Here is a 56661-nt window from a genome sequence, read left to right as displayed (position 1 = left end):
TTTCGCAGGCGGCGCTTACCGCCGGACAGGTGGCGGCCGGCACCATCGAGCCCGGCCGCGGGGCGCGGCTGATCTTCAACGCCCGCCTGGACGCCGCCGCCGCCCTGGTGTTCATGGTGGTGACAGTGCTCGTAGTGCTCGCTTCCGCCCGCGAGTGGATCCTGGTGCTCACCAACCGGCGCCCACAGGTCGCCAAGGAATCTCCCTTCGTGGAGACGGCCTATGCGGGCTGAGATGAGAGAGCTGCTGCGAGCCTTCCGACGGGTGATGGGCATGCCGGATTATCAGGCGCACCTGGAGCACCTCCGCCGCTGCCATCCCGACCGTCCGCCGCCCAGCGAGCGGGAGTACTTCGACCAGTTCGTGCGGACCCGCTACGGCGACGGCCCCACCCGCTGCTGCTGATGTCGTGAATCCCATCATCCGCATTCCCGAAGCGCTGCTCGAGCCGCAGAGTCTCATCGGGGCCGTGGTGTACGCGGTGCTCCTGGTGCTGCTGGCGAGCGTGCTCGCACGGACGCTCCGGGGCACGGTCGACCGGCTGCTCGCCCGGGACGAGCACGGCCACATCGACCGGACCGTCGCGAGCTTCCTGACCCAGCTGGGGCAGATCGCCATCTTCATCGTGGCGTTGACGGTATACGCCCACATCATCCCCGAGCTGCAGCGGGTGGGCACGGCGCTGTTGGCGGGCGTGAGCATCGCGTCCGTGGTCATCGGACTGGCGGCCCAGAACACCCTGGGGAATCTGATCGCGGGACTGTCGCTGCTGCTCTATCGCCCGATCCGGTTGGACGATCTGGTGCAGGTGACGACGCCGGCGGGCCCGGAGACCGGCATCGTCGAGCAGCTCACCCTCGGCTATACGCTGCTCCGCACCGCGGACGACCGCCGGATCGTGGTGCCCAACAGTACCATGGCCTCTCAGGTCACGGTGAACCTGAACACCTGGAACCTCCAGGCCATGGCGATCGTGCCGGTCGGCATCGCCGCGGACGAGGATGTCGATGCAGTCCGCCACGTGCTGCTCGCCATCGGCGCCGGCCATCCGCGGGTCGATCGGGTGATCGACTGCCCGGTGCGGCCGCACGGTGAATCCGGCGTGGTGCTGAGCCTGCGGGTCTGGTGTGCGGACAGCCAGGCCGCCGTCCAGGTGCGGCGCGAGCTCGCCGAGCGCATCCGCGAGCAGCTCGACACCCGGGGAGTTCCGGCCACCATCTTCACCCCACCCCGGGAGCCGGCCCGACCGGCCGCCTGACCGCCTCCGGCACCTGCCTCGTCGCCCTGCCGCTCAGCGGGCAGAATCTGGTCGAGCCCTAATGGTTGCCCCGCTGACCGGAGCGGCCGCAGAATCGGGGAGCGTCGCCAGCCACGCGGTCAGCCACTTGCCGGTGCGCGAGATCACCGATGAGCTGTCGTTTGCCAGGAAATCGTAGCCCCCGCGGTCGAGGGTCGAGTCGGCGTACACGCCGTTGGCCCGCGCCCGCTCGCGCGCGTCCAGCAGCGCCGTGAGGCTGCCGCGCGTGCCGATCCAGAGCAGGCCGTCCGAGGCCCGGATGGCATACCGCTTCGGCACGCCGAAGCTGTCCGGCGCCACGTACACCTGGCTCAGGAGCGGGATCAGCCTGGGATCGGTGAAATAGGAAAGCAACGTCAGATAGCGGACCCGGAACTCTTCCGTGTCTGCCGCGCGGAAGCGGGCCGCGACCGAGTCGAGCGCTCCGGCGCCGAGCCGGCCCAGCACCCAGGCGTCCCCGTGATCGTAGTTCCGTGTGGGAATCCGGGAGAGAATGTCGGTCAGCACGGCCGGGTCACCCTGGGTGGCGCGGCGGCGCTCCAGGATGATCGCCTGCAGGGAGGGCTCCAGATCCTCCGCGGTAATCCCCGGGTTCTCCGGAAACGGCGGCCCCTCGGCCTGCTCCAGTGTGCGCCTGAGCCGTCGCGCGCTGTCGGCGTATGCACGACTCCGAAGCTCGGCCAACCGGGTGAGCGCGACCAGTCCGATGTTCCAGTCTTCGGTGCCCCGAGCCGATGCCCGCATATGCCGCCAGAGCGGGCCGGGCGCCTTTACCCGCATGATGGCCAGCACCGAGTCGGCCCGGGGCGTCCCCTCCCTCAACGCCTCGTGCAGCTCGGAATAGGTTGCCCGGCCAGGCTGGCCCACCCGGACCTGGACCTGCGCCAGGCCGCTCACCGGGCGCAGCGCGAGAGCCGTCAACGCCAGTGCCGCAGGAAGGACGATTCTCATCACGTGCCACGTTCTCCCCGAGAGGGCGAGACCAGGAGCCAGGCGACCACCGCCGCGAGCATGCCCGCGGCGGAGACCCAGAGCGCTCCCGGGCCGCCGACCGACTGATAGAGCGCGCCGAACGCCAGACCGGCCGGAAGTGCGACCACACCCGTGAGGGCATGGTACGCGCCGAAACCCCGGCCGGTCCTGATCGGGGCCAGCCGCGCCACCAGCGCCCGCTCCGCCGATTCGGTGAGCCCGGCCACCAGGCCCAGGGCGAGGAACGCCACAACTGCCGCCACCGGCGCGAGCGGCCCGCCCAGCACCCCGGCCACCGCCGCGAACAGCACTCCGCCCGCAGCCACCGCACCGCGCGGCCCCAGCCGGTCGGATATCCAGCCGCCGGGATACGAGCTGGCGCTCCGCACCACGTGAAGCCCCGCCCAGACCAGGGGAACCAGCGCCACGGCCACACCGCGCTGCTGTAGCCGGAGCAGGAGCAGAGTCTCGGGAAGCCGGAAGAAGGTGATGGCGGCGAGCGCCGTGACCGGTGTCCAGAACACCCGGCCGGAGGCGTCGACGTCAGGTATCGGCGAATCCGACGCCCGCGCGCGCGATCCCCGGCTCCGGGGCAGCACCACCGCAAGGATGAGGAAAGCCGCCAGGCCCGGCGCGGCGCTCCAGGCGATCACCCGTGGCACCTCGACCCCCCGGGTGAGCAGGTACCAGGCCGCGAGCGAGCCCAGCACGGCGCCAGCGTGGTCCGCCCCGCGGTGAAAGCCGTACGCCCGGCCCCGCTGCGGCTCCGGCGTGACCGCTGCGATGAGCGCGTCCCGGGGAGGGGTGCGGAGGCCCTTGCCCACGCGATCGATCACCCGGAAGCCGACCACCTGCCACGCCGCCCCCGCCACCGCGATCAGCGGGCGCACCAGGACGGCGGTGGCGTATCCGATCAGGATGAGCGGCCCGCGCCAGCCTGGCCGGTCGGCCAGCCGGCCGCTCACTATCTTGAGTGCCGCCGAGGTCAGATCCGCCGCGCCATCCAGCAGCCCGAGGACGAGCGGCCCGCCTCCCAGCGTGCCCACCACGAACGCCGGCAACAGCGGGTAAACCATCTCGCTCGCCACATCGTTGAACAGCGAGACGGCCGACAGACCCTTGACCGTCGGCGGAATCAGAGACGAACCGGACCCGCTGGAGCTCGACGGCACGCGCGAGGGCATCGTTGGAAACTAGCATGTATGTTACTCCCCATGGCCGCCGAGCCCGTACGCTTTCATGAGTCGAATCTCTGGTCGACGCCTATCCGGGATCTTGGCCTGACCATCCAGGACACCCCGCTGGAGCCTATCCTGGAGGAGTTTGCCGGCGAGCTTCAGCGGATCGGCCTCATCCGCGTCCGCCCCCGGTTCTACCTGTCCACCGAGTGGGGCGTCCCCTTCGAGACGGTGGCGATCGCCATCCCCTTCTATCTCGCCCGGCCCGATCTCACCGCACTGCACGCGGAGCGGGTGGGTCACGTCGAAGGATTCGACCGGGCCGACATCCTGCGCTACCTGCGCCACGAGATGGGGCACGTGGTGAACTACGCCTATTGCCTCTACGAGGAGGAGGAGTGGGTCAAGCAGTTCGGCTCCATCACCCAGCCGTACGCCGAGGAGTACCGGCCCGAGCCGTTCAGCCGGCGGTACGTACGGCACCTGCCCGGCTGGTACGCCCAGAAGCATCCTGACGAGGATTGGGCCGAGACTTTCGCGGTCTGGATGACGCCGGAGCTCGATTGGCGGGCGGAGTACGGCCCCTGGCCGGTAGCCTGCGCCAAGCTGGCCTACTGCGAGCGGACGGTGGCGGCGCTCCGCAACCAGGACCCGATGGTCACCGACGCGGAGCTGGATGAGGATGTGGGGGAGATCGAATATTCGCTGGATCAGTACTACCGGAACGTGCCGACCGCCCTGGGCGAGCCCCCACCCGGGCTGGACGGTGCCCTGCGGGCGATCTTTCAGGATCTCGGTACCGACGAGGGGATGTCACTGGAGGAGCCGCTGGCTCCGGCGGCGGCGCTCATCCGCCGGCTTGAGCCCGGGCTGATGGCCAACATCTTCCGCTGGACCGGCCATTTCCCGGAGCGGACCCGGGCCCTGCTCCGCTATCTGGCCGACCGCGCGGACCAGCTGCAACAGGGGTACGCGTCGGGCCGCGAAGCCTCGGCCATCGTGGCGTTCACCACGTTCGTGACCAGCCTGGCCATGAATTACGTGCAGCGGGGGAGCTATCTGCCCGAGCCGGGCTAGCGCCGCCCGCCATATCGCTCCAGCGCCAGGTTCACCACCCGCTCGATGAGCCGGGGATAATCCACGCCCATCGCGCCCGCGGCCATGGCGAACTCGCTGGAGCGCTCCAGGTAGCAGCTCGCGTTCACCTCCAGCACGTAGATGTCCCCGGTGTCGGTGAGCCGGAGATCCACCCGCCCGTAGTCCCGCACCCGGAGCGCCCGATACGCGTCCACCGCCACCTTCTGCAGCCGGGCGCGCTGCTCGTCCGGGAGGTTGGCGAGCACCGATTTGGTCCCCTTGTACTCCTTGCTCCGCTCGTCCCACTTGGCCTTGCTGTCCATCACCTTGGGGACGCCCTCGGGAAAGCCGGTGAAATCGACCTCGACCGGCGGCAGCGGCTTGGCCTGGGCATTCCCCAGCACCCCGACGTAGAATTCGCGGCCCTCGATATACTCCTCGGCCAGCGCCGAATCGTTGAGCTCCTTCCGGATGAACGCCACCCGCTCCATCAGCGCTACCGCGTCGTGCACCAGCGACTTGCCTCCGATGCCCAGGGAGGCGTCGGAGCGGAGCGGCTTGACGAACAGCGGCATGCGGAGATTGCCGCCGCCGGTCTCGAACGCCGCCTCCCGGGAGAACACGGCGAACCGGGGATACAGGATGTCCTCGAACGCCAGCAGCTTCTTGCTGAGCCCCTTGTCCTGGCTCAGGTAGAGCTCGCCCGGTCCGCTACCGGTGTACTTGAGGCCCAGCAGGTCGAGCAGCCCGGTAACCGGGATATCGCCGAACACGTTGTCCCCGAACATCTCCATCAGGTTGAAGACCAGGTCCGGCCGCCGGCGGGAGAGCCCGCCGATGAGTCGCTTGACGTCGCCGTGGACTCCGAGGATGGACACCCGGTGTCCCAGGCGCCGCAGGGTGCGCGCGACCTGGGGCACCACCGGATCGTACTCCTTGGAGTTCTCGTCTTCGCTGTCGAGATACGTCAGGACGGTGATCTTCATCCGCGCTCCTCCTCCGTTCCCGCGCTACTCGGCGAGAGCCATGCCCCAGCGGGCGAGAGAGACGGGCAGCCCGCCGTAGGCGAGCACCGTATCGTGGAAGCGCTTCGGGTTGAAGTCGGCGCCCGCGAGCTGGCGGACCGCGTCGCGCAGACGCAGCAGCTCACGCCGCCCGACGGCGTAGCACAACTGGTACGTGGGCATCGCGCAGTATCGGCGCACCTCGGCCTCCGCGCTCCGGCGCTCGATGGGGAGGTGGGTCACCATGTAGTCGACGGCCTCGAGCGGCGTCATCCCGCGGGTGTGCAGACCGACGTCGAGCACCACCCGCACCGCGCGCCAGAGCAGGTTCACCTGCTGGAAGAGTCGCTCCTCCGCGGTGCGGTAGTAGCCGGCCTCGTCCATCAGCTGCTCGCAGTAGAGCGCCCAGCCCTCGACCATGACCGGCGTCCAGAGGTGGCGCCGGACCTCGGAGCCGAGCTCCTGGGCGGTGACCAGCTGCAGGTGATGGCCGGGATAGGCCTCGTGCGCCACCATGGCGGCGATGGCGTGCCGGCAGTGGCCCCGCCGCTGCTGGGCGAACGCCTCCGGCGGCAGCGTCGGATCGGGTCGCGTGACGTAGAAACGGCCGTGCTGCGCGCCGAGGTAGATCGGCGGCGGCTCGTACGCCGCGAACGGCACCAGCGACGCCAGAAACGCCGGCGTGGGCACCACCTCGACCGGGCCGGACGGCGTCGTGACCAGATCGTGCTCGAGGACGAAGCGGTGCGCCCGGTCGAGCTCCTCGCGGTAGGCGTCCAGAATATCGTCCGGAGCCGGCGCATCGCCCCGGAGCTCGTCCACCAGCTCCCGCCAGGGTCGCGTGCCCATCGCCGCGGCCAGCTCGGCCAGCCGGGCCTCGGTCTCCTCCTGCAGGTGGAGGCCGTAACGCCAGAGCTCCGGCGCACCCGAAGTGAGCGCGTGCTCGAAGTGCAGCCGGCGACTGAACTGCTCCTCCCCGATGGCGAACGCCTGGGGATCGGGGTGGGGCTCGACCTCGTCCCGGAGCGCCGCGCCGAAGGCCTTGAGGCTCTCGAGCGCGGCGGCCGCCGCCGTCTGCAGCCGCTCGCGCAGATCGGGCGCCTCGCCGGCCATCGCCATCGCGAGCTGCACCACCAGCTCGCCCCCGCCCCCGAGCATCGCCAGCGCGGAGTCGACGAAGACCATGGGCGGTCCGTCCAGCGTGGTGCGGGCCGCGTCGAGGAAGCCGGGAATGGCCTGCAGACGCTCCAGCGCGGCGGGTGCGCGGGGACCGACCGCGTCCTGGCGGGCGAGCACCGAATAGAGCGCCTGAAACAGGTGGGCCAGCCAGAACCCCGGGTTCCGCACCTGGGGGCGCTCCACCTCCAGCCGGGAGATGGTGCTGCGGATCTCCCCCAGGAGCGCGGTCCGGTCGATCTCGTCCTGCACCTCCTCCACATCCAGCTCCTCCAGCGCGCCGGAGACCGAGCGGAGTGCGGAGAGGTACTCCCGGACGGTCTGGGGATCGAAGCTCCCCAGACGCGCGTCATGGATCACCAGCCCGGCCGCGCTCGCGGCCGAGGGATCGAAGTGATACTTGAGGTCCAGGTAGGACCGGCAGAGCGCGTCAACGGACGGCAGCGGTCACCTCCGAATGATCGGCCAGCGATGCGCTTCCCCGGAGGCCGTCCACCACCACGCTGTTTCCGAGCATGGCGCCGTCCAGCTCCGCCCGGCGCAGCGTGGCGTCCCGACCCACGATGGTATTGGTCAGCCGGCAGTCGGTCACCGTGGTACCCCGCTCCAGCGAGACGTTGGGGCCGATGGTGCTCCGCTCGATGGTGACGCCGTCCTCGATGTAGACCGGGTCGCGGATCTCGACCCCGGGGAAGTCGACCCGCCGGGCCGCGCCCTTCCGGAGCAGGATCTCGTTGGTCTCCAGCAGTGTGTCCAGCTTGCCGCAGTCGTACCAGCCGCCCACCTCGGCGGTCAGGATCCGTTTGCCGTGCTCGATCATCCACTGGAAGGCGTCGGTGAGGAAATATTCGCCCTTGTTCTTGGGTTGCGCCAGCACGTGATCGATGCCCTGCCAGAGGCTGTCCACCGCCCGGATGTAATACAGGCCGATGTTGGCGAGCTTGGAGATCGGGGTCGACGGCTTCTCCACGATCCGGGTCATGTAGCCCTGGGCGTCGGTCACCACCACCCCGAAGCGCTGGTAGTCCTCCACCTCCTTGGCCCAGATGATCCCGTCCGCGTCAGCCCGATTGATCAGCGTGAGATCCGCCTCGAACACGGTATCGACGAAGATGATCAGCACCGGCTCCCGGATGTACGGCCGGGCCAGGTTGATCGCCCCGGCGGTGCCGTCCTGCACCTTCTGCTCGATGAACCGGGAGGGGATCGCGTATCGCGCGCGGGCGTAGGCCTCCACCTGCTCCTTGAGGTGGCCGGTGATGAAGATCAGCTCGCTCACCTCCAGCCCCTCGAGCCGGTCCATCACCCAATCCATCACCGGCCGGCCCGCCACCTTCAGCAGGGGCTTGGGGGTCAGATGAGTATGCGGCCGGAGCCGGGTGCCCTTGCCAGCGAGCGGGATGATCAGTTGCATGTCAGCCTCGTCCGTATCGGTCCTGGAGTCGCACGAGATCGTCGAGCTCCGGGGTCGACGCCTCGAGCACGTCGCTGTCCACCACCGCCTCGATCTGGTGGATCAGCTTGGGAAGGATGCGCACCGACTCGCCGGCGCGAAACCGGCGCTCCACCAGCTCTTCGTCCGGCTGGGTGCGCAGCAGCAGCTCGCCCGCGAGGACGTGCATCGTCTCGTCCTTGAAGTTGTGGTATTGCAGGCTGAGCACGTGCCCCGCCTCGACGTGCAGGATCTTCCCTACATAGCGATCGGTCCTGGCCCAGACCAGCTCGTAGCCCCAGGGCTTGTCCACTCGATATGGTACGTCGGGCACTTGGCCTCCACGGACGCGGCAGGGAATGGCAATGCGGCAGCGCAGAAATATAGGCGGGCCGGGGCTTCGCGGCGGCTCAGAACTCCGGTTGGAAGCTGAACATCCAGCGAAACGCCAGCTGATCGTCGCCGGGCGCGCGGTCCTGGGCGAGCGCGGGCCGGCTCACGAACAGCGGCAGGTCGAGCCGGGTGGTGAAGCGGGTGTCGCCGATGCGATGCTCGGCCCGGAGGCCGACGCCGGCGTCGGCCAGAAAACGGATGCGGTCGCCCAGGAGCGGCTGAGCGGAGCCACCGATCGCCTGCGACAGATCGGTGAACCCCGCGAGCGCGATCCGGCTGAAGAGCCGCGCGGCGGGCCGGGCCACGACGGTGCGCTCGAGCTCCAGGTTCAGCGCGATGATGGCCGCGGTGGAGATCCGCGGGTCAACCCCCCGCACGCCGGCGCCGCCGGGCGCCTGGTAGTGCATGTCGTCACCCACCAGCAGCGCGCCGCGCGAGCGGAGGAACGGGTTCTCCAGCACGGCAAGCGGATCGGCCCCCTGGAAGTAGACCTGCCGCTGCTTGGGCGCCTCGTCCCCGCCGCCCGCCACACCGGCGAAGGCCCGCGCGCCCAGGCTCATTCTCCGGCCGAACGCCCGCCGCGCGGTTCCCTCCAGCGCACCCCGGAAGTAGAACGGGTCCAGGTCGGTCCGGCCGCTCGCCGCGAGACCGGCACGGTTGTAGGCCAGCCCACCGCCGACCGAGGTGTGCCCGGCAAGCTGCCAGTTGCCCGCCTCGGTGGTCACTCCTCCACCGACCTGCAGCTCCACCGTACCGACATCCTCGTAGAGGCCACGATCGAGGTAGCGGAAATCATCCGGATGCACCCACTGCAGGCTCAGGTCCTGGGACCAGGTGGGCCCGAACGCGAGGTGGGCACGGCGGCGGCGCTCCGTCTTGGCGAGGAGGCCGTAGCGGCCCTCGATTCTGAACAGATCGAGAGTCTGAGAAACCCCCGGGCCGCGGAGGAACACCGGGTTGCGGGCCCGCAGCAGGACGTCCAGGTGCTCCACTCCATCATCGACTCCCCATCCGGTGCCCCGGGTGAGCAGCAAGACCCCCTGCTCGAAGCGGCCCAGGTAATCGTCCCTGCCCCGGACACCGAGCGTGACCCCGCCGGCGTCGTTGTACCAGACCGTGGGCTGGAGACCGAGAGTCATCCGGTCACGGCGGCTCCGGGTGCTGAAGTAGCGATGGAAGTACACGTCGGTGGCCGGCGGATACGCCGTGACGGTGGAAAACCCGAAGCCGAGCCAGTGGCGATTGTTCAGCATGTTCCAGTCATGGGTCAGCACGCGCGGGTCCACCAGCACCTCCCGCGGCCGGCTCCGGGTCGGAATCTCGACCCACTCCCGCTCGGCCAGTCCTTCCGTCCGGACCAGTGCGGTGTCGTGCTGGGCGATCACCGCCACCTCGACCGGAATCCGGCCTGGCGCCTTGCGCACGACTTCCACCCGGGTCACCCAGCCATCGACCCTCTGCTCTTTCTGCACCCGGCCGACGGCGTAGTCGTAGAGCTCCGTCGTGTGCAGCCACTGGGCGAAGAAGGTCGAAAGGTCCTGTCCCGACACCTCCTCGGCCACCTCCCGGAAGGCGGCCTCGTCCACGTGCCGGTATTTCCACCGATCGTAGAACGCCTGGAGGATCCGGTGCATGGTGGCGTCGCCCACGATGTAGCGGAGCTGCTGGAAGAAGAGCTCCCCCCGGCTGTAGATCGCCAGGTTGTAGGAGCTGAAGTCCCGATAGTCCTCCGCTACCAGGCTGGGGGGCTCGGAATAATCGTCCAGATCGAGGTCCAGGATCTCTGCTTCGCTCGAGGGATAGCTGCTGGGACGGCCCATCGTCTCCCAGAACCAGTTGGTCTGAAAGCTGGTGAAGCCCTCGTCCAGCCATCCCTCGCGCCACTCGTTGTTGGCCAGGAGACCCATCGTGTAGTTGTGTCCCAGCTCGTGCACGATGAGCCCCTGCTCGGCCGATCCGTTATGGATCATCATGGGGAATTCGGTGCCGCCCCCCTCGATCCGGTGCACGTTGGTGATCTGGGGCCAGCCGAACGGCCCGTACAACTGATCGAGCCAGGCGAGCGCGGTCTGGGTGCGTTTGACGGCGATCCCGTTGCCCCAGCTTGCTTCGTCCCCCGGCTGGTAGAGCACGTGCACGGCGACGTTGCCGAAGTGCCCGCCCTCGTAGCGGTAGCTCGGATTGAGCGACATCGCGAAATGGTGCACGCGCTCCGCGTACCACCGGATCTTCTTCCGGCCGGCCGCGGCGCCGTCGCAGGCGTCGGCAGCCGGTGTGGTGGCGCCGTAGTAGTCGCGCTGGTAGTCGACCGGAGCTGCCGGGGCCCGATTCGCCCGCTCCCATCCGGGGTCGCCGCAGACCGGGACGCCCGTGGCACCCACTACCTGATCCTGGGGAACGTCGAGGTCCACCAGGAAGCTGCCGAACTCGCCGTAGAACTCGCCGGCCGGATACAGCGGATGCTCCTCCCAACCGTGGCGGTCGTAGACCACCACCTTGGGGTACCACTGGGCGAAGTCGAAGCGCCGCCCCTCCCGGCCCTGACGCCGCGGAACCGTCGACGGGCGCGCATCCCAGCCGAGCTCGACCGTCATCGAATCGCCGGGCGCGAGCGGCCGCGGCAGCGCGAACCGCACGATCGTGCTGTCCGGCGCGAACGGGTAGACCGGCTCGGCCCGGGCACCCATGATCCGCACGTTCCGCACGTGGTTGAAGGCGAAGTCCGGCTCCCGAAGGTCGTTGAAGCGACGTCTTCCCTCGACCGAGTCCGCATCCGCCCAGCGGGAGCCGGGGCGGAAGGCATTGAGATAGAGGTGAAGGGAGAAGCTGGTGAGGGTATCGGGCGAGCGGTTCAGGTAGCGCACCACCTCGTGTCCCGCGAGCACGCCGCTCGGCTCATCCAGACGCGCCGTGATCTGGTAGGCCACCTCTTGCTGCCAGTAGGAGGCCTTGGGTTCCGGGTCGCTGGTCTGCAGGGCAAGCAGGGCGAGAACGATCACGGACGACTCGGGAGGCGGGGGCGGACGTGGAGGATGGGCATCGGCGGGAAACATAGATGTCCCCTGGATGATTCGGCACCGGCCAGGACCGGCTGAAGCTCTGACGCTCGCAGATGAGACGGGCCGACCGCAGCCATGTCGCCGCGGCCGGCCCGATCTCGATGCAGATGCTGCTATGATATGGTGAGAGTGCCGCTATGGCGTCGCTGCGACCGCCGCGGCCGCGTCAAGCAGCCCGGCGCCCGTGGCGTCCGCCTCCCAGCAGATCTCCCTAGCCGTCCCGGTGTTCGGATCGATGACATCCCGGCATCCCGGCCCCAGGGGGACGGCCGAGTTCTCGATCGCCGTCTCCGCCTGCGCCTCGGTAAGCGCGGGGTTCTTCTGCAACATCAGCGCGACGGTACCAGTCACTTCCGGAGCGGCGAAGGAGGTTCCACCCAGGAAGAAATAATCCGCATGCCCCCGCTGGAGCTGGAACGGAGCCAGCACCCAGCTGCCCGGCGCCGCGACGTCGAGGTCCTGCCCTGATTTCTGGCGGCTGGAGAAATCGACAATGTAGAAGTCCTCTGGATCGGTCGGATCGGCGACATCGGTGGCAAACCACCAGGTATCACTGGTCCATTCCTCGATCCATCCGCTCGCCGCGGCCGAGATCACCTGCGGCAAGGCGCCCGGATAGCTCATGCCGGAATCCCCCGCGTTGCCGGCCGAGAACACCAGCAATACGCCGTGAGCGAGCGCGAAGTCGACCGCCGCCTGGGTCAGCGGATCAGGCGAGCTGCTTCCCCAGCTGTTGTTCACCACCAGGGGCTGACCCGCCAGCGGTCCCATCTTGAGCTGCGCGAAGTAGAGGAGCCCGGCGGCGGCCACCGCGTCGGAGAAGGGGCAAGGCCGGTTCGCTGAATTGATGCTGCCCTCGGAGTGGAGCTGCACAGGGATGATGGTCGCCTTGGGTGCGGTTCCCTGGAAGAAGACGCCGGAGATTTGATATCCCAGGATCTCACTGGTGGTCGCCGTGCCGTGGGCGCACTTGTCGTGCTGCCAGGAGTCGCCGCCCGGAGAAGTGATTGCGCCGAGGTCCGCAGCACCACCTCCCAGGAACGTCCGGGCGTACTGCGTCGCGATGCGTTCCTGCGGGAAGTACTGCGGCCAGGTGTTCAGCAGCCCGGTGTCGAGGATCCCGACGTACACCCCCTCGCCGGTCTGGGAGACGGCACGGGCATTGGAGATGGGCGCGACCGTCGCGTTGATCGCATCCTGGTTCCAGGTGCTGAAGCCACTGGTCAGGTCGCTCACCGGTACCAGATCCGTATGGGGGCCGAAATCGAGATCCTGATCGATGGCCGCGCCCTTCACGAACGACAGCGCCCGGACCGCGGCCAGCTGGCTCCCCCTCGCTGCCATGGTCAGGCCGTTGATCTCAGTGAACTGGTGCTTGACCTGGCCCAGCGCGTTGAGCTGGGCGAGCTGCGCGCTGGTGGGCTTGGCCTTGAGCACCACGTTGATGGCCACCATGCCTGAGCTGGTGGATACGGCGGGCGACGGAGAGGACGGATTGGCGGGCTCGGTCGGCTCCTCGGTACAGGCACCGAGGGCGAGCAGGCCCGTAAGAGCCAGAAGGGTGAATCGGGGACTCATGGGGGGAAGTCTCCACGGCAGGGGACGCAGGCCAGCGCGTCGCGATGCGAGACGCTGGGGCCCTGGCAGAGCTACCCGTGGCGGAGATGCCGTGCCCGGGTATGCCGGGGCAGGATTTGGACGACCTGGTCGGCGGAGCAGACTCCAGCGACGTACCAGGTCGGCACGCAATGGTATTCCCCGGCTCCGCCAAAATCAATGTGGACACCAAGGCGACCGGTCGCCAGAGGTTGCAAAATCTGGCACTCCCGCTCGGCGCGTGGCGTCATCACCGATGCTCCAGTCCGCTGGAGACTTTTCCCACCAGCCGTATCGCAGCGTCCGGGCCCGCCTTGTTCTCCTCATCGTGCTTGAGGAAGACGAACGCCTCCTGCCAGGGCTGGGCCTCGATCCGCTCGAGCCACTCCGTGAGCTCGTCCTCCGAGTACACGGTCCGACGGAGCCGCAGATAGCCCCATCCCGACGTCGGCACCAGCGGCGTGGACGGCTCGTCGTCCTCCTCCGCCGTGACCAGCGCCATATCGTGTCCCCGAAGCGCATCGTACACCTCGTCGTCGAACCACGAGGCGTGACGAAACTCGAAGGCGGCGCGCCACGTCCGCGGCACCAGAGCGATAAACTCGCGCAGCCGGGCCACATCCTTCTTGAGCGATGGCGGGCACTGAAACAACGTCGGCCCCAGCTTCTCGCCCAGCACGTTGGCGGTTCGGAGGAAATACCCCAACGAGCCGTCCTCGTCGGTGAGCCGGTTGATGTGGGTGATCCGCCGCGACGCCTTGAGCACGAAGCGGAACTCCGGGGGCACCTGCTCCGCCCACTCCAGCAGCACCTTCTCCTTGGGAATCCGGTAGAACGAGTTGTTGATCTCGACCGTGGGAAAGCGCGTGGCGTAGTGGCGGAGCATGCCGTCCGCGGGGAGGTCGGCGGGATAGAGCGAGCCCTTCCACTCCTTGTACGACCACCCGCTGGTGCCGATCAGGATGCGCATGGTCACTCGCTCAGCAGCTTGTAGGCCTTGAGGTGCCGCAGCGCTGCGGCGCGCTTGCCGGTCTGGTCGTAGAGCCGCGCGAGGTTGAAGTGGGCGTCGGCGAAGTCGCGGTCGGCGTCGAGCGCCTGGCGGTAGGCCTCGATGGCTTCGCGGCGCCGGCCCAGGTCCTCCAGTGCGGTGCCCAGGTTGAACGCGGCCGTCGGATGTCTCGGTTGAATGGCCAGCGCGGCCCGGTACTGCTGGACCGCCTCGACCGCCAGGCCCAGGTCCTGGAGTAAGCGGCCCAGATTCACCCTGGCGGAGGCGTGCCGCGGGTCGAGCACCACGGCCCTGGCGTAGGCATCGCGGGCGTCCTCCGGAGCCACGGTCTCCAGGTCGGCGCCGAGGTCGTACCACTCAGTGGCGGTGAGCGGCTCGTCCGAGCGGCGCGCGCGCCGCGCCAGCCGGCGGGCCACCGGGCCGACCTCCGCCGCCAGATCGGCGACGTGGAAATCGAGCAGGAGCTGGCCCGACTCCGGGTTCCAGGTGTCCCTGCCGTCTCGCACCACGATCTTGTCGCCCTCCGAGGAGATGCGCACGCCGCTCAGCGAACGGCCCTCCGGGAGCTCGTGGAGCAGGGCCCGGAGCGCGCGGCGAATGCGCCGCGGTGGGATGCGCGCCTCGTTCAGCGACTTGGCAGTGCGGAGCAGGACCAGATCCTGGAAGGAAAAGCGGTAGGCGTTGTGAGGACCACGGTCCGGCGCGAGATAGCCCACCCGGGCCTGCGAGCGGACCTGCGCCTCGGACAGGCCGAGCAGCTTGGCCACGTCGCGAGTGGTATAGGACTTCATGAGAGGACCTAGCGGGCGCCGCTCGCCTTCTTCTTCGGCTTCGTCTGAATCTCCTTCTCCTCTGATTTCGCGCCGTTGGTTGCCACCCGTCTGGCAGGCATCTTCTCCACCGTGCTGGCGCCGCGCTTGGCCAGACTCGCCTTGAGGGCGTCCATCAGGTCGATGACCCGGGTCTGGGGCGCTTCGGCCGGGGCGGCGGAGATCTGCTCGCCGTCCACCTTCCGCTGAATCTCCTCCAGTACCCGCTCCCGCACCGTGTCGCGGAAATTCTCCGGCCGGAACTCGTCCACCGCGCCCTGCTCGATGAGCTGACGTGCGAGCGCGAGCTCCGCGTCCTTGAGCGGCACGTCCGCCCGTGGCACGTCGGCCGCGCTCCGGATCTCGGCCTGGTAGTGGAGCTGCTCCATCGCCAGGATGTCGCCCATCGGGCGGACCAGGACGAGGTGCTGCTTTCCTCGCGCCGAGTACTGGCCCAGGGCGGCACGGCCGGTCACCTCGAGCGCGGCGACCAGCAGGCGGTAGGCCCGCTCGCCCCCCTTGCCCGCGCCGAGATAGTACACCTTCTCCAGGTAGATCCGCTCCACCGCGGCGAGGGGAACGAACTCGGCGATGTCGATCGCGTTGGTGGCCTTCTCGTCCAGGGCCTTGATCTCGTCGGCGGAGAAGAGGACGTACTGGTCCTTGGCGAACTCGTAGCCCTTGGTGATCTCGTCCTTCTCCACCACCGTGCCGTCCTTGGCGCAGATGTACTGCTGCTTCAGGCGCGAGCCGCACTTGGCGTGGATCATGTTGAAGCTGATCGCGCCGGTGGATTCACTGGAGGAAAACAGATTGACCGGGACTGAGACCAGCCCGAAGGAGATCGTCGCGGAACCGATGGATCTGGCGGCCATGAGGAGACTGGATATACAGGCAGAATCCGGACCCCGCTAGAGGGGACATCGAAGTGGCCTGGTGCAGATTCTTGCAGCCGGGGCTAGCGCCAAGCATCATCAGCAGTTAGCTCCGTCCTTTCCGGTCGCCGGAGCGCGAGCTTCAGCTCGAGCCCCCAGCATCGTTCAGTGCCCGGGTCTGTCATCCCGAGCGAAGCCAGGGATCTTGCCCGAGGGCCCCGGGCATTCGCGGGCAAGATCCCTCACCGCAGCTCCCCGGGAACACAGCTGACAGATGACAGATCGCGCGGAGTGGGACATGATAAAGACCCGTGAGGTCCAGACCGTGACGCCCAGGACCGTGATGCCCGAGCCCACTCCCTGATGCCCCGAAAGCCCGCCACCAGCCCGCTCGACGCCTATCGCGCCAAACGCTCGCTCGAGCGCACGCCCGAGCCCGCCGGCGCGTTGGCCCAGGAGAGCGGCCGGCTCTTCGTGGTCCATCAGCACGCCGCGCGGCGCCTGCACTTCGACCTCCGGCTCGAGATGGAGGGCGTACTCCGCTCCTGGGCTGTGCCCAAAGGACCCTCGTACGACACCGCCGAGAAGCGGCTCGCGGTTCACGTGGAGGATCACCCGCTCGAGTACGGCGACTTCGAGGGCCTCATCCCCAAGGGGAACTACGGCGCCGGCGCCGTGATCGTGTGGGATCGCGGCCGCTGGATCCCGATCGGCGACCCGCTCGAGGGACTGGCCAAGGGGAAGCTCCTCTTCGAGCTCCACGGCTACAAGCTGCATGGGCTCTGGACTCTGGTGAAGCTGAAGAAATCGGAGAAGGATTGGCTCCTGATCAAGGAGCGGGACGCCTGGACGTCGAGCGATCCCGCAGAGCTCGCGCCGGAGTCGGTGCTCTCCGGGCTCACCGTAGAGGAGCTCGGCGCCGGAGGCGATCGAGGCGAGGCGATCCGCCGCGAGCTCACCCGGCTCGGCGCGGTGCGGAAGCCGATCGAGGCGAAAGCGATAAAGCTCATGCTCGCCGAATCGGCGGAGCGGCCGTTCTCGCGAAAGGGCTGGATCTTCGAGCCCAAGCTCGACGGATACCGTGTGCTGGCCGCCCGGGCGCCGGGCGGTCCGCAGCTCCTCACCCGAAGCGGGAACGACTGCGGCCCCACCTTTCCCGAGGTGCTTCGCGCCGTGGCGGCGCTCCCCTTCGACCGGCTGGTGTTGGATGGCGAAGTCGTGGCCCTCGACGATGCGGGCCGGCCCAGCTTTCAGCGGCTGCAGGGACGGGCGCGCTTCCTCCGCGCGATCGATATCCGCCATGCGGCCGTGGAGTGTCCGGTCACCTACTACGCGTTCGACCTGCTCGGCTTCGAGGACTTCGATCTGCGGGCGCTGCCGCTCAGCCAGCGCAAGGCGGTGCTCCGCCGGGTGCTCCCTCCCCTCGGCGCCTTGCGCTATCTGGAGCACGTGGAGGAGGTGGGCGAGGCGTTGTATCAGGAAGCCGAGCGGCTCGGGCTCGAGGGTATCGTCGCCAAGAAGGCCGATTCGCCCTACCAACATGGCCGATCGTCCGCCTGGCTCAAGTTCCGCTCGCGCAAGACCGGCGATTTCGTGGTGGTGGGCTTCACCGCGCCGAAAGGCTCACGGGGAGGATTCGGCGCGCTCCAGCTGGCGGATTTCGTGGACGGTGCCCTGGTCTATGCCGGCCGTGCGGGCAGCGGCTTCAGCGACAAGCAGCTTGCGGAGGTCAGCCGGAGTCTCCTGGAGCACCGGCGAATGGACCCGCCCTGCGTCGGGCCGATTCCGAAGGAGAAGGGCACCACCTGGGTCGAGCCGGTGCTGGTGAGCGAGGTGGAGTACACCGAGTGGACCGACGAAGGCCTGCTGCGCCAGCCGGTCTTCCTGCGCTTCCGGGACGACAAGCGGCCGGAGGAGTGCATTCGAAGCGCCCCACTGTCACCCCCAAGCGCCGCACCGTCACCCCGAGGCGCCGCACTGTCATCCCGAGGAGCGCCAGCGACGAGGGACCTTGCCCGCGGCTCCCGACCGCCGCTGCGGAGCTCCGATCCCGATGAGAAGATCGCCGCGCCCCCCGATGAGCTCCCCTTCGAGCTCACCAACCTCGCCAAGGTCTTCTGGCCCGAGGACGGCTACACCAAAGGCGACCTCATCGCGTACTACCGCGCGGTGGCACCCTGGCTCTTGCCCTATCTGCGGAATCGCCCACTGGTGATGACCCGGTATCCTGATGGGATCGCCGGCAAGTCCTTCTTCCAGAAGGATGCACCGGGATTCACGCCCCAGTGGGTCCGGACCGAGCGCATGTGGAGCGAGGACACCCAGCGGGAGATCGATTACTTCATCTGCGACGACGCGGCCTCGCTGCTCTACGTCATCAATCTCGGCTGCATCCCGATCCATCTCTGGGCCAGCCGGACGCCCACCCTCGAGCGGCCGGACTGGTGCGTGCTCGATCTCGATCCCAAGGGCGCGCCGTTTCTCAACGTGGTCGAGGTGGCCCTAGCCGCCAGGGAGCTCTGCCGCCGGATCGGCCTGCCGGTGCAGGTGAAGACCACCGGCTCGACCGGGCTCCACCTGATGATCCCGCTGGGCCGCCAGTGCACCCACGAGCAGTCGCGCTCACTGGGCGAGCTGCTGGCCCGCTGTATCGTCGAGCGCCTGCCGGAGATCGCCACCATCGCCCGTCAGGTCTCGCAGCGGAACGGCAAAGTTTACGTCGACTATCTCCAGAACGGGTCCGGCAAGTTGATCGTCGGCCCCTTCAGTGTGCGTCCCCTGCCGGGTGCGCCCGTATCGGTCCCGTTGTCCTGGCGTGAGGTGAACCGGAAGCTGGACATCCGCGCCCACACCATCAAGACGGTGCCCCAGCGGATGCGAAAGCTGGCCGCGGATCCGCTGGCCGAGGTGCTGGAGCTCTCGCCCGATCTGGTCGGCGCGCTGGAGCGACTGATGAAGGAGCTCGGGTGAGTAGTCCTGGCATGGACCTTCAGATCGACGTCGGCGAGCGCCTTGGGACAGTCTCGGGGATTCTGCTCCGCCCCTCGAACGCATGGGCCGGCTATGTGATGGCGCACGGCGCCGGGGCCGGCATGCGACACCCTTTCATGGCGGCCGTGGCCGAATCGTTGGCGCAGCAGGGGATCGCCACCCTTCGATATCAGTTCCCCTACACGGAGTCGGGTGGTCGTCGTCCCGATCCGCCCGGCGTTCTCCAGGCCACCGTGCAAGCCGCGGTAGCGAAGGCCCGGGAGGTCGCGCCCGAGTTGCCCCTCGTCGCCGGCGGGAAATCCCTCGGCGGCCGAATGACCTCGCATGCCGCGGCCCGTCACGTACTGCCCGGCGTCCTCGGCCTCGTATTTCTGGGGTTTCCGCTCCACCCGCCGAAGCAGCCCGGCGAGCGCCGGGCCGACCATCTGCGTGAGGTCGAGGTGCCGATGCTCTTCCTCCAGGGAACCCGCGACACGCTCGCCGAGCTGGACCTCATCACGGCGGTCTGCGGGCGCCTGGGATCCCGTGCCTCGCTGCACGTCGTCGAAGGTGCCGACCACTCCTTTGCCGTGCTGAAGCGGTCGGGGAGGACCGCTGCCGAGGCAATGGAAGAGCTGGTCACGACCATCACCCAGTGGGTCCGCTCGCTCCTCCCCCCGTAAGCCGCACTCGGGCCGCCAGATAGCGTCATGTCTCACATCGCAACGGCACCTGCCCTCGATCTCCGGGGGAGTGTGCGACTAGATACCAGGGTGGACCGTCGCCCGAGGCGCCCGCGATCGGCGCGTCCGGCCTCACGACAGGTATGACGATCGAGGAGAGGAGGCTCCCGTGTTGGCAGACAGAGACGCCATCGCCACCGTCGCGGTGAAAGACATGGAGGTTGCGAAGCGGTTCTACGAAGGCACGCTGGGTCTCAAGCCGGCTGGTGCGGACTCGGGCCCCTCGCAGCCGCTTTCGAACGCCGATGTGCGGGTATATCGGAGCGGCAAGACCAACTTCCTCGTGTACAAGTCGCAATACGCCGGGACCAACAAGGCCAACGCCGTCACCTGGGGCCTCGGCGACGACCTGGAGCGGGTCGTCCAGTCTCTCCAGGCCAAGGGAGTCGTCTTCGAGCACTATGACCTGCCCGGGCTCACCCGCAAAGGCGATGTGCACCAGTTCGGGACCTTCCGGGCGGCCTGGTTCAAGGACCCCGACGGCAACATCCTCCACATCAACAGCGGGTGAGCGGGTCGCTCTGTCGATCTCGCGCAATCCCGTTCGACGTATGGGTAGACCCGCCCGAAGGCGACCGCCGGAAGCGGCGTCCGCGAGGCGGTAGTCACGAACCGAAACCATACGGAGTCACCATGCGCTTCATGACGCTGTACAAGCCCGGCAGGGAGTCGGACGCTCCTCCAAGGGAGCAGGAGATGGCCGATATGGGACGCTTGATCGAGGACATGGCCAAGGCCGGCGTGCTCCTCGCGACCGATGGACTCCTGCCGAGCTCGAAGGGCGCTCGCGTCCGGGTCTCCGACGGTAAGTTTACCGTCACCGACGGGCCCTTCACCGAGGCCAAGGAGCTGGTCGCCGGGTATGCGATCCTCCAGGCCGGGTCGTTGCAGGAGGCGGTCGAGCTGACCAAGCGCTTTCTCACCGTGGTAGGCGAGGGTGAGAGCGAGATTCGGCAGATGTATGACGCACCGGCGTTTCAGGCCGGCCAGTCTGAGCTCGCGGCCAGCAACCGGTAACCGCCCGCGATGACCGAGGTCGGCGCGGCTCCCGAGACCGATTCAGCGGCGGCGGCTCCGGCATCGCGGCCGGCGGCTACCCCGCGCTACGATCGCTCCATCGTCGAGGGGCCGCTGGCCCGGGCGGTGTGGAGGATCGCGTGGCCCACCATGCTGACGAACGTCATCGGCGGACTGCAGGGCATCATCGACCATGTGCTCGTCGGTCATCTGGTCGGCTACACCGGTAACGCCGCGATCGGCGTCGCGTGGCAGATCGTCATCGTCGTCATCATCTTCATCAGCTCGTTGTTCACCGGGATGAGCGTGCTGGTGGCCCGATTCGCGGGCGCTGGGCAGGAAGCCAAGGTCGATCGCACCGTGTATCAGGCCTTTCTGACGGCGATCGCGATGTCGCTCCTGATCATGGCGCCGGTCGGGTACTTCCTGTCGCCCACGCTGCTCGACCTGGTCAACGCCGCCCCGGCCGTCAAGGCCGAAGCGCTGCCCTTCCTCCGGATCATGTTCCTGTTCAGCAGCGGCATGCTGGTCTTCTACATGCTCGGTGGCGCCCTGCGCTCGGCCGGAGATGCCCGGACCCCGATGATCCTCGGCGTGGCGATGACGGTGCTCAACATCGTGTTCAACGTGGTGTTGATTCGCGGCCTGGGTCCGGTGCCCCCCTTCGGCACCGCCGGCGCGGCGATGGGGACCGTGACCGCGGCGGGGCTGGTGGCCACCTACGCGCTGGTCAAGTTCTGGAAGGGCGGCTGGGTGGTCGCGTTTCCACGGGGCGGGGGTTTCGCCCCGGACTGGGACATCATCCGGTCGCTCTTCCGGTTCGGCCTGCCCACCGGGATCCAGGGCATCGCGATGAACGTCGGCGGGGTGTTCATGCTTTCGTTCATCGGCTCGGTGGCCCAGAGCGCCGCGGCGCAGGCGGCGTTCGCCATCTCGTATACCCAGCTCTTCTCGCTCATCACCTGGACTTCCATCGGCCTCATGGGCGCGGCCGCGGCAGTGGCCGGGCAGAACCTCGGCGCGGGCCATCCCGACCGGGCCGACCAGGCGGTCCACGTGGCGGCGCGGATGGGAATGGCCGGCGCCGCGTTCGTGGGACTCTTCTTTTTCTTCTTTCCGCAACAGCTCCTCGGCGTGTTCGGAATGAACCAGCCCGCGGTCGTGGAGATCGGTACCCAGCTCCTCCGCGTGCTCAGCGTCTCAGGTCTGTTCATCGCGGCGGCGCTGACCTATACCGGTGGCCTGCAGGGAACCGGCGACACCAAGAGCCCGCTCTACATCTCGATCGTCTCCCAGGTCGTGGTGCCCCTGGGGATCTGTTTCGTCATCCGGCAGACCGGGACGCTGCAGCCGCTCCACATCTGGCTGGCGATCCTGGTGGGTCACGCCACCCGCTGCGCCTTGAGCGTGGTGCGCTTCAACCAGGGTAAGTGGCGCGGTATCGCGGTCGACATCAGCCCCGGCAGCCGCTCGACCTGATCGGCTGCGGCCAGGAGACCATTCTCATGTGTAGAAACATCAGGATTCTGTTCAATTTCGACCCGCCGGTCACCGAGGAAGAGATCCTCGGGGCCTCCCTGCAGTTCGTCAGGAAGATCAGCGGGTTCACCAAGCCGTCCAGGTCGAACGAGGCCACCTTCCAGGCGGCGGTCGAGGAGATTGCCGGCGTCTCGCGCCGGCTGTTGCATTCGCTCCAATCCACTGCCCCGCCGAGGAATCGGGAGGACATGGCGGTCAAGGCGAAGGCGCGCGCCGCCCGGAGATTCGGCACTGCCGAGCCACAGCAGAGCTGAGCCTAGTCGCCGCTTGAAGCCTCGATGAGTGATCTCGCGATTCGGCACCGGCCCGCGCACCGGTGGTGACGGCTGACTCCGCCGACCCGCCTACCTTGCCGCTCGTGTCCGACACTTATTCCGTGGTTCGCGTGCACCTCATCTGCAGCACCGCTCGGCGCCGGCCCTGGATCGATCCCGAGTGGCGCGCACGGCTGTTCGCCAGCGCGAGTGCGGTCGCGGCGCGCCGCGGCGCGCAGCTCCTCTGCGCCGGCGGCACCAGGGACCATGTCCACTTCTATCTGGAGTACCCGCCCAGCCTCGCCCTCGCCGACCTGGTACACGCCATCAAGGCGAGCACCTCGCGCTGGATTCACGAGACGTTTTCACATCGGAAGGAGTTTCGCTGGCAGGCGGGATACGCGGCGTTCAGCGTCACGCCGCGCGAGGACACCGCGCTTCAGGCGTACATCCGGAACCAGGAGACCCATCATCGCGAGCTCGCGTTCCAGACCGAGTACCTGGGCATCCTCGAGCGTCACGGCATCGAGTACGATCTCCGCGATGTGATGGGCTGACGGAGGGCGCTGCACCGATTTGCGTGTGCCGCGGGTCACCGCCTCGGCAACGAGGTAGGTACATTTTGGCATATGCCAGACGTCTTCGGCCTGTACCAGCGCGCCCTCGCCCTGCCCCAACCGGCCCACCGCTCAATGCCGGAACACACACCCGTGCGGCCCACCGTCCCCGTGCGCCAGCGAATCTCGGGTGCCCATCATGTCTCAGGTGAGTTCCGAGTTCCCGAGCCGCCCTCGCTCTAACACTCGCCCCCCCACTTTTGGCTCTGGCACGGCTCCAGGCTTCGCCCCCTCACCCGCCTGGTTGGTCTGGTGCACTCAGGTACCGCGGGTATACTTGCTGGTGATCCGCAGCCACTCCTGACGAACCGGGCGTGACCTGGAGGCCGGCCTTCCCTCCGCCCAGAGATGAATGACCACTGTGTTCCGCAAGTTTCCTCAAAAAGGAGGCAATCTATGCGTGCACGTCAGCGGATTTCAGCTCGGGTAAGCAGGGGGGTTCTGTTGGCCGTTGGCTTGGCGTTTTCGGGTGCGCTCCTGGCTTTCGGCGGGACTCGCGGTGGCCCTGCGGAAACGAAAGGGAAGCTTGACGCGACGATCTTCTCCTACGACGGCACTGACTTTGTGCGCACCGAAAGTACGGTCCTCACGAAGGACGGCAAGTCTGTCGTCAACACCAAACTCGACCATGATAGCCCTGCGTACAAAGCGTTGATGGACAAGCATTCCTACACTGGAGATGCGAACGTCTTCGGTCGTGATTATCGTGCCAGCTATGCGCCGCTTACGAGTGAGGATGGCACGTTGACTGGTGCCTTGTTCGTCGGTGTGCCGAAGTAAGCGCCCTGTAAGAAGTGGACTGCACTGTCGCCGCTCGCTGAGAGGCCGAAGGGCCGGGAAGTAGCCCCGGCCCTTCTACTTCCCCCGTAATCTCGGCTTCTGTCGCCGCTCGACAATCCGTCCTTTGGTAGACTTGGCGATTTCTGCCCGCAGCCGTCCGGCCTCGGCACCCAATTCGTCGGTTCTCTTCCGGAGCTTGGCACTGTGCCGCAGCAGGCGCGCCAACTCGCTGGTTCGCTTCCTATCGCGTGACACGGGGTCCTCCAAAAAGACAGGAAGCCAGCTCCCAACGAGTCAATGTCGCCCCCGCGGGTCAGCCGAGACTGTGATCGTGCTCACGTCTGGGGGCCCTGATATTGAGATCGATCGGAATGTCCTCGTTCCCACCTGGGCCGCGATCGGCTCCCCCGTGCGTCAAGTACATACTCCTCCTAATAGTCTGCCTCCTTCTCAAGCCATTGACGAATAGTCTGCCAATTGGCAAATTGAGTTAACATTGTTTCGGAGGAGCCCGTGAGCACGCCCGCCATCGATCCCACCTCCCGCCGCATCCTCCAGCTCCTCGTCGCCGACGGTCGGGCCAGCTACCAGGCCATCGCCGATGAGGTCGGCCTCTCCCGGCCCGCCGTGATGGAGCGGGTCAAGCGGCTCGAGGAGGGCGGCTTCATCCTGGGCTATACCGCGCGTCTCGACCGGGCCAAGGTCGGTTTTCCGGTCACCGCGTTCGTCGCTGTCCGGTATCCCTCCTCGGACTCGCCCGGTCCGGAGGTCGGGGTCAAGGCGCTGGCCACCAATCCCGGCGTGCTGGAGTGCCACCACGTGGCCGGCGAAGACTGCTACGTGCTCAAAGTGGCCGCCCCCTCGCTCGAGGCGCTCGGCCAGGTGCTGCACGAGCTCAGGCAGCCTGGGCAGCCGGTGAGCACCCGCACCACCATCGTGCTCTCGTCCGTCTTCGAGAAGTCGGGCATCGCTCCCGTGGAGCTCGACTGAGATGGCAGGTCTCCGCGGCAAGGCGCTCATCGCCTACCTGCTCATGTGCACCATCTGGGGGTCCACCTACCTGTTCATCCGGATCGGCGTCGCCCACTTGCCGCCGTTCCTGTTCGCCGGGATTCGCTTCTTCATCGCCGGGCTGCTGCTGGGGGCTGGCGTGCTCGCCACCGGCGGCCGGCTCCCCAAGCGGACCCGCGACTGGCGCACACTCGCCTTCACCTCGCTCTTCCTGCTGGTCGGCGGCAACGCCATCGTCGTCTGGGCCGAGCAGTTCATGCCTTCGGGCCCGGCCAGCGTGTTTGTCGCGGCCATGCCGCTCTGGGCCGCGTTCTTCGACGCGGTCATCCCGGGCGGAAAGAGTGTTCTGACCTGGCGCATCGGCCTGGGCCTGGCGCTCGGCTTCCTGGGGAGCGCGCTGCTCGCGGGCGTCACGCCGGGCGACCTGCTCGTGGCCGATCTGCGCGGCCCCGTCTCGCTCACCCTGGCGAGCGCTTCCTGGGCATTCGGAACCGTCTACTGGAAGCGCCACCCGACCGAGACCTCGCCCTACGCGGCGGCCGCGATACAGATGGCGATATCGGGCGCCCTCTTGACCGGGATCGGTCTCGCGCTGGGTGAGTGGCCTGCCTGGCACCTGACGCCGACCGGATTCGGCGCGCTCGCCTATCTGGTGGTGTTCGGCTCGATCGTGGGATACACCGCGTACGGGTACGCCCTGAAGCACGCGTCCGCCACCATCGTGGGCACCTATGCCTACGTCAACCCGGTGGTCGCGGTCGCCCTCGGCTGGCTGATCCTCCACGAGTCGGTCACCTTCCGGACCGTGGGCGCGATGGTGCTGATCCTGGGGGCGGTGATCTGGATCCAGCTCGCTTCTCGCGCCGCCAACCTCAGCACCAGCGAAATGCGCGCGATCGGGCCCGAGGGCAGGCGCCGGTTCCCGGAGCGGGCGTGACCGGCATCGTCGCGCGCGACCGGCCTTTTGCCGACGCAGGGGAGGTCCACCGCCTGATCGAGGCGTTCGGGGATTGCAGCCTGCCGCACGGGCGGTGGACTCATCGGGCACACCTCACCGTGGCCCTCTGGTACGCGACCCACCATCCGCCGGACTGCGCGCTGGAGCTCATGCGCGAAGGCATCCACCGGCTGAACGCGTCCCACGGTCTGGTGCCCACACCCACCCGCGGGTACCACGAGACCATGACCCGTCTCTACATGCGGGTGGTCGGGCGATTCGTCCGAGACGAGATGCCCGAGGGCGATTGGGCCACCCGCGCCAACCTGCTCTTCCAGCGCTACGGCGCACGTGATCTGCCGTTCCGGTACTACAGCCAGGCACTGCTCATGTCGCCCGCCGCCCGGGCGGGATGGGTGCCACCCGATCTGGAGCCGCTCCCCTGACGCAACGAGGGCAGGCCACTTGGCCTGCCCTCGACGGTGAGCTTCGCGGGATCGTCGCCGCGGACGCGCGACTCAGCGGGTCAAGAGCGCCCGCCGGAGCTTGGTCATCCGCCGCCGCACCGAGCCGTCATGGATCCGCTCGCCCACCCGGACCACGGCGCCCCCGAGGATCTCAGGATCGACCGAGAACGACGCGAGCACCTGCTTGCCGAGCTGCTGACTCAGCTTGTCCTGGATCGAGCGCCGGAGTGCCTCATCGGCCGGCCGGGCCAGGGTGACGCCGGCACGCAGCCGGTTGAGCTTGATATCGAGCAGCTCCAGGTACTCCGTGGCGATGTCGCGGAAGAGCATCTGCCGCCCGCGCTTGACCACCGCCTGGAGGAACAGCACGAATTCCCGGGGTACACCGGCGAGCGCCGAGCCCAGCAGCCGTGCCTTGGCGGCCTTGGGCACCCTGGGCGACATCAGTGTTGCCTGTACCTGCGGCGTGGTCTCCACCGCGGCCGCCACGGCATCCATGAGCTCCGCGAACCGCTCCGTCTGCCCGGTGCGCTCGCCGAGGGCGAACAGCGCCTCGGCGTAGTTGCGGGCGATGGTGACGGACCTCAATGCTGCGACTCCAACGACGCGAGATACTCGAGCACCAGCTTCCGGTCGGTGGGCGAATCGAGCCGCTCGCCGATCAGCTTGGATGCCGCCGCGAGCGAGAGATCCACGGCCTCGCGGCGGAGCTCGGTGATCGCCCGGTCGCGCTCGGTCTGGATGTCGCGCCGCGCCCGGGCCAGCAGCTCCTCCTGCTCCTGCCTGGTCTTCTCCAGCGCGACCGCGCGCTCCTTCTCCGCCAGCGCCTTGGCCTCGGCCAGCACCGCGTGCGCCTGGGACTTGGCGCCGGCGATCAGGTTCTTGTGCTCCTCCAGCAGCGCCGCCGACTCGGCCCGGTTCCGCTCGGCCTCCGCCAGCTGTTCCTCCAGCGCCTTCTCCCGGGCCTCCACCGCGCCCAGGACCGCCGGCCAGGCGAACCGCTTGAGCACCGCCAGCAGGATCAGGAACACCACGACGGTCCAGAACATCAGGCCGCCCTCGACCGTGAGCGGGCCGGACGCGTGCTCCTCTTGTGCCGCCAATGGAGCGGCTCCGAGGAGGAGGGACATCGAGGGGAGAGCGAGCCGGAAAATCTGCGTCATGGTAACCTCGAGACGGCGGGCCATGGACCGGTGGTCCATGGCCTTGGCCGGGTACGAAACGGCTTCAGAAATTGATCTTCCCCTGAATCAGGAAGGCGATGACCGCGACGAACAGCGCGACGCCTTCCACCAGCGCGGCCGCGATGATCATCGCCGTCTGGATCCGGGCGGTTGCATCGGGCTGGCGGGCGATCCCTTCGGTGGCCGAGCCACCGATCCGGCCGATCCCGATGCCGGCGCCGACCACCGCGAGCCCGGCGGCGAGACCCGCGCCGATCAGACCATAGCCCTTGTCCGCGCCGGCCGCGGCCGCAGCCTGCAGCAGGGCGAGCATGTGCAGCATAGCGTGCTCCCTCGTTTTGGATGGGAGATGAGATTCCGCCGCGCCCGCCATGCGTGGGCCGCCTCTCCGGAGCGACCTCGTCACGGTAGCCCGCCGGCGTTCCGACCCGATGGGTCGAGAACAGCGGGCATTGTCCGCCGTTCGGCGGACTACATGCCGGCACCCGCGCGAGCGCGCGCGGGCGCCGGTCCTGCTCCCTGCCTCAGTGCTCGGCGCGCATCAGGCCGATGAACACGCTGGTCAGCAGCGTGAACACGAAGGCCTGCAGGAACGCCACGAACAGCTCCAGCAGCATCACCCCGGTGGCCAGCAGCGCGGCCGCCACCCCGACGGTATAGCTCTGGAACAGGAACGTCAGTCCGATCAGTGCCAGCACCAGCACGTGCCCCGATGTCATGTTGGCGAAGAGCCGCACCGCCAGCGCGAACGGCTTGGCCAGCTTCCCGATCAGCTCGATCGGGGTCAGGACCGCGAGCAGGACCACCTTGAGGAAGCTCCCGCCCACCCCACCCGGGAGCCCATGCGGCAGATAGAAGATGGTGCCCAGATAGCCCTTGGGTCCCAGGGCCCGCATCCCGGTCACCTCGATCACCAGGAACGCGATGATCGCGAGCGCGGCGGTGACCGTGATGTTGCCGGTGGGGGTGGCACCCCACGGAAGCAGCCCGAGGAGATTCATCGTCAGGATGAAGAAGAACAGGGTCAGCAGATACGGCGTGAACCCCTCACCGTGCGGCCCCACGTTGGGCAATACCACTTCCTGGCGGATGTACAGCGCCATGGCCTCCATCGCACCCGCGAAGCCCTTCGATGGCCGACCCCGCGCCTGCGCCGCGCTGATGGACCGCGCACTGAGTAGGAACGTCAACGCCACGATGAGCGCGGCGAGCACCATGTACACCATGTGCTTGGTGGGCGACAGGTCGAGAGACCGCGGCTCCCCGTTGGCGGCGGTGCCGAGCGGAATGGTCCATCCCTCGGGCAGGTGCCACACGCCGAACGGAGTCTCCACCTCGTGGGAGTTGCCGATGTGGTGAACGATGTCGATCTGATCGCGGGCGGCCTGCGCCTGGTTCCGCGGCGCCACCGCCTCGCGAGCCACTTCCCCGGTGGGCTCCTGGGCCATGAGCGACGCCATGGGTGCGAAGCCGGCGCCGAGCAGCGCCGCCGTCAGTCCCACCATCGCCAGACGACCGGATCGGATCATCGCTCTTCTTCTCTGCGGTACGGGTCTGCGCTACGGGTCTGCGCTACGGATGTTCCCGGGCTGCGGTGACGCCTTCTACCAGGAGCAGGGCCACCAGAACTCCCACCATCGAACCGAGCATCGGGCCGGCGCGGAGGCCGAGGACGGGAATGAGCGCGAGGCCCGCGATGCCCACCACGGTGAGCCGCACCAGGATCCCGAGTCCCCACACCAGCATGAACTCGTCCCGGCCGATGCTTCGAAGCGCCCACCAGCCGAGCGGTGTCTGCAGGATCAGGCCGGTGGCCACGCCCCAGATGACTTCCGCCCGCACCTCATCGGGTACCGCCAGCACCAGCCCTGCTCCGGCCGCGGCCACGAGGCTTACGCCGAGGAGGTAGCGGCCGGCCGTCACTCGTCGCCGTTGTCCTTGCGATTAAGGCTTCGGACCAGCGAGTACATCGTCCCACCGAACCCGACGAAAGCCGCCAGGATGGTGACGATTCCCCCGGTCCCGAGCTTCTTGTCGGCCCACTGCCCGATCAGGACGAACACCACCAGGCTCACCGCGAGCTGGATCCCGAGCCCCGCGTACCGCATCGGCCCGGGGGTTTTCCCGCCGCCCGGATCAGGGGTTTTCACGGGGCTAAGCTACCCGCTTGTGAAATATTTCGCAAGCGTTTTCCGCACCCTGAGGAGCGCCAGCGACCAAGGGATGGATCTTCTCGCAATGACAGAGTGTCGTTTCTTCGCCTCCGCCGTTGAAACACCAGGTCTGCGCCTGGCGTCCATCCTGAGACCCGGGTAATCTCCACAATACTCTCACCCACCCGACCAATCGCCGAGATCCGATGACCGCCACCCGACCCGCCGCCCAGCACGATGACGTCCAGCAGCTCGCCCGGCTGGTCGATGCCGTCGCCAAGCTGCGCCGCCAGGTGGCCCAGCGCATCGTCGGGCAGGAAGACGTGGTGGACGGGATTCTGACCGCGGTGCTGGCCGGAGGACACGCCCTGCTCATCGGCGTGCCGGGCCTGGCCAAGACCCTCATGGTCCAGACCGTGGCCGAGGCGCTCAATCTGTCGTTCAACCGGGTGCAGTTCACCCCGGACCTCATGCCCAGCGACATCACCGGCACGGACATCATCGAGGAGGACCTGACCACCGGAAAGCGCGCCTTCCGGTTCGTTCCCGGCCCGCTGTTCGCCAACATCGTGCTGGCCGACGAGATCAACCGCACGCCGCCCAAGACCCAGGCCGCGCTGCTGCAGGCCATGCAGGAGCACCAGGTCACCGCCGGTGGCACCACCTATCACCTGCCCGACCCGTTCTTCGTCCTGGCCACCCAGAATCCGATCGAGCAGGAGGGGACCTACCCCCTCCCCGAAGCGCAGCTCGACCGTTTCATGCTGGAGCTTCGGGTGGGCTACCCGAGCCGCACCGAAGAGGAGGCCATCGTGGAGCAGACCACCGGCTCCGTCCGCGCGCCGCTGGAGCCGGTCTTGGACGCGGAGTCCGTGCTGGCGATGCAGACGCTGGTGCGCCGGATCCCGGTCTCGCGGGGGCTAATCCGCTCGGCGGTCGCGCTCACCCGCATGACCCGACCGCCGGACGCGGACGCGCCGCCGTTCATCCGGGAGTACGTCGACTGGGGCGCCGGACCCCGGGCCTCGCAGTATCTGGTGCTCGGCGCCAAGGCGCGCGCGGCGATGGCCGGCCGGCCAATGGCCGATCTCGACGACGTCCGCAGCGTGGCGCCTGCCGTGCTGCGCCACCGGGTCGTCACCAACTTCGCCGCGGAGGCGGCCGATCGCACCAGCGAGGATCTGGTGCAGGAGCTGATCGGCGGCAAGGCCTGGCTGGGCAGCTCGAAATAGAGCGGCCCGGCAACTTCGCCGGGCCGTCGTTCAACCTTGCTGCTTCTGCTCTCAGCCGATCGGCGCCAGCAGAGCGCCGAACACGCCGAACGAGTCGTCGTAGTAGCTCAGAATCGTCCGCAGCGTCTCCTCCTCCTCCGCGGTCAACGTCCCCCCGTTCGCGCCGGTGATCACCGCTTCGCTGCCGCTCGAGAGCGTGATCGTGGCGAAGAGATCCCCATTCACCCGGACGGTGAAGCTGCCGTCGCCCGCGGCCACCGTACCCTGCAGCCGGATGGTGCCGTTCTCCCCCTGGATGGTGAGGTCGACGCCCACCTGGGTCTCCTGACCGCTGACCTCGCTGATCGTCGCCGTCCAGTCGAGCTCGAGATTCCGGTTGGGCACGTCCAGGCCGTAGTCGAGCTCCAGGGTGATGCCATCGGTGGTCTGGGTGAGGGCGTTCTCCAGGTTGAAGTTCGCCCGGATGGTGCCGTCGGAGGCGTAGCCGGTGACGGTGACCGATCCCGAGGAGCTGGTCCCGCTGGCGTGCACGCTGTAATCCAGATAGGTGGTGCCATTGGAGACGACGATGGCGCGGACGGCGAGGGTGCTGCTGCCGCTCTCGTCGATGAAGTCCACATAGCCGACCTCATCCAGCGGCTCGACCGGACGCAAAGTGACCGGATTGACCGCGTAGAGCAGGAAGCGCACGCCGTTGGATGGCGCGCCGGGGAGGTCGGACTGCACGTACACGTCGCTGGTCGTGTCCCACTCGTAGGTCGTGCCCAGCGCGCTGGCTGGAATCGCGGCCACCGAGGCTTGCATCCCCGACGAGGCGGGAAGCATGCGGGTCACGGCGCGGGCATATCGCTCGCGGCTGGAGCTCCCGGAGAGGGCGAGTGCGGGGGAACCGACCACGGCGGCCGAACCGCCGAGCGCGAACGCGATGTCGCTGCTGACCGCCCCATAGCTGGTAACGGCGGGTGCCTGGAAGGCGTCCTCGGCGGCGGTCAGGTCGGCGGTCGCGCCGGCAGGATTGAACTCGCTCGGCCCGTTGTCGTGAGAGCAGGCAGCGAGCAGGAGCAGCAGGCTTGCGACCACCGGGACGCGCCTTGCGGAATGCAGGACGAGCATGCGTGCGACCTCCGGAGCTGGGAGCGTGAAGGGAACCGTAACCGGTTCTGTGAGATCGGGTTGCGCGATCGTGTCGGAGCTTGCAGCACCGCCGGGTGAGACCGGCTGGGCCGACGCGGAGGTGAAGGGGCAACGGTCATGCCCGGCGGCCGGGGCCGCTGACGGAGTCGTCTCCGGCGCGCTATATTTGTGGCGTCCGGAAGGACGCTTCACCAACAGAGGCGGAGGACATGGCAGGGATCATTGTGGAGGGCGTGCTGTTCGTCGCGATGCTCGCGACGATGGCCGCCCTCCTTTTCTTTGTCCTCCGGCAGTGGACGCCGCTGGGTCTCCTGCTGCGGCAGGTCGGCAACCGCCGGCGGCTGGAGCGGGAGCTGGAGTTGGAGTGTCCCATCCACGGCCTGCAGCGGGAGGAAGAGCTGGTGCGACTGCCGTCCGGCAGCCGCATGTGTCCGGTGTGCTACAAGGAGGCGTTACATGAGTAGTGCCATGGGCGACGGCGACAGTGGCCTCAGCAGGATCGCGCGGCTGGCCGGCATCGCTCTGGGGCTGCTGGTGTTGCTGCTGTTGGGGCCGACGGCGGTGACGTACGTCAATCCGGGGCACGTCGGCATCGTGATCCATCGGACCGGCGGCGGGGTGGACCCGCGGCCGCTCGGGCCCGGCCTCCACGCGCGGAATCCGCTCACGACCGGGATCGAGGAGTATCCCACGTTCATGCAGACCCTGGTGCTGACCCGGGCCTCGAGCGAAGGGTCGAGCAACAACGACGAGATCAACGTCAACAGCGTCGAAGGCCAGCCGCTGTCGCTCGACGTGTCGATGTCGTTCGAGCTCGACCCGACCAAAGTGCCGGCGCTCTATTCCACTTTCCGGACGGACATAGGCACCATCCAGCACACCTATGTCAAGCAGGCCATCCGGCAAGCCTTACAGGAAGTGGTGGGCAACGAGGAGATCGCGGCGATCATCGGCCCCAAGAAGGCCGAAGTGACCGGCCGGGTGACCAAGTCGCTGGAGCAGCGGCTGGATCCCTACGGCATTCAGGTGAAGCAGTTCACTATCAACGAGCTGCGCGCGCCGCCAGCCGTCATCGAGGCGATCAACCAGAAGAACGTCATGCAGCAGCAGGCGCTCACGTCGCAGAACGAGCTGCAGAAGAACCAGTTCCAGGCCCAGGGCGACTCGATCAAGGCTGCCGGCCGGGCCAAGGCGATTCTGGCGGAGGCGGAGGCGCAGGCCAAGGCCAACCGGCTCCTGAGCGAGAGCATCACCCCCACGCTGGTGCAGTACGAGATGAGCAAGCGGTGGAACGGGCAGATGCCGCAGGTGACCGGCGGGGCGATGCCGATGCTGCAGTTGCCGGGGCCGGGGAAGTAGATTCGAGAGGTCTCCAGCCGCCGAAAAATGCCGCCGTCGCTACCGCCGCCCGCCCTCACCGAGGCTCTGCGCGATCACTATCTGATCGAGCGAGTGCTCGGCCGGGGCGGAATGGCAACGGTCTACCTCGCGAAAGATCTGAAGCACGACCGGCGGGTGGCGCTCAAGGTCTTGCACCCCGAGCTTGCGGCGGCGCTCGGGCCGGAGCGTTTCCAGCGCGAGATCCGCACGGCCGCCCGCCTGCAGCACCCGCACATCCTGACCGTGTTCGATTCCGGTGAGGCTGGCGCCGTCGAGCCTGGCGGTGGCCGGCTGTGGTTCACCATGCCCTATGTCGAAGGCGAGTCGCTCCGCGACCGCCTGCGCCGTGAGGGCCAACTGCCGGTCGAGGACGCTCTCCGGATCGCGGTCGAAGCGGCGAGAGGACTCGACTATGCCCACCAGCACGGCGTGATCCACCGCGACGTGAAGCCCGAGAACATTCTCCTGACCAACGATGGCAGCACGCTGGTGGCCGATTTCGGGATCGCGCGCGCGTTGGGAGTCGGTAGCGAGCAGCTCACGGAGACTGGCGTCGTGGTCGGAACTCCGGCCTACATGAGCCCCGAGCAGGCCAGCGGGGACCATTTGACCGATGCCCGCGCTGACCTGTACGCCCTCGGTTGCGTCCTCTACGAGATGCTGGCCGGGGAGCCGCCGTTCACCGGCCCCACGACGCAGGCGATCATCGCCAAACGGATGACGACCGAGGCCCCTCGCGTCCGGCTGCTACGCCCGTCGGTGCCGGAGGCGATCGAGTACGCGATTGCGAGAGCGTTGGCCCGAGCGCCGGCCGACCGATTCCGCTCGATGGCGGAGTTCGTTCGCGCGCTGGGTGAGCATACCCCAGAGCGACGACGTCGCATACGGCCGGCCGTCGTGGGCGCGGCGATCGCCGGCGTCGCGGTCGTCGCACTCATCGCGGCGACCGCCCTGGGGCTCATTCAGCGCGAATCGCTGGTGAGTGCCGGGTCGCTCGCAGCGAGCGACGAGCTCGTCCTCGCCGATTTCGCCGATCACGCCAATGACAGCTCTCTCGCGACGGCGGTCACCGAGGCCTTCCGGGTCGATTTCGCCCAGTCCCGGCTGATACGTCTGGCGAGCCCGCCACGAGTCAGAGCAGCGCTCCAACGGATGCAGCGGCCGGATACCGTGCCCCTTACGGCGGAGCGCGGGCGCGAGGTCGCGCAGCGCGAAGGCATCAAGGCGGTGCTGAGCGGCGAGGTGGCCCGCTTGGGTGAGGGCTACGTCGTCTCCGCCACCCTGGTGAGCGCCGACAGCGGGCGGGTGCTGGCAGCGGAGCGGGAGACCGCCGCGAGTGCGGCGCAGCTCATCGGCGCCGTGGATCGCCTCTCGCGCCACCTCCGGCGACGCATTGGGGAGTCGCTCCGCAGTGTTCGAGCGGAGCCGCCGCTCGAGGCGGTCACAACGGCGTCGCTAGACGCGCTCCGTCGCTACTCCCTCGGCGCCCGGGCCAGGGCGGCGGGCAGATGGGGTGATGCGCTCGCGCTCTACGAAGACGCGGTGCGTCTCGATACGGCGTTTGCCATGGCTTGGGAGCAACTGGGCCTGATTCTCTGGGATATGGATCGCGATCGTGCCAGGCAGCAGGACGCGACGTCGCGAGCCTACGCTCTGCGCGAGCGGCTCACCGAGCGGGAGCGCTACAGGATCGAGGGCCAATACGCGGACTGGGTGCTGGACGATCCGGCACAGGCGCGCGGAGCGTACCGCTCGCTCCTGGCGCTCGACTCGACCGATCCTCTCGCGCTCAAGAACCTGGGGTTGCATGCGTGGTTCGACGATGACCTCGAAGAGGCGGAAAGCATGGCCGCGCGGGCCATTCAGGTAGACTCCAACGATGTCGCTCCGTGGACCAATCTGGTTGACGCCCAGGTCTCTCGCGGCCGGATGGCGGCCGCCGAGAGCACCCTCGCTCTCTGGCGGACCCGGTTCGGCGTCAGCCCGACCTTCGAGATCCAGGTCGGGTTGATGGCGGCGGCACGGGCCCAATACGACTCGGCTGACCGCGCATTCCGGCGGGCGCTCGCCTTCCACGAGGAGGACGCCGAACGGGCGCACGCCACCCGCCTACTGGCCGATGTGGCCCGGACCCGCGGCCGGCTTCACGAGAGCGGGCAGCTCGATCGGCGCGCGGCGGAGCTCGACGGGTCACGGGCCGGGGCGCTCCGGCCGGCGCTCGATGCGACCTGGTTCGGCATCTATGTCGGAAACGGCAGGGAGGTTGCCGTGCGGCGGCTGGACAGCCTGGTCGCGAGCGATGACTTCGCCGCGACTAGCCCGATCGATCGGCCCGACGGCGTGATCGCGTTCCTCTACACCATGGCCGGGCGCCCCGACCGTGCAGCCTCGCTCCGGCAGACTGGCGAGCACAACCGGGAATCCCGCTGGTGGCGGATGGCACAGCAAGGAGCGGCAGCGCTGCAGGAAAAACTCTATCCCACGGCAGCCGAACGATTCCGCCAGGCTCGGACCATCTATTCGCACTACTGGTGGCTCCCGGAGCTCGCCACGGCCTACGATCGCGCTGGCGACGTCGATTCGGCGCTTGCGATCTATCAGCAATACCTCGCATCGACGGAAAACTTCCGTCTGGAATCGGATCCTTACAACCTCGCACCGATCCTGCGGCGCACGGGCGAGTTGTACGAAGCACGCGGAGACCAGAAGCGAGCTATGCAGGCCTACCAACGTTTTGTGGACCTGTGGCGAGATGCCGACCGTGACCTGCAACCGCAGGTGACCGAAGTTCGCCACCGGATGGCCGCACTGGCATCGGAGCGGCCGCCGTCCTGAGACGCCATCGGAATGCGACCATCACTCGCCGCCACCCTCCCGCGAATTGGGTGCAAGTCCTTGACCGTTGAGGCCTTCGGCCGATCCTCGAGAGCGACCAGTGCTGCTCTGCTCAAGAGGACCTCCGACCCCATTTCGTCACAAACCCCTCCGGTCGGATGCTCCTCTGGACGACCGGCACCGTCGGCGAATCGGCGGCGGTTGTTCGTATCCCTCCGACCGAGCCGCCGGCCTCGGTCCAGGCCGACACTCTGTTCGTTCGCAGGAGGCAGGTATGGTACGCTATGCTGGAGCAGCCAGCTCGTGGGCCGCGATGCTGGCACTGCTGGTTCAAGGGTGTGATGCGCCTTCCTCACCCGCGTCAGAGGCTGGGCAAGCCGGATCGGAGGCGTTGCCCGTAACCGCGGCCAGTCTGGTGCAGATTCCGTTCGACCCCTCCAATTTCGTCCCCCTGATCGACAATCCCTATCTACCGCAGACCCCGGGGACCGCCTACCACTATCGCAGCGAGACCCCGGATGGAGTAGAGACGAACGACGTCATCATCACCCGCGACACCAAGCAGATTCTCGGCGTCGCAGTGACGGTGGTGCACGATCAGGTCTTCCTCGATGGCGAGCTGACCGAGGATACCTTCGATTGGGAAGCCCAGGACAAGCAGGGCAACGTTTGGTACTTCGGCGAGGACTCCAAGGAGATCGAGAACGGCCAGGTCGTGAGCACCGAGGGCTCCTGGGAGGCCGGAGTCAATGGAGCTCACCCGGGGATCATCATGCTGGCCCACCCGAAGACGGGAGCCACCTATGTGCAGGAAGACGCCCCCGACGTGGCGGAAGACCGGGCCAAGGCGCTGAGCCTGAAAGCCAAGGTAGACGTTCCCTACGGCTCCTTCGATCACTGCCTCCAGACGATGGAGTGGAGCCTCCTGGAGCTGGGGGTTCGAGAGCACAAGTTCTACTGTCCCGGGACTGGCTTTGTCGAGGAGGAGCAGCCCAAGGGAGGGCGGATCGCGAGCGAGCTGGTCTCCATTACGCACTTCTGAGATGCCCGCGGTGTGCGCGCGGGTGCCGAGCGTCGACCCGGCCGTCAGCCGGTGGTGCCGTCCTTGGGTTCCACCGGCAACCCCTCCGCCTGCCACGCTGCCCAGCCGCCCACCAGCGCCCGGGCCTTCTTCCATCCCGCCCTTCTCATCTCTCGCACCACCCGGGTGCTTGTGGCTTCGTCCTTTCACGCACAGTAGAGGACGATGGTGGCGTGCTGGTCGAGGCTCTTCTGCCGCGCCAGCCGCACCGCATCGTCCGGCGGCAGGCGGATGGCGCCGGTGCCGATGTGGGGATCGTCCCGGTAGCTCCGCTCGGTGCGGACGTCGCCCACCACGATTGGCTCGCCGGACCGGTGCAGGTCGCGGAACTCCTGGATGGTGATCCGCTCGGGTACCGGCTCGCCGTCCACCGACGCCGGTCGAGCGCGCGGAAGCGGGGTGACGTGGAAGGCCGTATCCGCGAGCTGCGGATGCGACGACGATGCGGGGTGAAACCCGGTGTCCGCCAACTGGGGACGGGCCGTATCCGACGGAGCGGACACCGCGGCCGCCCCGCCGTGCCGCCGCAGATAGAGTGCGATGCCGCCACCATGCACCACCACCGACAGCAGCACCACCAGTGAGGTGATCTCGAACAGCTGCTCCGCGCCCGGAATCCCGGCGAATACCGGCAGCAGCACCAGCAGGAGGGAGCTCAGGCCCCGCGGGCCGAACATCGCAATGATATTGCGGTCCCGCTCCCCCACGACGGAGCCCCGAAGCACCGGAAAGAGCGCCGCCGTCCGTCCGCCCAGCGCCACCACCGCGAACAGCAGCACCCGCCAGTCCCCCGCCACCCGGAACCCCGTCCAGATGAGCCCCGCGCCGAACGCCACGAAGGTGAGCAGCAGGAACATCTCCGCCGACGCCTCGCCGTAGTCGAGGAAGCAGTCGCACAGCTCGACGTCCAGCGCCGCGATCACCAGCCCGGCCCCGAAGGCCGCCAGGAACCCGCTCCCGCCCACCGCCTCAGCTGCCGCGTAGGCGGAGAACGCCACCCCCAGCGCATAGAGCGACTCGTAATCCCGCCGGACGCCGACCCGCCGGCGCACCTGGTCCAGCAGGGTGATCGCCACCCAGCCGGCAAACGCGCCCAGCATGGGCCCGAGCAGGAAGAGGCCCACCGCGCGGCTCTCGATCTCCCAGGCCGGCGCGGCGATGCCGGCCTGGAGGGTCAGCATGCAGAGCACCACGATGGGAAGCAGGATCACGTCGTTCATCCCGCTCTCCAGACGAAGCGCGAGCCGGGCCGAGGGGGGCAGGCTGGGGTGGCGGATCAGGGTCCGCAGCAGGACCGGATCGGTCGAGGCGAGGGCGGCGCCCAGGATGGCCGCTGCCGCCGGTGGGAGGCCGAGCAGGAGCCAGGCCGCGAGCGCGGTGATGGCGGCGGGCAGGAGCGTCCCTGGACCCAGGATAAGCGCCGCGAGCCGGCGCTGCTGCCGGATCTCGCCGATGTCCGCTCCGATGGCGTCGCTGAACAGCACCAGCACCAGGCCCAGCGTCGCGATCACCTGGAGCGCGGGCGACTCCAGGCGCAGATCCACCAGCCCCAGCCCCGCGGGGCCGAGCACGGCGCCGATCAGGAGGAAGATGGCAACCTGGGGGAGCCCGGTCCGCTCGACTACTCCGGAGAGCAGAGACGAGACGATAATGACGATGCCCACCAGGGCGAGCAGCGCGGGGAAGCTGTCATGGGTCATGGGCTCAAGTATGTCCCGGCCCTGGCGCCGCCCGCCACCCGGGGGCTAAGCTCGACTGCCATGACCGTGCACGAGCCCACCGCCACCGCCCTGCTGCTCACCACCTGCGGCCTCCTGCTGGGCGTGAGTGTGCTCTTCAGCCGGGCGTCGCAGCGGATCGGCGTGCCCATCGCGCTGCTGTTTCTGCTCATCGGCATGCTGGCCGGCTCCGAGGGCGTCGGCGGGATCGCCTTCGCCGACTATGGCTTCGCCTTCCGCCTCGGCTCGCTGGCGCTGGCTCTGATCCTGTTCGACGGCGGACTCAACACCCCGCTGCAGGCGATGCGCCGCTCCTGGGCGCCCGCATCGGTGCTGGCCACGGTGGGCGTCGCGCTCACCGGCGCGCTGCTGGCCGTGCCCGCCCACGCGTGGGGACTCTCCTGGCCCGAGGCGCTGCTGCTCGGCGCCATCGTCTCCTCCACCGACGCCGCATCGGTGTTCGCCATTCTGCGGGGCAGCGGGCTCCAGCTTCGCCGGCGGGTCGGCACCACGCTGGAGCTGGAGTCCGGACTCAACGACCCGGTGGCCGTCATCCTGACGACCGCGCTCACCACCAACCTGCTGCGCCCCGGTGAGACCGACGCGTGGCACGTCGGAGTGGAAGTCCTGGTGCAGCTCGCCGTGGGCGGCATCCTCGGCGTGGCACTGGGCTACTGGGGGCGCCAGCTCCTGGCTCGGCTGCACCTCCAGAGCGGTGGGCTCTATCCCGCGCTCACCCTGGCGCTGGCCCTCCTGGCCTACGGCGCCACCACCCTGCTGCACGGCAGTGGCTTCATCGCGGTCTACCTGGCCGGACTGGTGCTGGGCAACGGACCGCTCCCATTTCGGCCGGGATTGCTCCGGGTGCACGACGCGCTCGCGTGGCTGGCTCAGATCGGCATGTTCCTGGTGCTGGGCCTACTGGTATTTCCCTCTCGAATGGAGGCGGTGGCGTTCTCCGGGCTCGGGCTCGCGGTGCTGCTCGCCTTCGTGGTGCGCCCGCTGGTGGTGGCGCTCTGTCTCCTCCCATTCCGCTACTCGGCGCGGGAGAGTCTCTACATCGGATGGGTCGGCCTCCGGGGCGCGGTGCCGATCGTGCTGGCCACCTTTCCGGTGCTCGCGGGAGCGCCGGGCGCGCCGCGGATCTTCGACCTGGTCTTCTTCATCGTGGTGGTGAACGCGCTGGTGCCGGGCGGCACCGTGGCCTGGGTCACCCGCCGGCTGGGCCTGCAGGCCAAGGAGCCGCCGGCGCCGCCCGCGGTGCTCACCATCGAGTCCCGGCTGCCGCTGGAGGGCGATCTCCTTTCCTTCTATATAGACGAGGCGGTGCTGGTGGCGGGCATGTCGCTCGACGAGCTGGACTTTCCGGAGGGTGCGTCGATCGCGCTGATCGTGCGGGGAAACCAGTTGCTGCCGGCGCGCGGAGCCACCGTGCTCCAGCCGGGCGACCACGTGTACGTGCTGGCCCGGCCGGAGGACCGGCCACTGGTGCAGCTGATGTTCGGCCGGCCGGAGGAAGGGTAGTATTCATGCCGGTCGGCCCCGTTGTCGTGCCGGCCTCGTACCTGCCTCCGATTCATTCGCCTCATGCTCGAGGAGCCCGCGTGATGCTCTGCCGTCGGTCTGCCGTCCCCCTCGCCGCCGCGCTGCTCCTGCCGGCCGCCGCCTCCGCCCAGTCCTCCGCTCCTCTGCTCCTGCGAGAGCCGGCGCTCAGCGCCACCGAGATCTGTTTCACCTACGGCGGCGACCTCTGGACGGTGCCGCGCGCGGGCGGTGCCGCGCACCGGCTCACCGCCTCACCCGGCACCGAGACCGGCTGCCACTATTCCCGCGACGGCCGCTGGATCGCCTACACCAACACGCTCAACCGGAACCCGGATGTCTACGTGATCCCGGCCGGCGGGGGTCGCCCCAGGCGACTCACCTGGAATCCCTCCGCCGACCGCGTGCGCGGCTGGACCGACGACGGGCGCGTGCTCTTCATGTCCGACCGCGACGGTATCGCCCTGACGACAGCGCTGGGCGCGCCGCGGCTGTTCGCGCAGGCGCCGGATGCCGTGCGGCCGACCCCCGTCGATCTGCCGAGCGTGTGGGATGGGGCGTTCAGTACCGACGGCAAGCGGCTGGCCTACGTCCCCTTCCCCCCGGCGAACCGTGCCTGGAAGCGCTACCGCGGCGGGAGGACGACGCCGATCTGGATCGCCACGCTCGCCGACGCGTCGCTCGAGAAGTTGCCCCGCGAGGGCTCGACCGATCAGTTCCCGATGTGGATCGGCGACACGGTGTATTTCGTGAGCGACCGCGACGGGCCGGCCACGCTCTACGCCTTCGACACCCGGTCGAAGCGGGTCGCCCGACGGATCGAGAACCGTGGACTCGACCTCAAGTCGGCGTCCGCGGGCCCGGGCGCGATCGTCTACGAGCAGTTCGGCGCGCTGGGGCTCTACGAGGTCGCCACCGGCAAAACGACGCCGGTCCCGGTTACGCTGGCAGGGGAGCTCACCGGCACGCTGCCGCACTGGGTCCCTGTAAGTGACCAGCTGGTGCATCCCGCGCTGTCGCCCACCGGCGTGCGCGCCGCCTTCGAGGCGCGGGGTGAGATCGTCACGGTGCCTGGGAAGAAGGGCGACGCACGGAATCTCACGCGCACGCCCGCCGCCACCGAGCGTTCCCCGGTCTGGTCGCCCGATGGGCAGACGCTCGCGTACTTCTCGGACGCCGGGGGCCCCTACCATCTCGAGCTCCGCGCCCAGAGCGGCGCCGGCAAGCCGCGCAGCCTCTCACTGGGCGACAACGACACCTACTACTTCCATCCGGTGTGGTCCCCCGACGGGAAGCGGATCGCCTACGCCACCTCGCGCGGCGAGCTCTGGTACGTGGAGGTGGCGAACGGGCACACCACCAAGGTCGACACCGATCCGCTCGGCCCGGCATCGGACGGGCTCCCGCCGCCGTCCTGGTCGCCCGACTCGCGCTGGCTCGCCTACGCTCGCTCCATCAAGAACCGGCTCGGTGCCGTGTTCGTGTACGATGTGGGGAGCGGCAAGGCCACACAGGTGACCGACGGCATGAGCGACGTGCGCACGCCGGCATTCGATGCGGGCGGCAAGTACCTCTACTTCGTCGCGAGCACCGACGCCGGCCCTGCGAGCGACTTCAGCATGACGACGTATGACCACCCGATCACCCGGAGCCTCTACGCCATCGTGCTCCGGGCCGAGGATCCGTCGCCGATGGCGCCCGAGAGCGACGAGGAGAAGGCGAAGGGCGACAGCGCGGCCGTGAGTGCCGCCAAGGCGGCGGCCGGCGACGTGAAGGGCGCGAAAGCGGCCAAGCCCGGCAAGGACACCACCGGTGCGGTGAGGCCACCCGAGCCGGTGCGGATCGACTTTGCCGGCATAGACCAGCGCACCGTGGCGCTCCCGGCCGATCCGCGGAACTACATCGCCGTCCTGCCGGGCCAGGCGGGTACGCTACTGCTCGCCGAGCAGCCCCTCGTGCCCATCGACCAGCAGCCGGACACGACCCTACCGGTGACACTGCACAAGTTCGACCTGGGCGCGCGGAAGACCGAGCAGCTCATGACCGATGTCGGCGACTACGACCTGTCACGCGACGGCAAGATGCTCCTGGCCAAGGTACACGACGCGTGGAGCATCGCCCCGTTTGGTGCCCCGGGCGCACCCGGAGCCGCCGGACCGGCCGCGCCGGCGGGCCCACCCGCCGGCAATGCGCTGGCGGGTCCGGGCGACGACAGCGCGGGTGGGCCGCTCAAGACCGACGACATCCAGGTCCTCGCCGACCCGCGTGCCGAGTGGGCCGAGATGTATCACGAGGCGTTCCGGCTGCAGCGCGCCTTCTTTTACGACCCGGGATACCACGGACTCGACCTGGACCGCACCGAGCGGTTCTATGCGAAATATGTCGACGGCCTCGGCGGCCGGTCGGACCTCGACTACCTGCTCGAGGAGGTGTTCGGCAACCTGACGGTGGGCCACCTGTTCGTCGGCTCGCCCGACGAGGCGCCGGCGAAGACGCCGGAGAACGGGCTGCTCGGCGCCGACTATACCATCGAGAACGGGCACTGGCGCTTCTCCCGGGTCTACGCCGGGGAGAACTGGAACCCCCAGTCGGTCGCCCCGCTCACGCAGCCGGGCGTGAACGTGCGAGCCGGCGAGTATCTGCTGGCCGTCAACGGCCAGCCGCTGGCGCCGGCGGACGACGTCGACCAGGCGCTGGAGGGGCTGGCGGGCAAGGCGGTAGTGCTGCGCGTCGGGCCGAAGCCGGACGGGACAGGTGCACGCGACGTGACCGTGGTACCCGTCCCGAGCGAGGCGATGCTCCGCCACCTCGCCTGGATCGACCACAACCGGCGCGTAGTGGACAGCCTCTCGGGTGGAAAGCTCGCCTACATCTATGTGCCGAACACGGCGAACGAAGGGTACAGCCGCTTCAACCGCTACTTCTTCGCGCAGCAGGATCGGCAGGGCGCGGTGGTGGACGAGCGCTTCAACGGCGGCGGCAACATCGCCGATTACATGGTGGACTACCTCCGCCGCGAGGCACCGTTCAACTATACCACCGTCCGATACGGGGCCGACCTGCCGATCCCGGCGGGGGCCATCTATGGGCCGAAGGCGATGCTCATCAACGAGTATGCCGGCTCGGGCGGCGACGAGCTGCCCTGGCTTTTCCGCCGGTACAAGGTCGGCCCGCTCATCGGGACCCGGACGTGGGGCGGACTCGTCGGCATTGGCGGATACCCGCCGCTGATGGACGGTGGCTACGTGACGGCGCCGCGCATCTCGCTGTGGACGGCGGAAGGAGACTATGCGATCGAGAACAAGGGCGTGGCACCCGACGTCGAGGTGGAGTTCGAGCCCGCGGCATGGCGCGCGGGGCGCGACGCGCAGCTCGAGCGGGCGGTGAAGGTAGTGCTGGCCGAGCTCGAGCGGCGGCCGCCGGCCGGGCCCAAGCGGCCGGCGTTCCCGACGTGGGCGAAAGGCAAGGACCCGAAGTAGGGACTGCGGTTCAGAACCGAATCACGCCAGCTGCTGGTAGGCGGCAAGCGTGAGAAACTCGATGAACGAGGAGGCCGATACCAGTGAGTCGAGCAGCGCGGCGGCATCACTCCATCGGCCTCCGGTCCGACCGGGGATCTCGCACTCCCCTCGAACGAGCTCCCGAACGCCCGCGAGTGTGACGGGCCCATCTTCCGTCATCGTCCCGTGCCGGATCCACTGCCAGAGCTGGGCGCGGGCGATCTCCGCGGTCGCAGTGTCCTCCATCAGGTTGTTGATCGCGACGGCTCCAGAGCCCCGGAGCCATGCTTCGAGATACTGAAGTGCGACGGCGACATTGTTTCGGACGCCGGCCGCGGTGACGCGGCCACCCGGGATGTGAACGTTCAGCAGCCGGTCGGGGTCCTCCGGCGCGTCGGGCAGTCGCTCCTTCTGGTGCGGGCGATTTCCCAGCCGCGCCGTGAACACTTCTTCCACCGCCGGGATCAAATCGGGGTGCGCCACCCAGGCGCCGTCGAACCCCAGGTCCGCCTCCGCCCCCTTGTCTTCGCGCACCCTGGCTAACGCCAGCCGGTTGACCTCCGGGTCGCGCCGGGAAGGGATGAAGGCCGCCATGCCGCCGATCGCATGCGCCTGCCGGCGATGGCAGGTGCGCACCAGCCGTTCGACATACGCGCGCATGAACGGAACGCTCATGGTGACCTGCGCCCGGTCGGGCAGCACGAACTCCGGACGGTGCCCGAACTTTTTGATCACGCTGAAGATGTAGTCCCAGCGGCCGGCGTTGAGACCGGCCGCATGGGGCCGCAGCTCGTACAGGATCTCATCCATCTCGAACGCCGCCACGATGGTCTCGATGAGCACCGTTGCGCGAATGGTTCCCTGCGGAAGGCCGACGGCTTCCTGCGCGTCTTCGAAGACGGCGTTCCAGAGCCGGGCCTCGAGGTAGCTCTCGAGTTTTGGCAGGTAGAAGTACGGACCACTTCCCCGACGCAACAGCTCGCGGGCATTGTGGTAGAGGTACAGCCCGAAGTCGAACAATCCCGCCGGCACCGGCTGGCCGTCGACCCGCACATGCGCCTCGTCGAGATGCCATCCGCGGGGGCGCAGCACCAGCGTCGCCAGCCGCTCACCCAGGCCATAGTGCTTCCCGTCCGGGGCGGTGTACTGCAGGGTGCGCCGCACGGCCGCCATGCAGCAGACCTGGGCCTCGATCACGTTCCGCCAGGGCGGAGAGAGCGCGTCCTCACAGTCCGCCATGAACACCTTCGCGCCCGAGTTGAGCGCGTTGATCATCATCTTGGGCTCGGCGGGACCGGTGATCTCCACGCGGCGGTCGTCCAAATCGGCCGGCGCGGGCGCAACCGTCCACTCGGCCCGGCGGACCTCCGCGGTCTCCGGAAGAAAGCCGGGCAGATCACCGGCATCGTACCGGCGCTGGCGCTCGTGTCGCCGCGCGATCAACGCGTCACGCTCCGGGCGGAAGCGTCGAGAGAGCCGGACAACCAGTGCCAGCGCCTCCGGGGTGAGCACGTGTTCGCAGCCAGAGACCGGGGCACCGGTGATCTCGACGTCGGACATGCGTTGCCTCCCCTCGCTGTCATTGGCCGCTGACGGTTCGAGAAGGGAATCAAGTCGGTGTAAAACACGCCCCGCAAGGGACATCGTCACCCGTCTCGAGCGCCAGACAGATCGATCACGACAAGGACGGAAATCCTGATCGCTCGAGCGCTCGGCCAGTGGCGGCCGCATTCCCGGAGCGGTATATATGGCTGCACGACGCCCCCGCCGCGGCGGGCGTCCCTGCGTTTCACACCCCCGCTCATCCATAGAGAGCTCCACGTATGCCGCGTATACTCTTCCTTGAAATGGGGTTTGCGGCCGGTGCCGCGCTGGCTGTTTCGGCCTGCCAGGACAACCCTCCGGCGACAGCTCCGGACGACGCACTCCCGAACGTCCAGGTCCAATCCACACACGGGCCGGATCTTCCCCCTGCCGCCGAATTTGCTCGCCGTGTTCCCGGCTTCGGTGGCTTCTTCCTGAGCCAGGACGGGACCCCCACGGTGTACCTCACCCGAGGGTCCAGCCGCGTACCGGCCCAGCAGTTGTTATCGGCGTATCTCTCCGCTCGCGGCCTTCCCCCGGCGGCGCTGCGAGTGCTCGAAGCCCGCTACGGGTGGAATCAGCTCGAGCGCTGGCAGGAGGCGGCGACCGAGAATGCCCTCGCGGTTCCCGGGGCCGTGTTCGTGGACAACGATGAGACTGCCAATCGGGTGCGGATCGGCGTCGACAACCAGGGCGCCGTCGGAGCGATCAGGGCAGCCACCGCCGGACGCGGGATCCCGGACGATGCGGTGATCGTCGAGCGGACCGCCCCGATCGTTCAAATGGCTACCCTCCGGAACGTGGTGGACCGGCCGGTACGCGCCGGCGTGCAGATCAATTTCCCCGGCTTCCTGTGCTCCGTGGGCTTCAACGCCACCGCCGGGGGCAAGAAGTCGTTCATCACCGCCTCGCACTGCACCAGCAAACAAGGGGGCGTGGAGAGTACGCCCTACTGGCAGCCGCTCCAGTCGGTCAACGGCACCCAAATCGCCGTCGAGGTGGCCGATCCGGTGTACCTGAAGAACGGGCCCGGCTGCCCGGTCGGAAAGAAGTGCCGTCGGAGCGACGCCTCGCGTGCGGCGTATCTCAACGGGAGCAATCAGGCGCTCGGGCTCATCGCCAAGACGAGCGGAGCCAACAACGGCAGTCTTTCGATCACCGGGTCGTTCACCATCACCTCCAACGACTGCTCGACCATCGGAGGATGCCTGGCGGTTGGGGCCACGGTGAACAAAGTCGGCCGCACCACGGGCTGGACGGCCGGAAAGATCACCAAGACGTGTGTGAACGTCGGGGTCACCGGAACCAGCATCGTGCAGCTGTGTCAGACCCTCGTCTCGGCCAACGTGGGTGCCGGGGACAGTGGCGCGGACGTTTTCCGGACCACCAGTACCGGCGTGAAGCTCGCGGGGATTCTCTGGGGGGGCAGCTTGGACGGGAAGCAGTACGTCTACAGTCCGTTCGGAAACATCACCTCGGAGCTTGGCGCCCTGACGACCCACTGACTCGGGGGCCCTGCACCAGCTCCATCTCACCCTCGAGCATCGGCTACCGCCCCGACGCTGCGGCCGAGTCACCGAGCTGGAGCAGTCCCGCGAAGGTGGTCAGCTCCGAGAGCCCGAGATCGGACGCGACCCAATAGGTGTACTCCGGCGTCGTCCAGTGGAGCAAGTAATATCCGTGCCGTACCAGCGGCGCCCCCCCGCCCGAAGACCCGGTCGCCGGCCACAGGAATACGTTGATCAGGTGCTGTCGCCGGCCGTACACCAACGCCGCCACCGGCCGCCCGTTCAGATAGTCGAGCCGGCCTCCGAGCAGCGGATAGCCGCGACCGGCGAAATCGTGTACCGGCGGCGAGAAGTCCAGCTTGCCGTTGAACCACGGTTTTACGGTGTGCTGGTCGGTCGACAGCACATCGCTGAGGTGGCCGGGCATGAGCGAGCGCACATGGCTCGCGAGCACTTCGTCAGTCAGGATCTCCGACGCGGTGTGCGCCGTCGCGAGCCGCCAGCTGCCCGCCGCGACGATGGCGAGCGACGCGGCGAGTGCCAGCCAGCGCCGTGCCATGGGCGGCGCAAGGCGGTGGGTGCGACCCGGTCCCGCGGCTTTGCGCACCGCTGCGCGCACCCGCCCCCGCAACGCCTCCGGGGCTTCAGTCCGGGGGAGCTGCGCGGCGATCGCCGTGCGCAGCGCCAGGCGATCATCGCGGAATCGTCCGCAGCTTGCGCAGCCGGCGAGGTGCGCCTCGAGTTCGACCGTATCCATCGCGGCGAGTTCGCCGTCGAGGTACGCGTCGACCTGCGCTTCCACATCCGGGTGGGTCATATCAACGGTCCTTGTCGGAGACGATCAAGGCCTGCTGGAGACGCTTGCGCGCGCGAGCGAGCCGCGACATGACCGTGCCAACGGGCACATTCACCACTTCGCTGATCTCCTTGTAGGACAACCCCTCCACCTCGCGCAACACGATCACCTCTCGAAATTCGGGTGGCAGACGCTCGAGCGCGGCTGCCAGGGTTTCGCGCGAGTCACTTCTGGAGAGCGCCGATCCCGGGTCCTCGTCGGCGATCGCCTCGCTGTGCACCGTCTCGTCGAACTCCGCCACCGATGCATCCGCGAGATGCCGGCGCTGCCAGGTATGGGTCGTGTTCCGGACGATCGCGAGCAGCCATGCGCGGCTCTGGTCCGCCTCCCCCCGGAAGCCGCCGAAATACTTGAGGGCGCGTAGAAAAGCCTCCTGCACGACATCGTCGGCGTCGGCGTCGTTCCGAGTCAGGTAACGCGCCAGCCGGTGGGCGGCGCTCAGGTGCGGCAACACCACGGCTTCGAATCGTTCGAGCTCTCTTGGCTCCAAAACCGGTCCTCAAGTGTGTCGCGGGGCTGCCACCGAGAGAGGACTCCGCAGGCGACCAGTTTATTCCCGACGGAATAAGCGCGGGGTGGCTGGAGTCTCCCGCTCGAACGTTACTGCTGCCACCCTACCATGAGGAAGAGCGTATATGAGCCAGAACCTGATTGTTGCGACCCGCTATGTGGCCGGGCTGCTGCTCGTTGGCGCCATCGGCGCCGGCATGCCGGCTCGCCGCGGCAACCCGGTCTCCGTCAGCGCCAAGTTGTCCGAGTGGGCCATCGAGCTGTCGGAAGCAACCGTCCCGGCCGGAACGGTCACCTTCACCGCCACGAACGGCGGCAGCATCCCGCATGCATTCGAGGTCGAGGGGAACGGGACCGAACGAGAGACCCCCCTGATCCAGCCTGGCGCGAGCGCCACCCTGACGCTCACCCTCAAACCGGGGACGTACGAGGTCTACTGCCCGGTCGGCGCGGACTCGCACAAGAAGCTCGGCATGGACACCCATCTCAAGGTCGTCGGCGCCACCGGCTCGGCGATGAGCGGGCACGAAGTCACGGCTGAGCCGAACGGCACGACCGCGCCGGCCGAGCCGATTCGGGTGACCGGCGGGGGACCCGTCATCCAGATCCTCCCCGGACCGTTCCCGTTCCCGGACAGCGCCGGACCGATCTTGAAGTCTTTCGGTCCAGAGCACGAGGCGCTCGAGTCGCAGATCCAGAACGGCCCCTACTCGAACAATGTGGTGCCGATCTCGGGCACGTTCAGCTTCAGTGCATGGGACAAGGGTGCGGTCCGGGACTCGGTGGACGGCGCCGCGGAGTTCACCACGCACGATGGCGCCCGCTGGAAGGTCGTCCTCGACCGGGTTCAGACCAAGGATGTACCGCACCACCCGAAATTCGGCGGCGTGATTCGCGGGCTCTACTACCACGGCGCCACCGGGGTCCACACGCCGCTCGTTCCCACGATCAACAGCGCCGTGGCGTTGTGGTCCATCGCCCACTTGTACAAGAACGGCGCGCTCGTGTCGGACAGCGCGTTCGTCCACGTGATGTTGCTTTCCCATACCCGACGGGCCACGGACTTTGCCCTGGCCTGCTGGGACTGCTCCAAGAACAAGATCGACGAGCTGCAGCTGCAGATCACCCCTGCTCCCGGCGCACCGAAGTTCGACGCCCCGGGCGGGTTCCTGTTCGTCAACTGGGAGCGGTCGCGCTCCCGCCCCGCGGCCAGCTGAGTCGCTGACAGGGACGAGAACCACGGAGCACCCTCGGCCGGTGTGGCTTCTCCTGCCACCTGCACGGGGTGCTCCAACTCGATTCCGGCCGTCAACCCAAGACTGAGACGAGGACCACCCATGCGGATTCAAGCACTTCTTGCGGCAGGCCTGATGGTCGCTTTCGCGGCCTGCTCGGGCAACACCCCAACCAGCCCGACGAGCGGCGGCGGCACTGGCATCGGCTACGGCGGTGGTGGCGGCACGGGAGGCGGCACCGGCGGCGGCACGCCGACCAGCGGGGATGTCGCCGTGATCGTGGGCAACATCTTCATGAAGAGCGGGCACAACGGCTCGACCAACCCGGCGGTGGACACGGTCGCCGTGGGCGGGAGCGTCACCTGGACCTGGACCAATACGGGCAACACGCCGCACGGGATCCAGTCGCTGGGAAGCCCCTCGTTCCCGACCGGAACCGTGCTCACCGGCGACGGCAAGACGTACCGGGTGACATTCAACACCGCCGGCACCTATCAGTATGACTGCCTGGTCCACGGCACCATGATGCCGGGAACGGTCGTGGTGCGATGAGTCCGGTCCGCGAAGGCTACCATGCCCGCCGCGCATTCCCCGCCGCGCCCATACCGGGCTCGGCTTCCAGGGCGGCTGCGGGTCATGGGCATGGTCACCTGTCGGCGACCGGCGCGAGCATTCTGTCGATCGGCGGGGCGACTCCCGCTCTCCGGCTCACGCAGGAGGAGAGCGTGCAGTACGCGGGCTACAGCAGCGCTCGCATTCGCCGGATCTTCCTGAACGCCGGCATCGCGTACCGGCATTTCTACCTCGAAAAGCCACCGCGCTCGGACGAAACCTCCGACGAGCTGAATCGGCGCTACCTGGACGGCGCCATGGAGACCGGTGGCCGGGCCGTGCACGCGTGTCTCGAGGCGACCGGCCTGTCCCCCCGCGACGTGGATCTGCTGGTTGTGTGCTCGTCGACGGGCTATGCCTGCCCGGATATCGGCACCCGGCTCGTCGAGCCGGTGGGTCTGCGCCCCGACATTCAGCGCGCCTCGATGATCGGGCTGGGCTGCGCCGGCGCGCTTCCGGCCTTGCAGCGCGCGTGCGATTTCACCGAAGCGCATCCCGGGCGCATCGCGTTGGTGCTGGCCGTGGAAATCTGCTCGGCCTGCTACTACCTGGATGACACCCTGGAGACGGCGGTCGGCAACGCCATCTGCGCCGATGGCGCATCCGCGTTCCTCCTGACAAGCGGCTCCGTGGCGGCGAGCCGCTACCCCCGGATCGTGGACTTCCAATCGTCCCTCGCTGCCGAGCAACAGGCTCTTGTCGGTATGGCGCATCGGAACGGAAAGCTGCGCATCGTGCTGGGTGCTGAGGTTCCCGAGGTGGCCCCTTCTCTTATACAGGGCGCCCTCACTCCGCTGCTCGCGCGGCACGACCTCCGCCAATCCGATATCCGCTTCTGGGTGGCCCACCCCGGCGGGAGCAAGATCCTGGACACCGTTCAGAAAACGCTTGGTCTGACCGACGCCGATCTGCGGTTCACCAGGACCGTCCTCCGGAACTACGGCAACATGTCATCGCCGACCGTGATGTTCGTGCTGGACGAAGTCGTCGGGAAGGGCGATCCCCGGCCGGGTGATTGGGGTGTGATGACCGCGCTGGGTCCCGGAATGGCGGCGGAAGCCGCGTTGCTGCGGTGGTAGGCTCCCGCCTGCTGCGGCAGGCGCCACACCTGCTCCGGGTGATGAGGAGCAGCGTCCGGCGTGGCCGCTGGCGGGAGTTCAGGGAAGTCCTTCTCCATGGGTTGTCCCTGAGCCGCAGTGGAGCGGGACAATCTGGTCGGCCGCCGGTGCTGTTTCAGATGGCCACGAGCTACTGGATCTCCCAGATGGTCTATGTGACAGCGGAGCTGGGCGTCGCCGATGAGCTGAAGGAGGGTCCCAAGTCGTGCCGGGAGATCGCGACCCAGACGGGAGCGGACGAAAAGTCGCTCTACCGGTTGTTGCGGGCCCTGTGCACGATCGGACTGATCCGTACCGCCGGCACCGACCAGTTCAGGCTGGCCGCGCGGGGGAGGTTTCTGGTGTCTGGGGTTCCAGGGTCGTTACGCGCCATGGTGCTCACGCTGGGCAGTATGCACTATGCGGCGTGGGGGCATCTCCGGGAGAGCGTGAGGACGGGCACCTCAGCCTTCCAGACAGCCTTCGGGGCACCGCTGTTCGACCATCTGGGACGCGACCTCAAGGCCGGCAACACATTCAACGCGGCGATGACCGATTTCTCGACGCTCGTGGCGCACGCGATCCTCCTGGCGTACGACTTTTCGGATACCGGCTGGCTGGTTGACCTGGGAGGAGGATGCGGAGGGTTGCTGACCAGCATCATGCGGATGTATCCGGACATGCCAGGAACTCTGTTCGACACCCCTGCGGTGATTACGGCCGCCGAAAGGCATCTGGAGGCGGCCGCAGGTGCCGACCGCCGTTCTCTCGTCGCCGGCAATTTCCTGGAGTCGGTGCCGGCGGGGGCGGATGTCTACCTGATGAGCGGTGTGATTCATGACTGGGATGACGAGCACGCCGTGAGAATCCTCGCGAACTGTCGAGCCGCCATGGCTCGGACGGCTAGGGTCCTGGTCGTCGAATGCGTCGTTACGGACGGAGACCAAGGCTCATTCAGCAAATTGCTGGACTTGAACATGCTGGTCATGAATGGCGGCCGTGAGCGGACCAAAGCAGAGTTTCAGCAGTTGTTTGCTGCCGCCGGTCTCCGAATGACGAGGGTCGTACCAACCCTGTCCCCCCTCAGCATCGTCGAAGGTGCGCTCCCATGACTTTGGGAGCATCAGAAGGAGATGTTCATGCCACTGGATCGACGGGCACTTCCCGGGTCACGCCACGGCAACCGGGCGAGGCGGCCGAGGCGGTCTGTGCGACAACAGTCGCCGGGTTTGTGCCCGCCGGTTCCACGCGATGATCCCGTGCGCGCACAGGCACGCTGTCGCCGCCACCGGCGGACGGTGCAGCACGAACAGCTCGATGCCCGTGGCGACCACCATCACCGTCATGAGGAGGAGCGCCGAGGCCCCCGCCAGCCGGGGAACGACGAGCAACAGGCCTCCCGTCAGCTCGACCACCCCGGTGACGTACCGGAACCATTGGCCCCAGCCGATGTCGTGAAAGAGTCGCACCGCCGGCGACGATCCCAGGAGCTTGGCACCACCCAAATAGAGGAAGAGCGCGCCCATCGCGAGCTCGAGCATGTGGAGCAGGACCGGGGCGAGCGGGCGGCGCGGGAGGGCGAGGCCGGGGCGTGACGAGGCGGTCGCAACGGGAGACCCGGAGTCCGGGCCAATGACGTCGGAGAAGTAGCGGTCCAGCCCTTCGCGTTCGTCTTCGGGTGCATCGGCCCACCCGTTGTAGTCGCAGCTCAGCATACCGGTTGGTCGGGCCAGCTCCAGTGCTCCTGCACCAGGCCGTCGTCGATCCTGAGGAGGATGATGCGACGTTGCGAGGCACCGCCGCCGGTTTGGGTCACGTGCCCGATGACGCGGTCGCCCTGGGTCGCGACATCGTCCACCGTCAGCTTGAAATCCGGCGCGGTCGTGCGGAGATCCTTGACCAGAGCCGTGAAGCCATCGCGGCCGAGCGGCACGCCGTTGCTGGTTACGTCCTTGGCCATGAAGTCGCCCACCAAGGCGACCTTGCCCTGATTGAAGATCTGGTTCACGACCACGGCAAAGACCAGCTTGTTGTTCAGTGCGTCCGCCTCCTGGGCTGACGCGGTCGTGTTCCAACCGCTCCCCGCACAAAGCAGAGCCAGTGCCATGGGAGCCAGCCAACGCTTACTCACGAGGTTACCCCTTTCATATCTGATGTGTCTGACTCCGTTCCTGGTGAACGGCGTCATGGGTCGGCCGTGCACCACAGGAGACTGTGGGGACCGGCGATCTATTCCCGCGGACTTTAGGGGTTAGCTAGACGGAAGCAGGGACGGCGGAGGCGGTATTCCGGGGAATTTTTGGCGGCATACGGGCGTCTAGCAACCGAGGGGCCAAACCGCGCCTCAGTCGGAGCTCGGTCCCGGACGCCTGATCTACATACTTGGAGATTCAACCATGCGCGCGCTCAGCCTCGGTCTCAGCACCACGCCAGTCACCGACATCAAGTCGGGGCTGCGGCTCCAGCTCGAGCGGGATCTGCTTGCGCTGGTCTATCGGAGTCCCCGCTAGGGCTGCCCATCGGCAGAGAGGAAGTAACCGGGGCTCCGCAGGTCCCCCAATCGGCTCACCCGAGCGGCCGGTCGATCGCTACGCTCTGCTCCGAGAAGAACCGCGGCCCCTGCTCCGTGATGTAGAGGCAGTCCTCCAGCCGGATGCCGAACTCGCCATAGATGGCGATCGTCGGCTCATCGCTGAAGCACATCCCCGGCGCGATCGGCGTGCTGTTGCCGCGCACGAAGTAGGTCCACTCGTGACCGTCCATGCCGATGCCGTGCCCGGTGCGGTGGGGCAGTCCGGGAACCCGGTAGTCCGGCCCGAACCCAGCGTCGGTGATCACCTTCCGCGCGGCCGCGTCCACCGCCTCGCAGGGAACCCCGACTCTGGCGGCGGCGAAGGCGGCATCCTGGGCCCGCCGCTCGAGGTTCCAGATCTCCGTCTGGCGCGCGCTCGGCCGGCCAAAGACCGTGGTCCGGGTGATGTCGGACTGATAGCCGTGCAGCGCGCATCCGGCATCGAGCAGCACGATGTCCCCCTCGGTGAGCCGCTGCGGCTGCACCGTGCCGTGGGGGAAAGCCGACGATTTCCCCAGTCCCACCAGCGCCCAGGGGTCGTCGCCGCCGACCTGCCGCAGCGCCGCCAGCATGTTGTTCTGCAGATCGTACTGCGTCATACCCGCGCGCAGCGTCGCGAAGGCGGCCTTGAACGCGGCGATCGTCATGTCGCTCGCCCGCTGCATCAACGCCAGCTCGGCGGAGGACTTGTACATCCGGCAGCCGGCCGTCACCGGTGTCGCGCTCACCAGCTCGGCGCCGGCGGCCTCCTTCCGAAGCCCGTCCAGCAGGAAGAACCGCACCTCCTCCTCCAGCCCGAGCCGCCCGCCGAAGACTCCGCGATCCCGCAGCAGGCCGGCGATGAGGCGGAACGGACTCTCGTCCTCCTGCCAGGTACGCACGTCGGTACCGAAACGGATCAGCTCCCGGGCTCGCGCCTCCTCGAATGCGGGACAGATCCATCCCGGCTCGCCGCGGGCCGGGATCAGCACCGCGAAGGTGCGTTCCGATGACGACCAGCGGACTCCCGTGAAGTAGGCCATCGTGGTCCCCGGCTCGATCAGGACGGCGCCGACCCCCTGCTCCGTCATGAGCCGTTGCCCCTTCTCGATACGGACGCGCCGCTCCTCGTCGCCGATCGGTCTGATGCCCTCCGTCATCGGCTTGAGGCGGCGAATCGGGGCGGGAAGGTCGCACCCCGGTTCGCCGGGGAACAGGGTGCCGGCGGAGCCGAAGGCCGCGGCTCCCCCCAGCCCGGTGAGAGAGACGGCGAACTCGCGGCGAGTTAGCGGCATGGGATCACTTCCGTTGCAGAAGGGCGGCGAGACGGTTGTGATCGAGATCACCCGATCCGCACCGACGTGAGTGCTAGCAGCGCCCCACGTGCTGGGGCGAAGTTGGCGTCTGTCCGACGGTTGGGATTTGCCACCTGAACCGGGAGCGCGCAAATGACAGCCAGGCCCAGCGACTCGGCGCCCCTGCCCGCCATTGAGGAGTTTGCCGTCCGCCAAGTGATGGTGGTAGACGATGAGCCCGTCGTGCGGCTGGTCACGGCGCGTCTGCTTCGGTCGGCCGGCTACTTGGTGCACGAGGCGAAGGATGGGCTCGAAGCCTTGGAGTTCGTTCAGGCAGCGCCAGAGCTGCTCGACGTGATGGTGTCGGACGTCGTCATGCCGCGCCTGGACGGGGTGACACTGCTGCAGCGGCTCGCCACCTCTCACCCCGACCTGCCCTGCATTCTGATGTCAGGGTACGGCATCCCCCAGCTCGCGACCGTCGGAATCGTGGCGCCGTGTGGGATCCTCACCAAACCGGTGCCGCCGGACGTGCTGCTGCAGGAGATCCGCCGGTGCATACGGCAACGCAACTGACTCAGCTCGAATGCACTGCCGTCCGCTCGAGCAGCTCTCGCACGGTCGCGAGAAACACCGACGGCTCGAACGGCTTCTCTAGGAACGGAACCGACGTTCGTCCCGGCGAGCCGCGATGGAAGATGTCCTCGGGGGGATAGGCCGACATGTAGAGCACGGGGACTGCCGGACAGTCGATCGCGAGACGGCGGCCGAGCTCCCAGCCGTCCATCCCCGGCATGACGACGTCGGCCACCACCAGACTCAGATGGGAGCACGCCAGGTGTGCCAGATGGAGGGCCTCCCCGCCGTCTCGCGCCTCGAGAGTGCGGTAGCCCTCATCCCCCAGAAGCCGGATCGCGAGGTGGCGCAGGATATCCTCGTCCTCGGCCACCAAAATCGTGATTGGACGGTCGGAAACGGGGCGCTCGGCCACAGTGACCTCGAGTTGGGATGTCGATCCATGAAATACGGGCGAAGTGACGCCGTTGCAAGTCCCCCGCGAGGCGCCCACTTGGTACCGATCTCGGTGGGCTGGGTCACAGCAAATATAGCTCATTCTGGCCACATCTTGAAGCTCGGGATCGCGCAGACCCGGCGACAGTCAGACCCCCACGACATGCCAGCGGTCCCGAGTCAGGAGCGATGATGCAAGCTCTCCGTGAAGCTGCACTTAGGCCCGGCGCCGCAGAGATCTATCCCTACCTTCCAGTCCGCATGTGGACTTCGGCTGCTCATCTCGCCGGTCTGGTCGCCCGCCATCTCGGGATTGGTGAGGAGGTCCGCGACCGTTCTAATCGGGTCCTCTCGGAGGCGCATTTCGAGTTCCGCGGGGAGGAGAGCGACGGTCACGAGGTGTCGTAGGGTGACTCGGGGGCGTCGTCCTC

At 68.0% G+C, this 56661-nt stretch carries 54 protein-coding genes (1 of these 54 only partly in view); 28 read left to right on the top strand and 26 right to left on the bottom strand.

Annotated elements, in window-relative coordinates; translation table 11 throughout:
- The 3 genes in view from VHR41_08460 to VHR41_08450 are tightly spaced (at most 4 nt apart) and all read left to right on the top strand, a layout consistent with a single transcriptional unit that may run on beyond the window.
- A protein-coding gene (locus tag VHR41_08460) for a carbon starvation CstA family protein (protein ID HEX3234217.1) crosses the window boundary here: on the top strand, positions 1-233 show its final stretch. 1804 nt of this gene lie to the left of the window's left edge; only the last 233 of its 2037 coding nucleotides appear in the window; its start codon lies off the left edge, out of view; its stop codon occupies positions 231-233.
- Complete coding sequence (locus VHR41_08455) at positions 223-405, top strand: YbdD/YjiX family protein (GenBank protein ID HEX3234216.1); 183 nt, start codon at positions 223-225, stop codon at positions 403-405. Before VHR41_08460 ends, VHR41_08455 begins: the two co-directional genes overlap by 11 nt.
- Positions 406-409: 4 nt before the next feature.
- Positions 410-1258: a mechanosensitive ion channel family protein gene (locus tag VHR41_08450; protein ID HEX3234215.1), complete on the top strand. Its 849-nt coding sequence runs from the start codon at positions 410-412 to the stop codon at positions 1256-1258.
- 33 nt (positions 1259-1291) lie between these two features.
- Here the strand turns inward: VHR41_08450 and VHR41_08445 are convergent, their stop codons facing one another.
- Both VHR41_08445 and VHR41_08440 read right to left on the bottom strand, forming a co-directional pair.
- Positions 1292-2248: a hypothetical protein gene (locus tag VHR41_08445; protein ID HEX3234214.1), complete on the bottom strand. Its 957-nt coding sequence runs from the start codon at positions 2246-2248 to the stop codon at positions 1292-1294.
- Positions 2248-3441: an MFS transporter gene (locus VHR41_08440; protein HEX3234213.1), complete on the bottom strand. Its 1194-nt coding sequence runs from the start codon at positions 3439-3441 to the stop codon at positions 2248-2250. Before VHR41_08440 ends, VHR41_08445 begins: the two co-directional genes overlap by 1 nt.
- A 42-nt stretch (positions 3442-3483) precedes the next feature.
- Between VHR41_08440 and VHR41_08435 the strand changes: the two genes are divergently transcribed.
- Complete coding sequence (locus VHR41_08435; protein ID HEX3234212.1) at positions 3484-4524, top strand: putative zinc-binding metallopeptidase; 1041 nt, start codon at positions 3484-3486, stop codon at positions 4522-4524.
- Here VHR41_08435 and VHR41_08430 read toward each other — a convergent pair.
- From VHR41_08430 to VHR41_08390, 9 genes are all read right to left on the bottom strand, one after another.
- Positions 4521-5510, bottom strand: a complete 990-nt coding sequence (locus VHR41_08430) for a hypothetical protein (GenBank protein ID HEX3234211.1) — start codon at positions 5508-5510, stop codon at positions 4521-4523. The genes VHR41_08435 and VHR41_08430 overlap by 4 nt on opposite strands.
- Before the next feature lie 24 nt (positions 5511-5534).
- Positions 5535-7115, bottom strand: coding sequence for a DUF885 domain-containing protein (locus tag VHR41_08425; protein ID HEX3234210.1), 1581 nt, complete (start codon positions 7113-7115; stop codon positions 5535-5537).
- 19 nt (positions 7116-7134) lie between these two features.
- Complete coding sequence (locus VHR41_08420; protein HEX3234209.1) at positions 7135-8118, bottom strand: sugar phosphate nucleotidyltransferase; 984 nt, start codon at positions 8116-8118, stop codon at positions 7135-7137.
- A 1-nt stretch (position 8119) separates the two neighbouring features.
- A complete protein-coding gene (locus tag VHR41_08415; GenBank protein HEX3234208.1) occupies positions 8120-8470 on the bottom strand; it encodes a cupin in 351 nt (116 codons plus the stop codon).
- 76 nt (positions 8471-8546) lie between these two features.
- The gene (locus VHR41_08410) at positions 8547-11528 is read right to left on the bottom strand and encodes a M1 family metallopeptidase (protein HEX3234207.1); all 2982 of its coding nucleotides are present in this window, start codon (positions 11526-11528) and stop codon (positions 8547-8549) included.
- Positions 11529-11723: 195 nt separating this feature from the next.
- Complete coding sequence (locus VHR41_08405) at positions 11724-13166, bottom strand: S8 family serine peptidase (GenBank protein ID HEX3234206.1); 1443 nt, start codon at positions 13164-13166, stop codon at positions 11724-11726.
- A gap of 268 nt (positions 13167-13434) precedes the next feature.
- Positions 13435-14154, bottom strand: coding sequence for a DUF72 domain-containing protein (locus VHR41_08400; GenBank protein HEX3234205.1), 720 nt, complete (start codon positions 14152-14154; stop codon positions 13435-13437).
- Between the two features lie 2 nt (positions 14155-14156).
- On the bottom strand, positions 14157-14984 hold the full coding sequence (locus tag VHR41_08395; protein ID HEX3234204.1) for a tetratricopeptide repeat protein: 828 nt from the start codon (positions 14982-14984) through the stop codon (positions 14157-14159).
- Positions 14985-14992: 8 nt separating this feature from the next.
- Positions 14993-15877, bottom strand: coding sequence for a Ku protein (locus tag VHR41_08390; protein ID HEX3234203.1), 885 nt, complete (start codon positions 15875-15877; stop codon positions 14993-14995).
- 363 nt (positions 15878-16240) lie between these two features.
- Here VHR41_08390 and ligD point away from each other — a divergent pair, with 363 nt between their 5' ends.
- The 11 genes from ligD to VHR41_08335 all read left to right on the top strand — a co-directional run bounded on the left by ligD (position 16241) and on the right by VHR41_08335 (position 26191).
- Positions 16241-18847 (top strand): DNA ligase D, encoded by a 2607-nt coding sequence (gene ligD, locus VHR41_08385; protein ID HEX3234202.1) that lies wholly within the window; start codon positions 16241-16243, stop codon positions 18845-18847.
- Positions 18844-19530 (top strand): alpha/beta family hydrolase, encoded by a 687-nt coding sequence (locus VHR41_08380; GenBank protein HEX3234201.1) that lies wholly within the window; start codon positions 18844-18846, stop codon positions 19528-19530. Before ligD ends, VHR41_08380 begins: the two co-directional genes overlap by 4 nt.
- 169 nt (positions 19531-19699) lie before the next feature.
- The gene (locus tag VHR41_08375; GenBank protein HEX3234200.1) at positions 19700-20101 is read left to right on the top strand and encodes a VOC family protein; all 402 of its coding nucleotides are present in this window, start codon (positions 19700-19702) and stop codon (positions 20099-20101) included.
- 122 nt (positions 20102-20223) lie between these two features.
- On the top strand, positions 20224-20607 hold the full coding sequence (locus tag VHR41_08370; protein ID HEX3234199.1) for a YciI family protein: 384 nt from the start codon (positions 20224-20226) through the stop codon (positions 20605-20607).
- Positions 20608-20616: 9 nt separating this feature from the next.
- Positions 20617-22086 carry an MATE family efflux transporter gene (locus VHR41_08365; GenBank protein HEX3234198.1) on the top strand — a complete coding sequence of 490 codons (1470 nt, stop codon included), beginning with the start codon at positions 20617-20619 and terminating at the stop codon, positions 22084-22086.
- Positions 22087-22112: 26 nt separating this feature from the next.
- Positions 22113-22400 carry a DUF2277 domain-containing protein gene (locus VHR41_08360; protein HEX3234197.1) on the top strand — a complete coding sequence of 96 codons (288 nt, stop codon included), beginning with the start codon at positions 22113-22115 and terminating at the stop codon, positions 22398-22400.
- Between the two features lie 62 nt (positions 22401-22462).
- Entirely contained in the window at positions 22463-22957 is a 495-nt protein-coding gene (gene tnpA, locus VHR41_08355; protein HEX3234196.1) for an IS200/IS605 family transposase, read from the top strand.
- Positions 22958-23413: 456 nt separating this feature from the next.
- A complete protein-coding gene (locus tag VHR41_08350) occupies positions 23414-23797 on the top strand; it encodes a Cache 3/Cache 2 fusion domain-containing protein (protein HEX3234195.1) in 384 nt (127 codons plus the stop codon).
- A gap of 513 nt (positions 23798-24310) precedes the next feature.
- On the top strand, positions 24311-24787 hold the full coding sequence (locus VHR41_08345) for an Lrp/AsnC family transcriptional regulator (protein HEX3234194.1): 477 nt from the start codon (positions 24311-24313) through the stop codon (positions 24785-24787).
- Position 24788: 1 nt separating this feature from the next.
- Positions 24789-25745, top strand: a complete 957-nt coding sequence (locus tag VHR41_08340; protein HEX3234193.1) for an EamA family transporter — start codon at positions 24789-24791, stop codon at positions 25743-25745.
- Entirely contained in the window at positions 25742-26191 is a 450-nt protein-coding gene (locus VHR41_08335; GenBank protein ID HEX3234192.1) for a hypothetical protein, read from the top strand. Before VHR41_08340 ends, VHR41_08335 begins: the two co-directional genes overlap by 4 nt.
- Positions 26192-26263: 72 nt before the next feature.
- Here the strand turns inward: VHR41_08335 and atpH are convergent, their stop codons facing one another.
- From atpH to VHR41_08305, 6 genes are all read right to left on the bottom strand, one after another.
- Positions 26264-26800 carry an ATP synthase F1 subunit delta gene (gene atpH, locus VHR41_08330; protein ID HEX3234191.1) on the bottom strand — a complete coding sequence of 179 codons (537 nt, stop codon included), beginning with the start codon at positions 26798-26800 and terminating at the stop codon, positions 26264-26266.
- Positions 26797-27375, bottom strand: coding sequence for a F0F1 ATP synthase subunit B (gene atpF, locus VHR41_08325; protein HEX3234190.1), 579 nt, complete (start codon positions 27373-27375; stop codon positions 26797-26799). The genes atpH and atpF overlap by 4 nt, the downstream gene beginning before the upstream one ends.
- A 64-nt stretch (positions 27376-27439) precedes the next feature.
- On the bottom strand, positions 27440-27655 hold the full coding sequence (atpE, locus tag VHR41_08320; GenBank protein ID HEX3234189.1) for an ATP synthase F0 subunit C: 216 nt from the start codon (positions 27653-27655) through the stop codon (positions 27440-27442).
- A 265-nt stretch (positions 27656-27920) separates the two neighbouring features.
- A complete protein-coding gene (atpB, locus tag VHR41_08315; protein HEX3234188.1) occupies positions 27921-28925 on the bottom strand; it encodes a F0F1 ATP synthase subunit A in 1005 nt (334 codons plus the stop codon).
- A gap of 43 nt (positions 28926-28968) precedes the next feature.
- A complete protein-coding gene (locus VHR41_08310; protein ID HEX3234187.1) occupies positions 28969-29319 on the bottom strand; it encodes a hypothetical protein in 351 nt (116 codons plus the stop codon).
- A complete protein-coding gene (locus VHR41_08305) occupies positions 29316-29546 on the bottom strand; it encodes an AtpZ/AtpI family protein (protein ID HEX3234186.1) in 231 nt (76 codons plus the stop codon). Before VHR41_08305 ends, VHR41_08310 begins: the two co-directional genes overlap by 4 nt.
- A gap of 209 nt (positions 29547-29755) precedes the next feature.
- On the opposite strand from VHR41_08305, the gene VHR41_08300 reads away from it, so the two are divergent.
- The gene (locus tag VHR41_08300) at positions 29756-30781 is read left to right on the top strand and encodes a MoxR family ATPase (protein HEX3234185.1); all 1026 of its coding nucleotides are present in this window, start codon (positions 29756-29758) and stop codon (positions 30779-30781) included.
- Between the two features lie 51 nt (positions 30782-30832).
- On the opposite strand, the gene VHR41_08295 is transcribed toward VHR41_08300, so the two are convergent.
- On the bottom strand, positions 30833-31894 hold the full coding sequence (locus tag VHR41_08295; GenBank protein ID HEX3234184.1) for a hypothetical protein: 1062 nt from the start codon (positions 31892-31894) through the stop codon (positions 30833-30835).
- 230 nt (positions 31895-32124) lie between these two features.
- Between VHR41_08295 and VHR41_08290 the strand changes: the two genes are divergently transcribed.
- The 4 genes from VHR41_08290 (at position 32125) to VHR41_08275 (ending at position 37172) form a co-directional block, all read left to right on the top strand.
- Positions 32125-32379, top strand: coding sequence for a hypothetical protein (locus tag VHR41_08290; protein ID HEX3234183.1), 255 nt, complete (start codon positions 32125-32127; stop codon positions 32377-32379).
- Positions 32372-33274, top strand: a complete 903-nt coding sequence (locus VHR41_08285) for a prohibitin family protein (protein HEX3234182.1) — start codon at positions 32372-32374, stop codon at positions 33272-33274. Before VHR41_08290 ends, VHR41_08285 begins: the two co-directional genes overlap by 8 nt.
- A 27-nt stretch (positions 33275-33301) precedes the next feature.
- Positions 33302-36130 carry a protein kinase gene (locus tag VHR41_08280; protein ID HEX3234181.1) on the top strand — a complete coding sequence of 943 codons (2829 nt, stop codon included), beginning with the start codon at positions 33302-33304 and terminating at the stop codon, positions 36128-36130.
- A gap of 391 nt (positions 36131-36521) precedes the next feature.
- On the top strand, positions 36522-37172 hold the full coding sequence (locus tag VHR41_08275) for a hypothetical protein (GenBank protein ID HEX3234180.1): 651 nt from the start codon (positions 36522-36524) through the stop codon (positions 37170-37172).
- Positions 37173-37357: 185 nt separating this feature from the next.
- Here the strand turns inward: VHR41_08275 and VHR41_08270 are convergent, their stop codons facing one another.
- The gene (locus VHR41_08270; protein HEX3234179.1) at positions 37358-38911 is read right to left on the bottom strand and encodes a cation:proton antiporter; all 1554 of its coding nucleotides are present in this window, start codon (positions 38909-38911) and stop codon (positions 37358-37360) included.
- Here VHR41_08270 and VHR41_08265 point away from each other — a divergent pair.
- A complete protein-coding gene (locus VHR41_08265; GenBank protein ID HEX3234178.1) occupies positions 38903-40453 on the top strand; it encodes a potassium/proton antiporter in 1551 nt (516 codons plus the stop codon). The two genes, VHR41_08270 and VHR41_08265, sit on opposite strands and share 9 nt — an antisense overlap.
- Positions 40454-40536: 83 nt before the next feature.
- The gene (locus VHR41_08260) at positions 40537-43950 is read left to right on the top strand and encodes a PDZ domain-containing protein (GenBank protein HEX3234177.1); all 3414 of its coding nucleotides are present in this window, start codon (positions 40537-40539) and stop codon (positions 43948-43950) included.
- Positions 43951-43971: 21 nt separating this feature from the next.
- Here the strand turns inward: VHR41_08260 and aceB are convergent, their stop codons facing one another.
- Complete coding sequence (gene aceB, locus VHR41_08255) at positions 43972-45531, bottom strand: malate synthase A (protein HEX3234176.1); 1560 nt, start codon at positions 45529-45531, stop codon at positions 43972-43974.
- A 263-nt stretch (positions 45532-45794) separates the two neighbouring features.
- On the opposite strand from aceB, the gene VHR41_08250 reads away from it, so the two are divergent.
- Complete coding sequence (locus VHR41_08250; GenBank protein HEX3234175.1) at positions 45795-47060, top strand: hypothetical protein; 1266 nt, start codon at positions 45795-45797, stop codon at positions 47058-47060.
- Positions 47061-47103: 43 nt separating this feature from the next.
- Here VHR41_08250 and VHR41_08245 read toward each other — a convergent pair whose 3' ends face one another.
- Together VHR41_08245 and VHR41_08240 are read right to left on the bottom strand one after the other, a co-directional pair.
- Positions 47104-47880, bottom strand: coding sequence for an anti-sigma factor (locus VHR41_08245; protein ID HEX3234174.1), 777 nt, complete (start codon positions 47878-47880; stop codon positions 47104-47106).
- Between the two features lies 1 nt (position 47881).
- A complete protein-coding gene (locus VHR41_08240) occupies positions 47882-48376 on the bottom strand; it encodes a sigma-70 family RNA polymerase sigma factor (GenBank protein HEX3234173.1) in 495 nt (164 codons plus the stop codon).
- A 178-nt stretch (positions 48377-48554) separates the two neighbouring features.
- On the opposite strand from VHR41_08240, the gene VHR41_08235 reads away from it, so the two are divergent.
- From VHR41_08235 to VHR41_08220, 4 genes are all read left to right on the top strand, one after another.
- Entirely contained in the window at positions 48555-49646 is a 1092-nt protein-coding gene (locus VHR41_08235; GenBank protein HEX3234172.1) for a cupredoxin domain-containing protein, read from the top strand.
- 120 nt (positions 49647-49766) lie between these two features.
- Positions 49767-50216, top strand: coding sequence for a plastocyanin/azurin family copper-binding protein (locus VHR41_08230; GenBank protein HEX3234171.1), 450 nt, complete (start codon positions 49767-49769; stop codon positions 50214-50216).
- Complete coding sequence (locus VHR41_08225) at positions 50213-51355, top strand: type III polyketide synthase (protein ID HEX3234170.1); 1143 nt, start codon at positions 50213-50215, stop codon at positions 51353-51355. Before VHR41_08230 ends, VHR41_08225 begins: the two co-directional genes overlap by 4 nt.
- A gap of 158 nt (positions 51356-51513) precedes the next feature.
- Entirely contained in the window at positions 51514-52485 is a 972-nt protein-coding gene (locus VHR41_08220) for a methyltransferase (protein HEX3234169.1), read from the top strand.
- A gap of 57 nt (positions 52486-52542) precedes the next feature.
- On the opposite strand, the gene VHR41_08215 is transcribed toward VHR41_08220, so the two are convergent.
- The 3 genes from VHR41_08215 to VHR41_08205 all read right to left on the bottom strand — a co-directional run bounded on the left by VHR41_08215 (position 52543) and on the right by VHR41_08205 (position 55219).
- Entirely contained in the window at positions 52543-53088 is a 546-nt protein-coding gene (locus VHR41_08215; protein ID HEX3234168.1) for a DoxX family protein, read from the bottom strand.
- A complete protein-coding gene (locus VHR41_08210; GenBank protein ID HEX3234167.1) occupies positions 53082-53480 on the bottom strand; it encodes an ester cyclase in 399 nt (132 codons plus the stop codon). Before VHR41_08210 ends, VHR41_08215 begins: the two co-directional genes overlap by 7 nt.
- Positions 53481-53938: 458 nt before the next feature.
- Positions 53939-55219, bottom strand: coding sequence for a Xaa-Pro peptidase family protein (locus tag VHR41_08205; protein HEX3234166.1), 1281 nt, complete (start codon positions 55217-55219; stop codon positions 53939-53941).
- Positions 55220-55372: 153 nt separating this feature from the next.
- Here VHR41_08205 and VHR41_08200 point away from each other — a divergent pair, with 153 nt between their 5' ends.
- Positions 55373-55795 (top strand): response regulator, encoded by a 423-nt coding sequence (locus VHR41_08200; protein HEX3234165.1) that lies wholly within the window; start codon positions 55373-55375, stop codon positions 55793-55795.
- A 1-nt stretch (position 55796) separates the two neighbouring features.
- Here the strand turns inward: VHR41_08200 and VHR41_08195 are convergent, their stop codons facing one another.
- On the bottom strand, positions 55797-56210 hold the full coding sequence (locus tag VHR41_08195; GenBank protein HEX3234164.1) for a response regulator: 414 nt from the start codon (positions 56208-56210) through the stop codon (positions 55797-55799).
- Positions 56211-56661 lie beyond the last annotated feature (451 nt).

It is taken from the genome of Gemmatimonadales bacterium (assembly GCA_036265815.1).
GTDB lineage: Bacteria > Gemmatimonadota > Gemmatimonadetes > Gemmatimonadales > GWC2-71-9 > CAVVWJ01.
The sequence above is the reverse complement of the archived record's forward strand: the minus strand, read 5'-3'. Positions and strand labels throughout refer to the sequence as shown.

What these genes read in the sequence shown, in the direction of transcription:
- VHR41_08455 (HEX3234216.1), top strand. Translation starts at nt 223, where the DNA reads ATGCGGGCTGAGATGAGAGAGCTGCTGCGAGCCTTCCGACGGGTGATG.
- VHR41_08445 (HEX3234214.1), bottom strand. Translation starts at nt 2,248, where the DNA reads ATGAGAATCGTCCTTCCTGCGGCACTGGCGTTGACGGCTCTCGCGCTG.
- VHR41_08435 (HEX3234212.1), top strand. Translation starts at nt 3,484, where the DNA reads ATGGCCGCCGAGCCCGTACGCTTTCATGAGTCGAATCTCTGGTCGACG.
- VHR41_08430 (HEX3234211.1), bottom strand. Translation starts at nt 5,510, where the DNA reads ATGAAGATCACCGTCCTGACGTATCTCGACAGCGAAGACGAGAACTCC.
- VHR41_08420 (HEX3234209.1), bottom strand. Translation starts at nt 8,118, where the DNA reads ATGCAACTGATCATCCCGCTCGCTGGCAAGGGCACCCGGCTCCGGCCG.
- VHR41_08405 (HEX3234206.1), bottom strand. Translation starts at nt 13,166, where the DNA reads ATGAGTCCCCGATTCACCCTTCTGGCTCTTACGGGCCTGCTCGCCCTC.
- VHR41_08400 (HEX3234205.1), bottom strand. Translation starts at nt 14,154, where the DNA reads ATGCGCATCCTGATCGGCACCAGCGGGTGGTCGTACAAGGAGTGGAAG.
- VHR41_08395 (HEX3234204.1), bottom strand. Translation starts at nt 14,984, where the DNA reads ATGAAGTCCTATACCACTCGCGACGTGGCCAAGCTGCTCGGCCTGTCC.
- VHR41_08390 (HEX3234203.1), bottom strand. Translation starts at nt 15,877, where the DNA reads ATGGCCGCCAGATCCATCGGTTCCGCGACGATCTCCTTCGGGCTGGTC.
- ligD (HEX3234202.1), top strand. Translation starts at nt 16,241, where the DNA reads ATGCCCCGAAAGCCCGCCACCAGCCCGCTCGACGCCTATCGCGCCAAA.
- VHR41_08370 (HEX3234199.1), top strand. Translation starts at nt 20,224, where the DNA reads ATGCGCTTCATGACGCTGTACAAGCCCGGCAGGGAGTCGGACGCTCCT.
- VHR41_08365 (HEX3234198.1), top strand. Translation starts at nt 20,617, where the DNA reads ATGACCGAGGTCGGCGCGGCTCCCGAGACCGATTCAGCGGCGGCGGCT.
- VHR41_08360 (HEX3234197.1), top strand. Translation starts at nt 22,113, where the DNA reads ATGTGTAGAAACATCAGGATTCTGTTCAATTTCGACCCGCCGGTCACC.
- VHR41_08350 (HEX3234195.1), top strand. Translation starts at nt 23,414, where the DNA reads ATGCGTGCACGTCAGCGGATTTCAGCTCGGGTAAGCAGGGGGGTTCTG.
- VHR41_08340 (HEX3234193.1), top strand. Translation starts at nt 24,789, where the DNA reads ATGGCAGGTCTCCGCGGCAAGGCGCTCATCGCCTACCTGCTCATGTGC.
- atpF (HEX3234190.1), bottom strand. Translation starts at nt 27,375, where the DNA reads ATGACGCAGATTTTCCGGCTCGCTCTCCCCTCGATGTCCCTCCTCCTC.
- atpB (HEX3234188.1), bottom strand. Translation starts at nt 28,925, where the DNA reads ATGATCCGATCCGGTCGTCTGGCGATGGTGGGACTGACGGCGGCGCTG.
- VHR41_08300 (HEX3234185.1), top strand. Translation starts at nt 29,756, where the DNA reads ATGACCGCCACCCGACCCGCCGCCCAGCACGATGACGTCCAGCAGCTC.
- VHR41_08295 (HEX3234184.1), bottom strand. Translation starts at nt 31,894, where the DNA reads ATGCTCGTCCTGCATTCCGCAAGGCGCGTCCCGGTGGTCGCAAGCCTG.
- VHR41_08290 (HEX3234183.1), top strand. Translation starts at nt 32,125, where the DNA reads ATGGCAGGGATCATTGTGGAGGGCGTGCTGTTCGTCGCGATGCTCGCG.
- VHR41_08285 (HEX3234182.1), top strand. Translation starts at nt 32,372, where the DNA reads ATGAGTAGTGCCATGGGCGACGGCGACAGTGGCCTCAGCAGGATCGCG.
- VHR41_08280 (HEX3234181.1), top strand. Translation starts at nt 33,302, where the DNA reads ATGCCGCCGTCGCTACCGCCGCCCGCCCTCACCGAGGCTCTGCGCGAT.
- VHR41_08265 (HEX3234178.1), top strand. Translation starts at nt 38,903, where the DNA reads ATGGGTCATGGGCTCAAGTATGTCCCGGCCCTGGCGCCGCCCGCCACC.
- VHR41_08270 (HEX3234179.1), bottom strand. Translation starts at nt 38,911, where the DNA reads ATGACCCATGACAGCTTCCCCGCGCTGCTCGCCCTGGTGGGCATCGTC.
- VHR41_08260 (HEX3234177.1), top strand. Translation starts at nt 40,537, where the DNA reads ATGCTCTGCCGTCGGTCTGCCGTCCCCCTCGCCGCCGCGCTGCTCCTG.
- aceB (HEX3234176.1), bottom strand. Translation starts at nt 45,531, where the DNA reads ATGTCCGACGTCGAGATCACCGGTGCCCCGGTCTCTGGCTGCGAACAC.
- VHR41_08250 (HEX3234175.1), top strand. Translation starts at nt 45,795, where the DNA reads ATGCCGCGTATACTCTTCCTTGAAATGGGGTTTGCGGCCGGTGCCGCG.
- VHR41_08245 (HEX3234174.1), bottom strand. Translation starts at nt 47,880, where the DNA reads ATGACCCACCCGGATGTGGAAGCGCAGGTCGACGCGTACCTCGACGGC.
- VHR41_08235 (HEX3234172.1), top strand. Translation starts at nt 48,555, where the DNA reads ATGAGCCAGAACCTGATTGTTGCGACCCGCTATGTGGCCGGGCTGCTG.
- VHR41_08230 (HEX3234171.1), top strand. Translation starts at nt 49,767, where the DNA reads ATGCGGATTCAAGCACTTCTTGCGGCAGGCCTGATGGTCGCTTTCGCG.
- VHR41_08225 (HEX3234170.1), top strand. Translation starts at nt 50,213, where the DNA reads ATGAGTCCGGTCCGCGAAGGCTACCATGCCCGCCGCGCATTCCCCGCC.
- VHR41_08220 (HEX3234169.1), top strand. Translation starts at nt 51,514, where the DNA reads ATGGCCACGAGCTACTGGATCTCCCAGATGGTCTATGTGACAGCGGAG.
- VHR41_08215 (HEX3234168.1), bottom strand. Translation starts at nt 53,088, where the DNA reads ATGCTGAGCTGCGACTACAACGGGTGGGCCGATGCACCCGAAGACGAA.
- VHR41_08210 (HEX3234167.1), bottom strand. Translation starts at nt 53,480, where the DNA reads ATGGCACTGGCTCTGCTTTGTGCGGGGAGCGGTTGGAACACGACCGCG.
- VHR41_08205 (HEX3234166.1), bottom strand. Translation starts at nt 55,219, where the DNA reads ATGCCGCTAACTCGCCGCGAGTTCGCCGTCTCTCTCACCGGGCTGGGG.
- VHR41_08200 (HEX3234165.1), top strand. Translation starts at nt 55,373, where the DNA reads ATGACAGCCAGGCCCAGCGACTCGGCGCCCCTGCCCGCCATTGAGGAG.